Here is a 57671-nt window from a genome sequence, read left to right as displayed (position 1 = left end):
TATCTCGCAACTGACTTGGATAGAGAAGGAGAAGCTATCGCATGGCATTTGCGTGAAGTGATTGGCGGTGACAACGAACGCTTTAGCCGCGTGGTATTTAATGAAATCACTAAAAACGCCATTAAACAAGCCTTTGAACATCCCGAATCCTTGAATATGGATCGCGTTAACGCCCAACAAACCCGTCGTTTTTTAGATCGTGTGGTAGGGTTTATGGTGTCGCCATTGCTTTGGAAAAAAGTAGCGCGTGGCTTATCAGCAGGGCGCGTCCAGTCTGTTGCGGTGAAATTGATTGTGGAGCGTGAACGGGAAATTAAAGCCTTTGTGCCACAAGAATACTGGGAAGTCTCAGTCTTAACCGACACGGCGAAACATGAACAAATTCGTTTGGATGTTGTACAATTTAAAGGTAAAAAATTTGAGCCGAAAAACGCCGAACAAGCACAAAGTGCGGTGGATTTTTTAACTAAATCTGATTACATAATTTCCGATTTGGAAATCAAACCAACCAGTTCTAAAGCTCGTGCGCCATTTATCACTTCAACTTTACAACAAACCGCCAGCACCCGCTTGGGCTTTGGTGTGAAGAAAACCATGATGTTGGCGCAGCGTTTATATGAGGCGGGTTACATTACTTATATGCGTACCGACTCCACCAATTTGAGTCAAGACGCGTTAAGTATGGTGCGCAGTTATATTGAACAGCATTATGGCGCGCCTTATTTACCGACCAAACCGAATTTCTATTCCAGCAAAGAAAATGCGCAAGAAGCACACGAAGCGATTCGTCCATCAGATATTCATATTGGCTCGAATGATCTAGTTGGTATGGAAAAAGATGCCGAGCGTTTATATGACCTGATTTGGCGTCAATTTGTTGCCTGTCAAATGCCGGCAGCACAATATGACAGCACCACCTTAACAGTAAGGGCAGGGGATTACACCTTAACTGCGAAGGGGCGTATTTTACGCTTTGACGGTTGGACGAAAGTACTGCCACAACCAGGAAAATCACCTGAAGATCAGGCGCTTCCGGATGTAGCGGTAAATACCACGCTTAATTTATTGACGGTGGAACCGCAACAATATTTCACCAAACCGCCGGCACGTTTTTCTGAAGCCGCGTTGGTTAAAGAACTTGAAAAACGTGGTATCGGACGACCTTCTACTTATGCGGCAATTATTTCCACCATTCAAGAACGCGGTTATGTACGTACTGAAAATCGTCGTTTCTATGCAGAAAAAATGGGGGAAATTGTCACTGATCGTTTAAATCAATCTTTCGCCGATTTAATGAATTATGATTTTACCGCGAATATGGAAGACGTGTTGGATCAAATTGCATCCGGCACAAAAGACTGGAAAACAGAATTAAATCAATTCTTTAAAGATTTCTCTAAACAATTAAGCAAAGCGGAATTAGATGAATTAGAAGGCGGTATGCGCCCAAATAGCTTGGTGCCGACGGATATTCATTGCCCGACTTGTAGTCGTAATATGGCGATTAGAACCGCCAGTACAGGCGTATTTTTAGGCTGTACCGGATATTCTTTACCTCCGAAAGAACGTTGTAAAACCACCATTAACTTGATTCCTGAAGCGGAATTATTAAATGTGCTGGATGATGCTTCCGAAACCAAAGCATTAATGGAGCGTAAACGTTGTCCTAAATGCAGTACCGCAATGGATAGTTATATTATTGATCCGCATCGCAAATTACATATTTGCGGCAACAATCCGAATTGTGACGGGTATTTAATTGAAGAAGGCAAATTCAAAATTAAAGGTTACGACGGTCCGATTGTTGAGTGCGATAAATGCGGTGGCGATATGCATTTAAAACTAGGTCGTTTCGGTAAGTACATGGCTTGTACGCAATGTGACAACACCCGCAAGATTTTGAAAAACGGTGAAGTCGCTCCACCGAAAGAAGAGCCGATTCATTTCCCTGAATTGAGATGTGAAAAGTCAGACGCATATTTTGTGTTGCGCGATGGTGCGGGTGGTGTGTTTATGTCTGCGCATAATTTCCCGAAATCTCGTGAAACCCGAGCACCAAAAGTTGCTGAATTGGCCTTATATCGTGATCGTTTACCGGAAAAATTAAGCTATTTAGCCGAAGCTCCACAAACCGACCCGGAAGGCAATGAAGCAATTATTCGTTTTAGTCGCAAGGAAAAACGCCAATACGTGACTTCCGAAAAAAATGGCAAAGCGACCAAATGGATTGTGGATTTTGTAGACGGCAAATGGGTAGAACGTAAGAAGTAAATTAAAGTGCGGTCAAAAAAACAAATGAATTTTTGACCGCACTTTTGTTATGAAAAAACCACCGTTATTGGTGGTTTTTTGTTTTTCCATTAATGATGGTGGTGATGTTCATGTGGCGTATATTGCGCGCGTTTTTCTCCCACAGGTAAAACCAATGTGGCATAGCTGGCTGAATGTTGGCACACTTTTGGATCGCTAAAGGCAGTTTTGTGTACGACTTTTACTTTCCATAACCCCTCAATTAACGGTAAGAAATTCACTTTGCCGTCTTTATCGGTCTTACTAGAAAATCCTTGAACTTCACGATGTTCTTCAGCAGATTCAATATCTTTAACAACGACGGTATCTGCTGTCGCAATGACGGTTTCACCGGCTAACGGTTTACCTTTATAGAAAATTTGCAATGGGAAAATTTCACCTTCCTTCAATTCAACTGGGTTTTTTAATGGCACAATTTCTAATTCTTGCCCTAGTTTTTCTTTAAACACAGTTGGGTCAACTTTGTCACCTACTGTAACTAAGCTTTTGCCGAACATTTGAGTTTGTTCGCAATAAGTCGCATCAGTCATTTTTTGCATATTTTCTTGTTTCCAACCTTTTGTATTTTGTGACCAAAAAGTCGGTTTATAAGTGGCACTTACCCAATATGAACCTTCTGCCAGAGGTTTTTCTGCGGTGTATTGATAATTTTCACCTTGTTGTTTCAGTGCGGTTACCATAACATTTTTATCAGTTACTTCAAGCGGAGCAAAAAAATGTAACCGATCATCCGCAATTTTCTCTGCATAAGGGAAATGATGGCCATATGCTAACTCGGCTTTAAGTACGTCTTTCGCCTCAATATGTGCCGGAGCAACAACCCAAACTTCATGTGCTTGTGCTAAACCGGCTAATCCTAATAATGTAATAAGCAATGATTTTTTCATCCTTTATTTCCTTCTTTGGGGATAATTAATTAAAAATTAAAGTAAAAAGTAATTTCGCAGGATAAAAAAAGTAATGCAAAAAAAAGGAGTAGTCAATAAAAAATATTAACTACTCCGCAAATTTATCTTAATCGTCTTTTTTCGACGGTTTAATCGCTAATAGATTGCAGTTTAATTTGCTAATCACATGTTCTGCCGTGTTGCCTAAAAAGGCGGCTGACAGACCTGTTCGACCTATAGTACCAAGAATAACCAATTCCGCTTCTAATTTTTCAGCCACTTGAGGAATGACATCTTCCGGGAAGCCTTCCAAAACGTGTGTATGATCACCATCAATACCATATTTTTGACGTAACGCTTTCATATTCAACAAATACTGTCCACGTAATCCGCTACTATATTCGCCGGAACTAAATTCCGGTAAGTCAATGGCCATATTAATCGGTGTTGGTGGATAAGCTGTGACAAGATGAATATTGCCACGATCTAAAGAATCGGCTAAATCCATACTTAATGAAACCAATTCGTCATTAAATGTGCTGTGGGCCTCATTTTCATCATCGGAAACATTCACGGCAACTAAAATACGACGTTGATGTTTCCAATCGCCATCTTTAACCACCAAAATTGGAGTAGGGCATTTGCGTAAAATTTGCCAATCCACAGGGGTAACAATTAAGGATTTCAAACTTTCTTCCGCATTAGTGTACTTAACCACTAAATCGTAATTATGGGTTTCTACTTCGGTAGTAATGGCTTCTGCTTCATTGCTGTGCCAAACTACAGTAGATGAGAAATTAATGCCATCAGAGGCGTATTTTTCAATATAAGGCTGGATGGCTAACTTGCGCTGTTCAATTACATTACGGTGCATTTCCGCACGTTCTTCTGGGGAAAGCAATGCTGACATTTCATAAGATAAGTCATAAATAGCGAGGAATAGGGTAATTTTGACGGGATTTGAATTTTTTTGCTCTTTCGCTAATCGAACAGCTCTGGCTAGAGCATATTGTTTATCATTTTCTGGATTTAAAACAACCAGTATATTATTGAATTTCATACATAACCTCCATTATTGCAACTCAAATAGGGTAGAACATATTTGATGAAATAACAAGGCACAGTTTTTAAAAAAGGCGATCAAGTCAACATTTTTGCTGCACTAGTCATAGGAAAGGAATTAGATAACCATTTTGATTTTAGTTTTATTCATGCCGGATAATTCGATTAATTCAGCCATATTATTAATCGTAATGTATTTACCTTGAACCGATAAAATACCTAACTTTTGGAAACGCCCCAACAAACGGCTGATGGTTTCAACCGTTAAACCAAGATAGTTACCAATATCGCCACGGGTCATGGTTAAACGAAATTCACGTGCAGAAAAACCACGAGCAGAATAGCGTTGAGAGAGATTATAAATAAAAGCAGCCAAGCGTTCTTCTGCATTCATTTTAGACAGTAACAAAATCATCTCCTGATCACTTTTAATTTCACTACTCATCAAACGCATAATTTGTTGGCGTAATTTCGGCATTTTACCGGACAAATCATCTAAAATATCAAATGGAATTTCACACACCATAGCTGTTTCCAAGGCTTGAGCAAAACTCGGATGTTGCATATTCATAATGGCATCAAAACCAACCAAATCACCGGGCAAGTGAAACGAGGTAATTTGTTCTTCTCCGGTTTCACTGATCGTGTAAGATTTAATCGTGCCTGAACGAATTGCATAGAGTGAGCTTAACTCATCTCCTGCTTTGAAAAGAACTTGAGATTTTTGAATTGGCTTTTTGCGCTCAATAATATTGTCTAACTGATCCAATTCGTGCTCATTAAGTGTAAAAGGAATACACAACTGACTAATACTGCAGTTTTGACAATGAATAGCACATCCACCGGATTGAACTCGACGTCCTAATTTTGTCTCTGTCGTTAGAATTTTCATCTGTTCCCCAAATTCAAAGAAAAAATATCAAAAATCGTGTAAAATTGATCTACCTCAATAATATCACTAAATGGTAAATTTAAGAAGTATAAAACGCAGTACGAGAAAAAATATGGCAGCCGAAAAACTTACAAAAAAACGCTTAATTCAAATTCTTATCATGTTGATAATATTACTTATTGCATTTTCTTACCGTACTATCTACTATCAACCAGAAACCACTTCCCAAGAAATACCTCAAAAATCAACCGCACTTTCGACTCGGTGAATAAATCGAATATAAAAAGAAAGGCTAAGTTGTAAAACTTAGCCTTTTTTAGGTTTATCAGATTAGTTACTTGCTGTCGCTAATGCAGCTAAATCTTTATCTACAAGGAATAAACCTTTACCGTCTTCACCAAGTAGATTTAATTTATCAAGAATACTACTGAACAATTTTTCTTCTTCATGTTGTTCCGCTACATACCATTGTAAGAAGTTAAATGCAGAGTAGTCCTTTTCTTCAAAAGTTTTACCCACTAACTCGTTAATCTTACTAGTAATTAATTTTTCATGTTGGTAAGTCAATTCAAGCACTTGTTTTAATGAAGTAAATTGATGTGGAGGTTCGTCAATTTGGCTAATCACTGCCAATGCACCTGTTTCATTTAAATAAGTGAATAGTTTACGCATGTGTTGCATTTCTTCAGCAGCATGGGCAGATAAAAATTTAGCTGCACCTTCAAAACCCTCTTGTTCACACCATGCACTCATTTGTAAGTATAAATTTGAAGAATAAAATTCCAAATTCATTTGATCATTTAATAGTTTAATCACGCTATTTGATAACATCTTATTTCTCCCAAATTCTTATAAAGTTTTTAATTCACGATCAATATAATAAAGGGCAGTGCCACTTTCACCAAGAAGTTAGAATTTATCAACAATACTGTTAAACAATTTTTCTTCTTCATGTTGTTCTGCTACATACCATTGCAAGAAGTTGAAACTGGAGTAGTCTTTTTCTGCAAAAGTACATTCAACTAGCTCATTAATTTTGGAAGTCACTAGTTTTTCGTGTGCCAGTGTTGTTTCAAAAACTTCTTTTAATGAGGTGTAATCGTGTTTAGGCGCTTCAATTTTACCCAATAGTGGCATACCACTGGTTTCACTTACATAAGTGAATAACTTTTGCATATGTTCCAATTCTTCATCTGCGTGACGAAGTAAAAATGCTGCTGCGCCTTCATAACCATGATTGTCACACCATGCACTCATTTGTAAATAAACATTTGACGAGTAAAACTCAAGGTTAATCTGTTCATTTAATTTTGCTGTAATTGCTTTACTAAGCATAACCAACTCCTTTCCTTAATGATTTTGTTAATAAGATTCACAATACAACTTAATTTGCTGTGCGCATTTTATTCACTCAATTGAGAATAGTCAATCTAAAGTTTAATGGATTATGGTATAACCTATTAATTTTAAATAAATTTCACAATAACAACAATTCTCATTTATATAAGATTATTGAAATAAATTCTCAATTGTAAATAGATTGTTAAAACCTCTCATTACACACATAAAGTAGGTAAAGGAGAGTAGAGAAAAGTAGTTACCAATATTTATTACAAATTGGTGGATAAACATAGGTAACGTTCTGAGTGTCTCTTATATAAATTAACTATAGTCTAAAAAATCATCTCAGATTTATATACAGCGTTATCACTGAATAAAGATATATACATGGTATAAGCAACGTTCCAAAGTAATTTATCAAAGGAGATAGATATCCATTATTTTCCCAATCCTGAATTTCTTTCATCAAAGCTTAAATCACTAAAATCTTAACTTTACAATAGTTACAAGGTAATGATTAAAAGAGTCGTATATCATTCTTTGAAAGTTACTTCTCTATCTCATTTATTTAACATAATATACATTATGCGAAGTTAGTGACAAAGTAAACAAACACTACGATTTAATGAAAACACAGACTTATTCACAAGTCACTCTTACTAGTAAAACTAGACAAAAACTCACACCAACAAGGTATGTAACAAATTAATAAATGAAGTTATAGACTTTAAATTTGAAATGTAAATAATTCTTCAATAAGAAATGAAGTCGATAAAGGTATTTAAATGAGCCTAAATCACAACTTATATCTATCCATTTTAATATCATGTTTTTACTATAAAAATTACTCTGTTTCATAGATAAACCATATGAAATAGATCGCGCTACGTGAAATCTGAGGTAATTATCAGACTCATTTATGCTGAATTTTTAAAATACATAATAATAAAAAACACGCTGAATTTTTATCCAGCGTGTTTTCATTATTTAATATTTAGTGACGTTGTCTCTTTTATTCTATTGAAAAAACATTAAAAAATTTGACCGCACTTTCTAACCAATTATCTTATTGCCATATTCATAAACTTTTCGTAATAAAGTCAGTTTTTCTTCATTGTGCTCATTTTGTGTAGCTAACTCTTGAAGGCTTTGCTCAAATCGCAAAACTTCAGCCTCTAATTTTTTCTGGCGATATTTCTGCCATTTAATTTGTTCAGCTCGGTTCAATGTGCGATAAAAATGTCTCGCTCGATAATGAAACAACAATTGAGGGATTCTTGGGTCTTGAAAACTCAGATTATGTTCAGCGAGCTTTTCGGGCTCCAAAGTGCGTAAAATCGCTATATTGTTTTTATCTGCATCACTAAAAAAGCCATTATAAAGTTCAGTTTCAACATTATCAGATGGTTCAAACTCGCGATCTTGCTGAAAAATATCCATGACTTTTTGACGAATATCCTTAGATGCCAACAAACGCTGTTGATTTTGTGCACACAACTCTCGATCAATCCCTAAACGTTCAGCATTTTGAGACAATAAGGTTTTTTCCGGCGCTACAATAGGACATTTATTGATATGAATGAGCTTTAACGGAACAGGAAGCACTCTGGCCTCTAATAACGTTTCTTTTTTCGTATAAAGCTTTTCACGTAACTCCTCTGCCGATTTTGTCAGTAGGTCATCAATATTGGCCGTTAAATCACACACTATCACCGCATTTTTATTTGTTGGGTGCCAAGCTAAAGGGGCAATTAATGTCGTATTTCCACGGTAATTTCCTAACATTCCCGATACATGTACTAACGGTGTCATTTCTGCGGTATTAATGAGCTTTTCAATCTCTTTTTTTCCACGATTTTCAAAGAAATATTGAAATAACTTCGGCTGTTTTTGCTTAATTAATTTTGCCATTTCAATGGTGGCATACACATCAGACATCGCATCATGAGCATTGGTATGTTCTATTCCATTCGCTTCTGTCAGTTTTTCTAAACGAAAACTCGGCATGCCTTCATCATCTAAAGGCCACTCAATGCCATCGGGGCGCAAGGCATAACACGCACGCACTAAATCCAACAAATCCCAACGGGAATTACCGTTTTTCCAGCTGTATTCATAAGGGTCAATAAAATTACGATAAAAGGTATAGCGTGTCATTTCATCGTCATAACGAATATTATTAAAGCCCATAACACAGGTATTTGGTTGGCTGAATTCCTGTAAAATTCGAGCGGCAAAATCCGGTTCCGGTAGGCCTTTTTCATTACACTCCTGTGGTGTAATGCCTGTCACTAACACTGCTTCCGGAGCGGGTAAATAATCGTTGGTTTGCTTGCAATACAACACAACGGGCTCGCCGATAATATTAAAATTGGCATCTGTACGAATACCACCAAATTGTGCAGGGCGATCGGTTGCCGGATTGACACCAAAACTTTCATAGTCATAAATGAAAAAGCTGAAATCGTTTTTTGCCATCATTTTTCTCAAATTTAAGCCAAGATTTTATCTAGATAATACAAACAGAAAATTGCACACAAGCTGAATACAATGCCTAACCAGTTAACTTTACTGATTTTTTCTTTAAAAATTAATGCGCCGGTAATTGTACCTAAACAAATCACCCCAATGTTCATGCCGGCAAAAACTAATGTTGGATTCGAGCCAAAACTCTGGTGAGCTTTAATATAAAATAGAATATTGAAGAAATTCAGCACACCTAAAATAATGCCGCCCACAAAACTGGCGACATTCCATTGAGTTCGTTTGAATAACAAGTAAATAAACATAATGCAGGCGGCCAAGGAAAACGCAATGAATAGCGTCGTTGGGAATGCTCCCCCGCTTTTCGCTACTTGTTTAAACAAAATATCGATGATGCCATAGCCAAACCACACACCGACTAAGCCCAAAACACCTCGAAAATCGACCGCACTTTGTTGATTCGGTTTGCTTAAAAGGCAAAACAACCCGGCAAATGCCAACACAATACCAACGACTTTTGATTGGCTTAGGGTTTCGTGGAAAATCAAAAACGCAGCGAGAATAGGTAAAAATAAGGATAAGCGTTGTGCCGCATCAGAACGTACAATACCGGCGAATTCTACGGCTTTGGACATAATAATAAACACGCTTGGCAATAGAATACCTAATGCTAAGAAAATCGGCGTATTTTCGCTTTGTGCGATAAAGTCAGTAAATTCAAGCCCTTTGAAATCCGGTTTCAATAAAAACCAGCTAAGTGACAACGCAACAATATAGTTAAAGGCAATGGCTTGCTGAATAACGATATTGCGTTTACGAGCCACTTTTAATAATACAGACACCGCAACGCTACAGAGAACGGCGATAATGAGATTGTGCATTTTATTTTCCTTTTAACGAAATAAAGTGCGGTCAAAAAACACTTCATTTTTTAACCGCACTTTTTTATTTATTAAACTACTCTGTTGCGCCGAATCCGCGTAATCCGACCACATGGACGTGTTCGTGATTACCGGAGATTTTACGCACCAGTTTATAGGTGGTGCCTTTTTCCGGGCTGATGTTTTCCGGTGCAGCAATCAATAGTTGCATATCCAGGCGTTCGCATAGCTCAAATAAAGTAGAAATGGATTTCGCATCAAGACGAGCCGCTTCATCTAGGAATAATAAACGGCACGGCACGATGTCTTTGCCGCGAATACGACGGCTTTCTTCTTCCCAGCTTTGTACCACCATTAAGAGGATGGACATACCGGTACCAATAGCCTCCCCGGTGGATAATGCGCCGCTTTCTGCGCGTAACCAACCATCTGCGCCACGATACACTTCCACTTCTAAGTCAAGGTAATTACGGTAATCCAATAATTCCTCACCGATGGTTTGCGCAGTACGTTGCCCTACATCGATATGCGGGTTGAGACGTTGATATAGTTTCGCAATGGCCTCAGAGAAAGTCATGCGGTTGTCACTGAACAGATCTTGATAATCCGACTGATTGCCGGATAACGCATCTAACAACATAGCATGCGTATCACGAATATTTACCACCAAACGTACCGATTTCACCTGACCAAAGGCGATATTTTGCAGGCCTTGATTCAGCATACGAATGCGATTTTGTTCACGTTGAATGGTTTTACGCATGATATTCGCCACACTTTCAGAACTGATCGCCAATTTTTGTTCACGGCCGGTCAATTCTTCCGTTAAGCGGGAAAGCTCGATTTCCATTTGTTCAATTGCATCAATCGGGTCATCAGTTTTCAGAATATCCTGACGAATACGTTCACGCAGATGTTGATATACGGCGATAAAGAACCGCACTTTATTTTCCGGTTTACGGCTATCTTCTGATAAACGCAAAGCATCACGCAGATATTCGTTGTCAGCAACCGCTGTACGCAACGCACCTAGCGCTTTATCTGACATGGAACGTAATTCATCTGCGGATAAATAGGCTAATTCACGACGATTTAAACGTTTTTCTACATCAGAATTACGGGATAAACGAAGCACCACACACCAACTCATTTTTGCCGCCGTCACCAACTCACGCTGGGTTTTATAATCACGTTCTGCTTTACGAATACGACGAGTCAGATTTTCCGCTTCACTTTCGATAAGGGTGAGTTGTTTTTCAATATAAGAACGGCGTTGGCGATTAGTAGAAAGTTGTTGATATAACTCGTCACGACGAATTTTGGCACGTTCTTCCGCGCCTTCATCAGCACGCACACCCAATTCACCAATTTCTTGCATCAATTCCTGCAACATTTGATTTTTACTGTTGAAAGAACTTTGCAATTGAATCAACACTTGATTGTACTGAGCATATTGCGCTTGAACCTGACGTAATTGTTCGCGCTGAATTTCACGTTGTTGCTGCATTTGTTCTAAACGCGCGCGTAATTGTTCGTTTAATTCAGAGGTTTCCGTTTGTACGCTTTCCGCATAATTGAAATGCGCTTTGCGTTGCACCACATCCGCCAAGGCAAAGACTTTTTGTTGTACTTGTTTTTGTAGCTGAATGGCTTGTTCATAATCGGCTTTTAAGTGCTCGTAATTTTCCGGGTCGCTTTGCAAGGTGTTAGCAATCGGTTCTAATTGTGACAACGTGACGCCGTGCTGACGGATAAATAATTCATCCTGCTCTGCCAAATCTAATTGCTCACGGCATTCTTCAATGCGATCAGTTAAGCTATCATCAGCCAATAATGGCAATTGCGGAATTAATTTATTCAACAACTGCATTCTTTCTTTCGCATCATCTAAACGAAGACGAATTTGTTGCTCGCCGATAACCAATTGATTAAGCTCGCGTTCAATTTCATTGCGTTGTTGATTGGTCTGCGCCATCAGTTGTTCCGGATTCGCTTGGAATGCCAAGGCTAAATGCAGACCAACAAACTGGCTAAAATGCTCATGTAAACGCTGACATTTTTGCACGTCAAAAGCACGCTGTGCATACTGCTCCGCCACTTCCTCACGTTTAGCCTGTAATTCTTCCAAATGTTTTTCACGAGCCGCACGGCCGAACAACGGAATTTCAGGGAATTTGGAATAACGTAATTCACGATCGGACACCTGAACAACCACACCAAGCTCCAGCTCTTGCGCGGAAAGTACGCTGTCGTCAAACGCCGCCGGATCGCCCTCGATTAAATACAAATCTTCCGGACAATCTTCCAAATTAGCGAGTTGCTCTTTCACCGCATTCAAATCACGCACCACAATAGCGTGGCGTGCCGGGCCGTATAAGGCAGAGAAATAAGGCGCGTCTTCGATCGGCACATCATCGTATAATTCAGACAGCAACACGCCACCAAAACGTTCTGCAAGCACATTCAAGCGGGCATCTTCCGAACCATCCGGCTGACTTAAACGGCTAATTTGCTCATCTAATTGCTGACGTTGAAGTTCTAGCTGGTTGCGTTCCATGGTCAATTCACGTTCTTTTATCAATCGTAATTGCATGAAATTCATCACATCCTGGCTGCCCTCGAATTGCTCGCCACTTTGATCCTGCAAACGTTCCAATGCGGCTTGAGCGGTTAACCAAGCCGGCGCTTTACGCGCATTTTCTTCATAAAGTGCGGTCAAATTTTCACGTTTTTGACGCAGAGTTGAACGTTGCTCAACCAACTCGGAAAGTTCGGCAGATAAATCCTCAATTAAGGCTTCTTGATCGCCATAGAACGCTTCTAATTCATCCGCCGTTTCTAAGCTTTGATTCGCACGTTGATTAAAATCGTTTAATAATCTGACCGCACTTTGTTGTTGATTTAAGCGTTGCTCTAACTCATGTAACTTAGCACGCAATTGCGGTGTTTGTTGCGCTTGAAGCTTTTGTGTCGGATATTCGCGTAACAATTCTTTTGCACTTTCCCACGCGGCAGAACGTGGCACTTCTCCGGCAATTTTACAAACCAATTGATAGGCTTTATCAAATTGCGTTTTCGCCGCCTCGGAAATAGACATTTTTTGCTCTAATTCAAGTACTTTATCCGTCAACACTTCCGCTTGCGCTTCAAATTCTTCGTGATACACATCTACATTTTTCACAGCTAAATCGGCTAATCCACACAAGGTCTTAGCTTTTTCTAAAGCTTGAATTGCTTGCTGATATTGCAATGCACGGGTTTGTTGTGCATCAAGAGCTTGCTGATAATCTGCTAATTGGGAACGCAAGTTGTCAACTTCTTGTTCTGTTTGTTCAAATTGAGCCTGACTTTCTTCCAGTTGCTCGTTAGCGGTTTCAACCACCATTTTTTGCTCTTCCAAGCGCTCGGTCAGTTCGTTGACATCTTCTTGATAACGAGAAATTTTTTCCTGATGACGTAACGCATTTAACACCAAATTCAGGTGATCAAGCGCACTTTGATGATCCACTTCCAGGATTCTTTCATTCTCTGCCAATTCGGCGGCTTCACGGCTTAAATCAACCAAACGATGTTGCGATAAATCCTGTTCAAATTTGGCTTTATACCATTCTTGACGGAAACCTAATGCGCTTTCAATATTGCCACGACGTTCATTGGCATTACGCATATAATCCGCCGCCACATAATTAGTAGATTCGGTGATTAAATGCTTGAATAAATCGCGATCTGCTTGGGTGACTTTAATGGCTTCTAGCGTCATGCGGTTTTCACGTAAAGCACTTTCCATGTCTTGGAAGGCTTTTTTCACACCAAGATTTTCCGGCAATAAATAATCCCGTAATGAACGGGTAATGGCGCTGGAAATACCGCCGTATAAAGAGGCTTCGATGAGTTTATAGAATTTGCTACGGTCTGAAGAAGAACGTAAGCGTTTTGGAATAATCCCCAAATCAAACATCATGCCGTGGTAATCGGTGATGGAATGATATTGTTTAAATTGGGCGCCACCCTGCTCAACCTTGTCTTTTAGTTCATTTAAGGTCAGTACGCGCGCTTGACGTTCGTTAATCGTCTCGATGAAAAGTGCAGTCGGATTGACAGACAATTCTACACCTTGAATAGAAAAGGTTTTTAAATCCACTTTTTTATCACGCCCTGCCACCTGTTGCAGACGGACACCAACGATAATTCGTTGATGACGGGAGTTGATGGTATCCAACGCCGCGTAACACACGCCCGGACGCAATTTACCGTGTAAACCTTTATCACGAGAACCGCTTGTGGCACCGGCTTCCGTGGTGTTACGGAAGTGCAATAAGGTTAAATCCGGAATCAACGCTGTCACAAATCCGGCCATGGTCGTAGATTTACCGGCACCGTTACCACCGGAAAGTGTCGTGACCAATTCGTCTAAATCAAAAGTTCGGGCAAAGAAACCGTTCCAGTTGATGAGCGTTAAAGAACGGAACTTACCGCGTTCTACCCCACTGTTTTGGTTAAAGATAACCGGCGCTACACCAGAAGCCACCGTATCCATTACTTCATTTTCCAGGGATAATTCTTCAGTCATTATTCTTGTTCCTCTTCTACTAATTCGTCTTCAACATCAGCCTCATTTTCGCCGTTCTCCACGTCACTTTGTAATGCCGCTTTTTCTGCTTGTAAAGATTGTGGCGTTGCCGCTTCACCATCGCGAATTAAACGTAATTGCGCTTCAATCGGATCATCTCCGGCTCGCACTTCGGCACCAAAACGGAACACGGATTCAGAAATGGTAAACTTGCCGCTGTTCGGTTCGCCTACGGTATAAATCATGCCTAAACGACGCAAACGACCGATTGCCGCACGCACTTTTTCAGCCAATTTTTGTTTATCTAAATCAGAACCGCTGGAACGTTGATTCACTGCTTTCAGCAATTTACCCTCATCAGCTAAATTCAGTAGCTCATCATACACTTCCTGCGTGTTAAAAATTCCCTGTTGCGCTAAGCGCTCCGGGCTTAAATACAAATAACACAATACCTTGCCCACTAACATTTCCAATTCGGTTAACACAGAACGGGCAATAAGCGTTGTCGCTTTCGGACGTAAATAGAAAAAACCTTCCGGCGCGCGAATCAATTCCACATTATAACGACGGTAGAACAAATCCAGTTCCGTTTGAAAATCAAGTAAAAAAGCGTGGTTATCCAAATGTTCCGTACCAATATGCTTACCGGAACGCAACTGGCTGTCCACAGCCGGAAATAACGGATTGGCAATGGCTGCTGCCAATTTTGGGGAAATTACTTCAAGGTTATTTTCTGTCATGTTGTTTCTCTGTTTTGGGTTTATTCGTTATTTTCTACTAATGTCACGGCGAGCTTTTTCGCCCCTTTGAAATCCACTTTGCCGCTTGCCAACGTTGGGATTTCATCTACTTTAAAGACAAAAGACGGTTGCATTAACGGCGGTATGGCTGAATTTTTTAAGATGTTGATGACCTCATTAATATCTAATTCGGTTTTCACTAAAAGCACAACGGCTTCGCCTTTTTTCTCATCGGGTACATTGGCTGCAGTGAACTGTACATCGTCATTTAATACTTGTGCGATTTGCTCTTCCACACTACCTAAACTGATCATTTCGCCCCCCACTTTAGCAAAGCGGGAATAACGGTCAACAATGGTAATAAAACCGTTTTCATCAATATGTCCTTTATCACCGGTTTTGTAATAACGCACACCGTCGATTTCGGCAATGACATCAGCAGTTTTCTCCGCATCGTTTAAGTATCCTTTCATCACTTGCCCGCCGCCGATTAAAATTAAACCGTCTTCGCCTGTTGCCAATTCCTGCAAACTTTCCGGATCAACAATTTTAATGATGGTGCCCGGCAATGGTAAACCGACGGAGCCCTGCTTATTGAAGGTGAGTTCTTTTAAGGTTTCTTTTTCTAAAATATTCGGCATATTCACGGCAGCAACCGGAGCGGTTTCCGTCGTACCGTAACCTTCATAAATCTCTAAACCGAACTTCAAACGAAATGCTTCTTTCACATCGGTTTTCAGTTTTTCTGCACCGGCAACTACCATGCGAATATTCTGGAACATCAGCGGATGCAGTTTTTTATTCTTAATATAAAGACGGAAGAATGTTGAAGTACCGAATAAAATGCTCGCGTTATGCCGTGCCGCCATTTTCCCAACTGTTGCACCATCCGTCGGATCCGGCACGCTGACCATTTTTACACCCTCACATAAAGGAAGTAACGTTGTCACGGTTAAGCCGAAAGAATGGAAAATCGGTAATGAGTTTAAAATCACATCATCTTTTCTGAAGTTTAATAAGTCACTGATTTGGCGGATATTGGTCAGTAGGTTTTTATGGGTTAATTCAATGCCTTTCGGTTCCCCTTCACTGCCGCTACTAAATAAAATAGTAGCCGTGTCATCCAGGCTTACATCAGCAAAATTAAGCAACTTAATCCAGCTTGCGGGCATGAAAAGTGCGGTCAAAAATGCCAACGTTTTTTGTGTTTTGCTAACGGCTTTGCCTAATTCTTCCATCATCACCGCTTTATCCGCTAACAATGCCTGATAATCAAAGCCTTTACCGCTTAATTTAGTGAGAAATTTTTCAGAAGTGATCACTTGTTGAATATTGGCTTTTTTCAGTGCCAATGCCATGCTTTGTTCGCTCAGGGTGTAATTTAGATTTACCGGTACCTTACCGTTCACGAATAACGCCATATTCACAATGGCACCCATGGCAGAACTTGGCAACAATACGCCGACATTTTTTTCATTAGTCAGGGTTTGTTTAAATAGCTTACTGAAAACCAACACTGCGCTGATAAATTTAGCATTGGTAAGTTCGGTCCCCATGCTATCGGCAACGCATTCACGCAACGAATTACCTTTCGCCATATCCAACCAATGGTGAGTTAATGGTTGTTGGCGCGCAATAAAGTTTTCCCAAGAGGAAAAAGATAACTCCACCACTTTCTGTTTCATGGCAACGTGATCGATAAACTCACGAATTGGTTTACCGAAAGCAACGATAATATCGCGTTTGCCACGCTGTTTAGTGAGTTCCTTATAATGAGCATCAGCACGAGAGAAACTCGAACCCCATAATCCCCGCAAATAGAACGGCACTACACATACATCTTGCCATTCTTTAATGCTAAGCTCATAACCACGTTGAAATTCGTTAATTTGGCCGTTATAGCTAATATGCCCTTCAGGAAATAAGGCCACCACTTCGCCGTTTTCTAAATATTGGCGAATGGTTTCGATACTTTCCTTGCTGGAGCCCGCGCCAATCGGAATCACCTTAAAGAACTTGAAAATCCAAGTGAGATACCATTTGTTATAAATACCACGATACATCACAAACTTAATGGCACGTGGGCTGGCAGCTTGTAAAACTAACCAATCAATCCAACTGATATGGTTACCTAACAATAACACGCCTCCGCTTTGCGGTAAGTTTTTCAAGCCTTCAACATGGAAGCGATAACCGGTTTTTAAAAAGACTAATAAAAATAAACGGGTGAATAGATGCGGCACTTGTAAAATGGCATATAAAGAGCCAATAAAACAGACTACAGCAACAAATATGAATAAACCGGTAGTTGAAATATCCGCATACACAAAAGCGATGCTGAGCAACAAGAAACCAATCATCGCAATGTTTTGCACGAAGTTATTACCGGCAAGGATTTTACCCATGCTAGCTTCCGGTGCGAAGAATTGAATAGTGGCATTCAATGGCACAATCAACAAACCGCCGAATAAACCGAAACAGAACGAACAGAAACTAATAATGGCAACGCTACCGGAAGATGCTAAGAAAAATAAAGATAAGAACAGGCCTAATGCCCCAAGGGGAACAATACCCAATTCAATATGGTATTTCGACATGGCACCGGCAATGTATGAACCAAAAATCAACCCAATGCCGCTGATGGCTAAAATCATTTGAATGACTAATGCGTTGTCGTCATTAAACAACATTTTATAATGTGCAGGGAATGCAGCCACAATAACTTGAGAAACACCCCAGAAAATACTTAGCCCGATAATGCTCAACCAAATATTTTTATCTGAACGCACTAGTTTGACGTTTTCTTTTAAATAGCTTAACGAGAAATATTTTTTAGCACTAAATTGTGTTTTTTCTTCACTTTCTGCCGCTGAGAAGAATGGGAGCTTAAAGGAGAAAATAGCTTCCAAAGCGCTAAAAATAACTATAAGAAAACCAATGAAATAAATACTGGAAAGAATGTCTGATGGATTATCACTTGCTACATAAATAACTTCAAAAATATAAGAAAAAGCAAAGGAACTAAATAAAATCGCTAAAATGGTTAAGGCTTGAATAATCCCGTTCGCCGCCCCCAAATGCTCCGTACCGACAATAGATTTGATAATCCCATATTTAGCCGGAGAATAGACCGCACTTTGGGCCGCCAAAATTAGCGTTAAAATAAAAGCAATTTCAAAAGCGCCGGCCAAATAACTTAGAAAAATCGCAAAAGAAATGAATACACCAACAACGGCAGCATAGCGAATGACTTTGGTATGAGAATATTTGTCGTTAATAAAACCAGCAGGAGAAAATAAGAATACAAACGGCAATAAGATCATTGCATTGACTAATGCGGTTAATACCACCAAGGTATCACCATCAAAACTTTTGAGAAGCACATTTTGAATAGTGATTTTATGTGCCAAATCTACACTGGCATTTAGAAATGCAATGGCTAGATAAGGTAAAAACCCTCGGATTTTCAGTAATTCTTTCATAATGTTTCCGTTATTGTTTTAATTCTCGTTTTTGTTTTTCCAATAAAAATGGTGTCTCATCACAATTCCAATCCTGTGGGGATTTCACGATTTCACAAAATTCGACAATTTTTTCAAATTCTTCATTCGATACGTCAGGACCATAATCCCGCATTACTAGAGGAGCATAAAACATCACTTGGGTTGTAAATTCTTTCTTGATAAAAAAAGCATAATCATCGCCGAACTCACCTTCAATTGTGACGATGCCAACATAAGAATGAAGTAACAATATAACGAACAATATAAGTGCGGTTAAAAATTTAAGCGTTTTGTGTTTCATAAAAAACGTTCCTAAAAACGACCGCACTTTAATATTCGTCAATTACATTAGCCTGCACTTCGGCGCCCTTGTCATTGATACTTTCCCAAATTGGATAAATACCACTTAAATCAGAGCTTGCCATACCTAGACGCACAGCCTGATCCACAACAATACGTGCCACATCAAAATGCTGTGACAATGGATAATGTTCTAATTGCTGTTTTAAAACCAAACTTAAATTTATCGGGCGTTGATGTTCTCGGAAATCCACCAATAAGGTTTGCATATGTTCTACAATTTGCTCGCGGATATCGGCTAAAGATTCATATTGCAATTCTTCAGGCAATTCACCCAGTGCATCTTCTTCACGTAATGCTAATTCTTCATCACGTAAGTCCACTAAACGTTCTGCTTGAGCCGTCCATAAGAACCATGGCTGATCAAAATAATTATGAATGGAATTGCGTAAACGTTGGGAAAATACACGGTTTTTATCCATATCAATAGCAGTACGGATAAATTTATGTACATGGCGGTCATAGCCAATCCACAAATCAATCGCCTGTTGACCCCAGCTGATAATACGGTCTAACTTTGCCTGTAAATTGGTGATTAATTCATCAATAAAGTACAACTCACTACGCCCAATCACACAATCTTGAATACGCAACAACTGTGCTTGTAATTTGTCTCCGGCAGCATTTAAGGTATCTTGTAATTCGCGCAAATTACCGGAAGTTTCATCTAATAATTGTTCACAACTGGAAATAGCGGCCTGCCAATCTTTAGTTAATAACGCGGCGATTTCATCCTTAATGGTCTGCTGATTTTCATCCATAATGCGTTGTGACAAATCAATGCTGTCAAAAATTTCTGCTACGGAATATTTTAAAGGGGCAAACACATTGCGACGCCAATAATGCTCATCACCATTTTCCTCGGCTGCATCAGACGCTCGTTGAATTTCCTCAGCAACAATGGAAAGCTGCACGGAAAGACGCAACGCAGAGAACTCACGTTGACGGATATAATAATCAGAAACTCCCACACCTAAAGGCGTTAAACGATAAATGGCTAAACCTTCGGTGAATTCACTACTAAAACGGTTAAGAAAGCGCTGTTTAACCAGTTCGTTGATGGCATTATTGGCGCGAGTGGCAATGGTTTCTTGGGATTGTTCGAAAGCCGTGGAAATATGACGGAAAATATCCACCAAATCCGTTTCTATCATTTCACCGTCAAAGCGTTCGTTATTATAAATGGCGATGGCGAGTAAAAAGGCAAGACGTTCCGTTGGTAAATTCAACGAAAATTCACGTTCTTTCGCCCATGAAACCAGTTCGGGAATAGTTTGTGATGTTTCAAGCATTAGAGGATCTCACAACACGTTATTTAAACAAAAAATTGCTTGAATTATACAGGATTTTGATCGTTCTAACAGCTTGAAAGTGGTAAGTGCGGTGAAAAAATACAACGTTTTTTCAACATTGATCGCGTTAAAAAACAGAGAAGAAAATATTTAAATAACTGTGTTGATAAATAAAATCTGCAGGATAAAAAAGACTTCTATTAAAAATACACACTCATAAAATGTTGGGCAATGGTAGTACTTCTCTACCCCGCCACCTTTTTAATTAATTCATCCATGCCTTGTTCATCATAGCCTTCTTCATATTGAATATCATCTTCAAAACTCTTAAATTTTCGACCATTTAGCACGGTACAACCGTATTTTTCCAATTTACTTTTCGTAAAATTAGAACGAAATGCAGAAGAACTATTATTCAGGCTGATAACGCCAATGGTGGCTCGATTACAAGGTACACTATTAACAAACACCAAGTTATAGCCTGATTCACGAATATAGCCGGTTTTATTAATAGCTGCACTAAACATCTCATCACGCACCAATTTATTGGTGTTTTTCACAAAAATATTACGTTTTCCTGCTTGAATATAGGCGGTAGAAAGATTTGATAGCGCTTTGATTTCCGGTTTAGCCAAGGAATATTTAGCCAGTTTTACTAAATCCATAGCACTAGAGACATTACTATTGGACAAACCTGAACTGTCGCTAAAACGGGTTGAACGCATCCCTAAGTGTTTAGCTTTTTCATTCATTTTTTTAATAAATTGCTGGCGGGTCATGCCTGCGGAGCGAGACAACGCATGAGCGGCATAATTATCGGAATGTACTAACATCGCTTTTAACAATTCACGACAGGCAATCGGTGTATATTTTGGCAGTTTGGTATGTGTACCTTTAATATAATCGTAATCTTCGTTGGTAATAGATGCCGTACACCGCGGATTTTTATTGTGTTCCAAAAACACATTGGCTGTCATTAATTTTGTGACCGAGGCAATAGGACGCACCGTATTCGGCGCACCACTTTCCAACACTTTATTATGGGTAAAATCATATACCACATAAGATTGTGCCATGACAAATGTCGGCATGAAGAGAAGGAAGGGAAAAATCTTTTTTAACATAGGATATTCTGCAGGATAAAAACTGTGCATTATTCTAGCAGTTTTCAAAGCATAACGTTAAAAAAATCGCCTTATTGCTAAACAATAAGGCGATAGTTATTTGCAATGAACTAAAATTATTTAGCTTGTTGTGCAGGCACAGCTGGAGCTGGATTAAATTTTTGTTCCAATGCAACACTTTGTTTTTGTAACTCTAACATTGCATCTTTTAATTTTTCAGCTTTTTCCATATAGGCTTTTTGTTGCGCTTCAGATGGGCTAGCTAAACTTACATTGGCTTGTTCTACTAATAAATTGCTGGCTAAACCAAGTACGTTTTTAGTTTGTTCTTTAACAGATTTTACAGCGTTTGCTTTGACATCTAACGCGTCTAAACTTGCAATAGTATCTTGTACGGATTTATTGAAAGTATCAATTGCTTCTTGTACTTTCTTGTCATCTTTTGCTTGTACTGCAGCAACTAAATCTTGTTGGAATTTTTGTTGTGCTTGAAGCTGGGCTTGTTCTTGGCCTTTATTCCACTCAACCAATTTTTTGTAATCAGCCGCTTCATCGGTATTGGTATCCGCTTTTGCTGCTTCAGTTGCTACCGGAGCTGATTGAGTTTGAACTGCGGCATCAGTTTTGGTGTCCGCCGCCTTGTCTGCCGGTTTATCACAAGCAGTTAAAAAAAGGGCCAATAAAGCAGTTGCGCTAATTTTGGTGAATTTGTTCATAAAAAAGTCCTTCATTAGTTTATTGATAAGTATTGGCCCAATTAATGAGCAAAATACGGGAATTTAGACAGAAAACAAAATTGTTTGTTCAATAATTATGTTTCATAACGAAAAACTCCGGCAATAAACCGGAGTTTCTATAATTAAGCACGTTTGAAGTCAATGTGTACAAGTTTTGGCTTGAACGGGTGACGTTGCATTGCTTGAACTTTTACTGCAACTTCTTTACCACCAATCACTAATGTGATCACTTCAGAATAGAAAGCATCATGTGCTTGTGCATTGTTTAATTCATCATGATTTAAAATGATGGAAACAGGTTCTTCGCTACCACCGTAAACGATAGCAGGAATTTGACCGTTGTGACGCAGGCGGCGGCTCGCACCCTTACCTTGCGCTGTACGAACTTCAGCGTTGAATTTAAATGCCATTTTAAATGTTCTCTTTTTTAAAGATTAAAATTAAAGAATCGCAGGCGACCCAGCGATTCCACAAAAATTTGCCCAAAGCTTAAACTTTGAGGTCGGCAATTATAATGAATTACCAATTGTAAAGCAAATTAAATCCTGTAATTTTATCCTAGATATTCCAAGGTAAAACAGGATAAAATAACACGTTATTTTTTCATTTATCTAAGAGTATATAATTAATGGAATTTTTAATTAACTTTTTTAGCAACTATGGCTACTTTGCCGTGCTATTTGTTCTGATTATCTGTGGCTTTGGCGTCCCAATTCCTGAAGATATCACTTTAGTTTCCGGTGGTGTTATCTCTGGCTTAGGTTATGCTAATGTGCATATTATGTTAGTTGTCAGCTTATTTGGTGTTTTATTAGGCGATGGCACCATGTATTGGCTAGGCCGAATCTACGGCACAAAAATTCTACGTTTTCGCCCTATTCGTCGCTTTTTAACCTTAGAGCGCTTACGAATGGTACGTAGCAAATTTGACCAATACGGTAACCGTGTGTTATTTGTCGCCCGCTTCCTACCTGGATTACGCGCGCCGATTTACATGGTAGCCGGCATTACCCGTCGCGTAAGTTTTACCCGCTTTCTTTTATTGGATTTTTTCGCGGCTATTATCTCCGTGCCGATTTGGGTGTATCTAGGCGATTTCGGTGCTAGCAATTTAGATTGGTTACATGCACAAATCAAAAAAGGTCAGTCCGTTATCTATATTTTCATTGCCATCTTAGCCGTATTCTTAGCATGGAAATGGTATAAAAGTCGAAAAACAAAATCAGCCAAATAAAAGTGCGGTCATTTTTCGTAATGAATTTAAAAAGACCCCAGACCCCATTCAATCGTGGATGGGGTTTCTTTTCTAAGGTTCGATATTGAACCAATACTCATAATTCTTGGCTTGTCCATTCACTAAAACATTTTTTATTTTAACGTAATAACGCTCGTTATCCCGTGTTCCGCTAACACGCCAAGTACATTACCTAACCCGGCACTATTTGATTGACGAGTAGAATAAGTCACTTCGCTCACTTTTAAGGTTCTTCCATCGGCGCTACTGACTTTAATTTCTGCCCGTGAAAAATCCACTAAAGTGCGGTTAAAATAGTTTTCATTTTTATCGACAATCACTGAAAACGAATGAAACCAATCATGTAAAAACCAGTTGGCCTTATAGTTCTTATATGGATAAGCCACATAATCGGCTTTTGTATTCACCGCACTTTTTCGTTGGTTACCAATATAAATTGTTGCCGCATCCAGTACTCTTTTATTACGATCTATTTTGGTGGAACGTCCATAAGAAATATCACCTAGAAATGGATCCAAAAACCATAACCTATGTCCCAAAGAATACACGTTATCATCAATCACTAACCTATCTATGACTTGCTCGGCAAAATCATCTCTCACAAAAATCAAACTATCCTGACTTAAATGTAAATTGCTTTGACTACTGCCGTTATATCCCTCTTGAGAATAGCATTTCATTCGACTGTTTGGGTAATGATCCAATTTTCCATTTGCTACGGAAATCAGCGCTGATGCGGCTGTCGCACGATCTTTAGACGCGTCATATTTTACTTCTTCCAATCCGTGAGCCCGACGAATCGCATTAAGTTCCTTTAATACCCGCCTTTTTTGATCGGAGGTTACACTCCCCGCATAACAATTTTCGACATCCGGAAAATAATCATAAGTTGACCGCAACATTTTTAACGCAATCTCTTCCGCTTGACTTTTCTCCGCTTCATTGCGATAAGAAAACTCTCGCATTGTATGCACGGTTCCAACTTCGGCATAGACTATGACGGAATGTAACAAAGAGTATAACGATAAAATAGTAAAAATTGGTTTCATTGAAATTCCTTAGTTTAATAAAATGGATTTAAATAAATTCAGAATTGTTAATTTAATTATCATGTAAAAAAAAACCCATCCCTAATATTAGGAATGGGGTTTATTTTTAACCGCTTAATTACCGCGATAATTTTAATGGTTCAACGTGCCAAATATTCTCTGCGTATTCTTTAATTGTGCGGTCGGAAGAGAAATAGCCCATGTTGACAATATTTTGAATAGTACTATCAATCCATGCATCACGGTTTTTATATTTTTCATCCACCAATTTCTGAGTATCTACATAACTACGGAAATCCGCAAAGGCTTGGTAGAAATCATGATATTGCAAACCTTGTAACAATTGCTGATAACGACTTATATCATTTGGCGAGAAACGACCATTAATGATTTGATCAACCACAGTTCTTAATTCTGTATCACGTTGATAAAAATCAAACGGATGGTAACCTTCGTGGCGTAACTGCTCTACTTGTTCTACCGTATTACCGAATATAAAGATATGATCTTTACCAACATTTTCCAGAATTTCCACATTCGCGCCATCTAAGGTACCTAATGTGAGTGCGCCGTTAAGTGCAAATTTCATGTTACTGGTACCGGAGGCTTCCGTACCGGCTAAGGAAATTTGTTCAGAAATATCTGCTGCCGGAATAATCAATTGCGCCAAACTCACACTGTAATTCGGAATAAATACAACTTTCAAACGACCACGTAAACGTTCGTCATTGTTAATCACGTGAGCGACATCATTAATTAAATGAATGGTCTGTTTTGCTGCATAATAGGCAGAAGCAGCTTTACCGGCTAAGATAAAGACTCGAGGTTGCCATTCTTTTTCCGGATGCTCCAACATTTCGTTATAACGGGCAATAATGTGTAATACATTAAGAATTTGGCGTTTATATTCGTGAATACGTTTTACTTGAACATCAAATAAGGCATTCGGGTCAATGTCTACGTCTAATTCTTTTTTCACATAATTTGCCAATCTGACTTTATTCGCATATTTAATATCCGCAATTTCATGTTTCAATTCGGTATTATTCATATGCGCTTTCAGATTTTCAATTTGCGCTAAATCTTTACGCCATTCTTTGCCGATATATTTATCAAACAAGGCCGCCAATTTTGGATTAGCAACAGCGATCCAGCGACGCGGTGTGATACCGTTGGTTACATTGGTGAAACGTTCCGGATAAATACGGGCGAAATCAGCGAATGTGGATGTCACCATTAAATCGGAATGGATCGCCGCCACGCCGTTCACTTTGTGTGAACCGACAACAGACAACCACCCCATACGAATTCTACGTTGATAACCTTCTTCAACAAGAGAAACGCGACGAATAAAATCCGTGTCGGTAGTGACGTAAGTTTTTACGTATTCCAAGAAATGATCATTAATGTCAAAGATCATTTGTAAATGACGAGGCAAGATTTTCGCCATCATTTCGATTGGCCAAGTTTCTAGGGCTTCAGACATCAAAGTATGGCAAGTATAAGAGAAAACACGACGAGTCATATCCCAAGCTTTTTGCCATTCAAAACCTTCTTCATCAATTAACACGCGCATTAACTCAGGAATGGCAAGTGCCGGATGGGTATCATTTAAATGAATTGCGACTTTATCCGCTAAGTTATCCAAGGTAGCATGAGAGCGTTTATGGCGACGGATGATATCTTGCAATGAGGCAGAAACAAGGAAATATTCTTGGCGTAAACGCAATTCACGGCCATTCCAAGTGGAGTCGTCAGGATACAATACACGGGAAATATTTTTAATGGAAGCACGGCCTTCCATCGCAGCAATATGCTGACCACGGTTAAAATCTTCCAAATTAAATAATTCGCCAGCGTGCGCAGACCATAAACGCAAAGTGGAAGCCGAGTCATTCTTATAACCCGGAATCACTTGGTCATAAGCTAATGCCACAACTTGCTCACCTTTATCCCAAATACATTTTTTACCTTCAAAGTGAATGCTACCGCCAAAAGGCACCGTAAAACGTTTGGATGGTCGTATAAACTCCCAAGGCGCACCTTTTTCTAACCACGCATCCGGACGTTCAATTTGCTGACCGTCTTCGATTTTTTGACGGAACATACCGTATTCATAACGAATACCATAACCCATGCCCGGCAAGCCTAACGTTGCAATAGAATCCATGAAACATGCGGCTAAACGACCTAAACCGCCGTTACCTAAGCCAGGGTCCACTTCTTTCTCAATAATATCTTCCAAGTTTACATTTAATTCGGAAAGCGCTTCTTTGGCAAGGTCATAAATACCTTCCGCAATCATGGCATTAGATAACGTTCTACCGATTAAGAACTCCATAGAAAGATAATAAACGCGGCGAGAATCTTCGGATCTAGCTTGACGTGCGGTAGAAATCCAACCTTCAGTTACAAAATCGCGCACGGCATACAATGTGGCATTTAGCCAATCCCGTTGACTGGCTTCTTTTGGTGAACGGCCAATCAGAAAGATAAGTTTATAGACAATCGTCTTCTTCAATGAATCTACATTGATTTCAGGATGATCGTACAGGAATGGAGAATCAAAATTATCCATTATCATAAAAAATAGTCCTCAGTTTAATAATAAAAAACGGATGGAATTTTAATCATTCGAGATAAAAAAACAACCACAATCTTCCGCACAAGGCCTGTTTTTTCCTTGTGCGGAGGATAAGTGTTTCATTACTTGGATAAAATTCGTTGATATAAATGTTGGTAGTGAGTTGCAGAGATTTGCCAACTAAAATCTTGTTCCATTGCAATAACTCGAACACTTGCCCATAAGCGTTGTTTTTTCCATAAAGCAAATGCTGCCTGCAAGGCATGACGCAAATCATCTGCCGTTGCATGAGTGAAGACAAAACCAGTTGCTGTTCGGGTTTGAATATTTTCTACAGAAGCATTAACCACAGTATCGGCTAATCCGCCAGTGGCGCGAACCAGAGGCAACGTGCCGTATTTCAAGCCGTATAATTGGGTTAAACCGCAAGGTTCAAAACGACTTGGCACTAAAATCACATCGCCGCCAGCAAGCATTAAGTGAGACAACGCCTCATCATAGCCTATTTTTACCGCAACGTTTTGTGGGTACGCTTCCGCTAATTGACGAATACCAGCCTCTAAGTGCGGTGCACCTGAGCCGAGAATCGCAAGTTGCCCGCCTTGTTTAACGATTTCATCAGCGCTTTCTAGCAATAAATCCACGCCTTTTTGTTCCGTTAAGCGAGTAACCATCACAAACAATAATGCATCAGATTGTTGAGGAAGGTTGAAATAGGCCTGTAAATCAGCTTTATTTTTCGCCTTACCACCCATGTATTTCAATTTGTATGCATGTTGAATGTAATGATCATGGTGCGGATGCCAAATTTTTTCATCCACACCGTTTAAAATGCCCACCAAACGCCCCTCTTGGTGTAATGTGGATAATAAACCTTGTAAGCCATAAGCAAATTCCGAGGTAGTAATTTCTTTGGCATAAGTCGGACTCACTGCGGTCACGGCATCCGAATAATACAAACCGGCTTTTAAATAAGAAATTTGACCAAATAGCTCCAAACCATCAACATGGAACATGGATTGTGGCAAGCCGATCTCAAATAAATGACGATAATCAAATTGCCCTTGATAAGCCAAATTATGAATAGTGAATACGGATTTCGCCGGATGGCCTTTTTGATGTAAATAAGCGGCTGTGAGCCCAGCGTGCCAGTCATGTGCGTGCACTACATCCGCACGCCACCAGCTGTCCAACCCTGTGGTTAATTCTGCACCGACCCACCCCAATAACGCAAAACGTTTGTAATTGTCACCGTAATCGTTGTAATTGGCATCATGATACGGATTGCCTTCTCGCGCGTACAAATGCGGTGCGTCGATTAAATAAACGCCGACTCCGTTATATTCGGAGTAACGTAAAACAATATGGCCGGCAAAATTATCAAATTCCGCCACCACGCTAGTGTGAGGAATTCCTGCTGCAATGGCTGGATAAGCAGGTAATACAATGCGGGTATCAATGCCAATTTCTTTCTGTGCAAAAGGCAATGCACCCATCACATCGGCCAATCCGCCAGTTTTTAATAAAGGATATAACTCCGAGCAAACGTGTAATACTTTCATTTAATTTCCTAATAACTCTTGATTTATTATGGCGTGTTAATACGCCCTACCCTAAAAAGTGCGGTTAAAATTAAACTTGTTTTTTAACCCTCGTAATTATTTAAATAGCACGCATTTCTTAATGCGCATCTTTACTTCTGAACAAACCTTGTTCACACAAACACACCTCTGGAGGCGCGCGCTATCAACAATGTTGTAATAAAAAATCTTATTTCTGGCGCACTCTTCATAGCGCGCGCCAGAATTAGCTTTCTCAAAGTGCGGTCCAAAATAAAAACATTTTTAAAACCGACCGCACTTTTAGTCTAAATGTTCTTCCGAGAACACTTCCTCACCTTCCAATTTTTTCAACATGGAAGGGGTGACTAAAACCACTTTTCCGGTAGAACTGATACGGAAGCGTTTGCTGTCTAATTCACGATCAACGCCGATTTGCATACCGTCAGGGATAGAACAGTGACGATCGATAATACAATGCTTCAATACACAATTTTTACCGATAGTGACCTCCGGTAACACGACTGAATGATCGATAGTCGAACCTTCATCGATTTTAATGCGATCAAATAAGACAGAATAACTGATAGACGCATCGGTAATCACACAGCCACCGCCGATAAGGGAGTTATCCACCGGCTTAACATTGGCGTTTTTATAGAAGAATTTTGATGGATAAGCTTGTACCGGATTACCGCGAATCGGCCAGGTCTGATCGTAAATATCCAATTGCGGATTTTCAGACACCAAGTCAATATTGGATTGCCAGAAGCTATCCAATGTACCCACGTCACGCCAGTAAATATCACCTTCTGTGTTGCGTCCCATACAGGATCGACTAAATGGATGGGCGTATAACGTGCCTTCTTCCAAGCACTTAGGCAATACATCTTTACCAAAGTCATGAGAGGTACAAGGCGTGTTCACTTCTTTATTTAACATGTTATAGAGATAATCTGCAGTAAACACATAAATCCCCATAGAAGCTAACGAAGTGTCAGGTCTGCCTGCCATAGCCGGCGGGTCTTTCGGTTTTTCGACGAAAGCTTTGACTTTCAAATTTTCGTTTACTGCCATCACCCCGAACTCACTGGCTTCGGAACGTGGCACTTCAATACAACCTACAGTACATTTTGCGCCGCTGGTGACGTGATCTAACAACATTTGGCTGTAATCTTGTTTGTAAATGTGATCACCGGCAAGAATTAAAATATATTTCGGTTTATAGTGATTGCGAATAATCGCCATATTTTGATACACCGCATCGGCTGTGCCACGATACCAAGTGGAATCATCAATTTGTTGACGCGCCGGCAACATATCAATGAACTCGCCACGCTCTTGCGGCAGGAATGACCAACCTTTTTGCAAATGACGTAACAATGAATGGGCCGCATATTGCGTCACCACACCAATGCGGTTTAAACCGGAATTGATACAATTGGAAAGCGCAAAGTCAATGATACGACGATTCCCCCCGAAATAAAGCGCCGGTTTTGCACGTTTATCTGTCAGTTCGTGAAGACGTGAGCCTCGGCCACCGGCTAAAATGAGAACAAGCGTATCTTTGACAAGATCGTATTTGTTGGGTAATTGGGAAAGACTACTTTTCATAGCAAACTCCATTCTTTGTTATCATGATTAATATTTCCGCAACACACAAAACGCCATACCGCTTATTTCAACTTGATGTTGTTGAATCGTTAAGTTTGTTGTACCTGCCACTGCCTTCCATTGTTCATTTACCGTACTTGGTAATATAAAAGACTGTGGTTCTGCTTTCGCATTAACTAAGAGAAGCCATTGCTGATCTAATACCACTTGCAGTGCTTTGCGTTCACGATTATGCCAATCACCGACCTGCATAGGCTCACCGCCAATATTCAGCCAACTGACATTATCATCCGACCACCAAGCATCACGGCATAAACTTTGGATTTGTTTGCGTACCACAATGAGTTGCTTGGTTAAGTCAAATAATTCCTGATTAAAATCCTGCCATCTGAGCCAGGCGATTTCGTTATCTTGGCAATAGGTGTTGTTATTGCCTAATTGGGTATTAGCAAATTCATCGCCCGCTAACAACATCGGTGTGCCATTTGCTAATAACAATGTTGCCAACAAACTGCTTTGCGCTAAAATGCGCTGATTTTCCACCGCACTTTGGTATTCGTCATTAAGGTCTAATTGACTGCCTTCAATGCCGTGGTTGTAACTGTAATTTTCATTGCGACCGTCACGATTTTCTTCGCCGTTGGCTTCGTTATGTTTATGGTTATAACTGGTTAAATCACGTAAGGTAAAACCATCATGCGCAGTAATAAAATTCAATGTAGTGTGTGGAGGGCGAGTTTCCCGTTTAAACAGATCACCAGATCCCGCAAAGCGTTCTGCAAAGGCGCCGACTTCGCCGCTTTTCCATAACCAAAAACGGGTCATATCATCACGGAAACGGTCGTTCCACTCGGTAAAATAATGCGGGAAGTTACCTAGTTGATAACCATAATGCCCGATATCCCAAGGTTCGCTAATAAATTTCACCTGTTGCAAACTCGGTTCTTGAACAATGTCGTCAAACAGTTTGGCATAGTGATTGAAATCCGGCGATTCACGCCCTAACACCGTGCCTAAATCGAAACGGAAACCATCTACATGGCTCTCTTCTACCCAATAACGCAGGCAATCTACTACCCATTTTCGGGTGACATCATTGGATAGATTTAGCATATTGCCGCAGCCCGTCCAATTAATGTATTCCCCTTGTTCGTTTTGCCAATAGTACGTCCGGTCATCAATTCCGCGTTGACTAAAAGTCGGGAAGGTTTTTTCTGATTCTGCCGTATGGTTAAATACCACATCTAAAATTACTTCAATGCCGGCTTCATGCAAAGCTTTCACCATACTTTTGAATTCATATAACGGATTCTCGCTATTCGCTTGTGAGCAATATTTCGGCTCCACGGCAAACATCGCCAACGGGTTATATCCCCAATAATCTTGCAAGCCTTTTTCTTGTAAGTGCGGTTCATTTACGTAGTAATTTATCGGCAATAATTCCACCGCAGTAATGCCTAGCTCTTTTAAATACGCCAAACTGTGTGGATGCGCCAGACCTGCATAAGTACCGCGTAAGGTTTCCGGCAAGGCGGTTTGTAATTGGCTAAAGCCTTTTACATGCATTTCATACACTATGGTTTGAGACCAAGGCGTATTCGGGGCTTTATCATTTTTCCAATCAAATTCAGTGTTAATAATCAGCCCTTTCGGTGCAACCTCAGCATTGTCGCGCGGATCATTTAACTGAAAAATCGACCGTACTTCTGCTGAACTTAAATCCGGTTTTCCCACTACCCCCTTGGCATAAGGATCAAGCATAAGCTTGTTTGGATTGGCCAAAGTGCGGTCATTTTCAGCAGAGATTCTAAAGGCGTATTGCACACCAAATGTCACGCCTGCAAGTGCCAAGTGCCAAACATTGTCTGTCTTCACCATGGCAAAACGCTGTTCTTTTTTGCCTTCTGCAAAGAGACATAACTCCACTGCATCCGCCACAGAGGAATAAAGTGCGAAATTAGTGATAGTTTCACCTTGTTCGATAAATTGGGAATAACCTAGTGGCGTTGGGGTACCGTTATTATGAATTCTAAACATATCTCTTTCACTCTTGCCTAAGGTAACAAGTGCTCCTAGTTTAATCATCATCAACCTCTTTGGGTTGTTGGGGTTGATCGCTTGTTGAAAACACTTATGTATTAACCGTGGGGATCAACCCACGGATTAGGCGTTTACTACTCGTCTTTTAACTTCAAATATACTGTTGCCAATGGTGGAATCGTTACCGAAATGGAGTTTTCTCGGTTATGGCTTGGAATCGCCTCGCTTTCCACCTCACCCCAGTTTCCGACATTAGAACCTTCATAGAAAGCGGAGTCGGTATTCAAAATTTCATGATATCTACCGGCGACATTAACACCAATGCGATAATCATGGCGTGGCACCGGAGTGAAGTTACTGATGACAATCACCCGTTCACCCGCACGACTTTGACGTTCAAAGGCAAACACTGAGTTTTGTGCATCATCCACCACCAACCAATCAAAGCCTTGCGGATCAGAGTCCAACTCAAAGAGCGGTGCGTTTTCGCGGTAAATTTTATTCAAATCTTTCACTAATTGTTGTACGCCGATGTGCCATCTGCCGCCAATGCCTTCATCCAATAGGAACCAATCCAAGCTTTCTTGATAATTCCATTCGCGACCTTGGGCAAATTCGTTACCCATAAATAACAATTTCTTGCCCGGATACCCCCACATATAGCCATAATACGCACGCAAGTTAGCGAATTTTTGCCATGCATCCCCCGGCATTTTGCCGAGCAAAGAACATTTTCCATGTACCACTTCATCGTGAGAAAGCGGCAGCACGAAATTCTCGCTATATTGATAAATCATGCCGAATGTCATTTGGTTGTGGTGATACTGGCGATAAACCGGGTCTTTTTGCATATAGGAGAGCGTGTCATTCATCCACCCCATATTCCACTTAAAATTAAAGCCTAAACCGCCGTTTTCCAATGGATGGGTGACACCACCGAAGGAAGTGGATTCTTCTGCAATAGAAATTGCGCCCAGCATTTCGCTGTGGATTTTCCAGTTGGTGTGTTTTAAGAATTCAATGGCTTCCAAGTTTTCCCGTCCGCCGTATTGATTTGGAATCCACTCCCCTTCAGCACGGCTGTAATCGCGATAAATCATGGAAGCCACCGCATCCACACGAATACCGTCAACGCCAAAACGTTCAAGCCAATATAAGGCGTTACTGGAGAGGAAGTTTTTCACTTCGTTTCGACCATAGTTGTAAATAAGGGTGTTCCAATCTTGATGGAACCCTTCACGCGGATCGGCGTGTTCATACAAGGCGGTTCCATCAAAGGCAGCTAAACCGTGAGTATCGCTTGGGAAATGTCCCGGCACCCAGTCCAAAATCACATTAATCCCCGCTTCATGAGCACGTTTCACCAAACGACGGAAACCTTCCGGCGTGCCAAAACGGCTGGTTGGTGAATATAAGCCGAGCGGTTGGTAGCCCCAAGAACCATCGAATGGGAATTCGGAAATCGGTAAAAATTCAATATGGGTAAAGCCCATTTCTTGTACGTAAGGAATGAGTTCATCACCAATTTGGTCATAATCCAACCAAAAGTTATTTTCTAAATTACGACGCCAGGAGCCTAAATGTACTTCATAAATAGAAATAGGTTGATCCCATTGATTGGCTTTACGACGGGCTTCTGTCATTGGCACGATGTCCGGTAACGCACTAATTTGTGACGCTGTATCGGGACGTAACTGTGAACAAAAGGCATAAGGGTCGGCTTTTAAGCGTAAATTGCCATGGCAATCGATTAATTCAAATTTATAAAGTTGTCCTAATGACACTTTCGGTAAAAACAACTCCCACACACCACTGGATGGATGTAATCGCATCGGGTGACGACGGCCATCCCAATAGTTGAAATCACCGACCACGGAAACCCGTTTAGCATTCGGCGCCCATAAACGGAAATTCACTCCCGATACACCGTCACATTCAATAAAATGCGCGCCTAGCACTTCATACGGACGCAAGAACGAACCTTCTGATAAAAGCCACTGATCCAAGTCATTAATCATTGGGTGATAACGATATGGGTCTTCGATAATTTGTGACTCTTTACCCCAATACACCTGTAATTGATAAACAAAGAAATCTCGTGTTTTCGGCACCACACTGGCGAAAAATCCCCGTTCATCCAAGCGTGTTAATTCAAAGAGTGTTGTTTGGTTTTCTTTTTCAATCACCAACACACGATCGGCATCGGGCAACAACGCTCGAATTTCAATGCCGTTGTCGGTTTCGTGCATTCCTAACACGGCAAACGGATCAGAATGTGTTCCATCAAAAAATTGATTGATAACGGATTGCGCTACTAATTGGGTCATAATAAATCCTCGCTAAGCTTTGCGGGCTTGATTAATGAAAGAAAGAAATGACGTCATGTGCGGATCATCAAAAATCAGTTCTAATGATTGACTTAATTTCTTACGCCAGTTCGGATATTCCGTTGAAGTTCCCGGTAAGTTAAAAGAGATCTCTTGGCTTAATAAGTTTTCTAATTGCACGCCTACCAATTGGCTTTGACTTTCCGCCAAATAGCGGTGAATTTGACGATTCAAATTGTCGTGCATTGCCATACTTAAAGCATCGCCCCAATAATCAGGCGATAAATAATTATCGCGGTGTAAACTATCTAACAGGGCTTGTTTATCAATCACCCGTTGCTCATATTTTTGTGTTAACACCTCTCCCTGTAAAATCCCCAACTGACCAAATAATTCTAAATCACGGCAATGCCAGAAGCTTTGTAGTGACGGCACATCGTGCGTACCAATAGTGGCAAAGGCATGTTGCGGATAATCCTGTTTGAGCGGATACATTTTGTTGCGTTGTGCGAAATACAACACGAAATAAGAGAAAATACGAAACTCGTTTAATTTCCACCGCACTTCATCAGGCACGGTGCCTAAATCTTCACCGATAATCAAACATTGATTACGTTGGCTTTCAATGGCGAGAATAGCCATTAATTCGTTAAACGGATAATGCACATACACACCATCGGCGGCGGTTTTGCCTTCCGGAATTAACCATAAACGAAATAGCCCCATCACATGATCAATACGCAACACACCAAAACTTTGCATATTGGCGCGTAGCATATCAATAAACGGTTGGAATCCTCTAGCTTTGAGCACGCTTGGGTTATAAGGCGGTAAATTCCAATTTTGTCCCACCGGACCAAGCGGATCAGGCGGTGCGCCCACTGAGGCATTAACGCAATATAGTTCCGGATCTGACCATACATCTGCACTGCCACGGGAACTGTTAACCGCTAAATCACCATAAATCCCTAGTTGCATTCCCACCAATCGACAACGCTCTTGTAATTCGGCTAATTGTTGCGTAGTGAGCCATTGCAACCACGCAAAAAACTCCACTTGTTCGGCATGTTCTTTTAATAACGCTTTACGTTTACTCTCGCTTAACACTTGCCATTCTTTGCGCCAACCTAACCAACCGATGGTATTTTCTTCCGCTTCTTGGTGTTGATGTTCAATACGATCTAACACATTAAACAACCCTTGCCATAACAACGCCGCTCCTTGCGCTTTCACGAAAGCATTAAATTCATCACGGCGGGCAATAATTTGAGCGGATTTACTGCGTTTGAAGAAAGCAAATAAGCCCTCAAGTGCGGTCAGTTTTAAATGTGTTATTTGCGTATAATCCACACTCGCCTGTTCACGCAAAGAAATGACTTGTTTCTGAATTTCATCAGTATTGAACCAATTTTGCACACCTCGGCAGAGTTTAAATTCAGGCAATGCAGGAATATCTAAATAAATAAAATTCAACCAACGGCGAGAGGAGGAACTATATGGACTTGCCCAATTAGGCACGGCAGGATATAGCATATGCAACGGATTAATGCCGATAAAATCGGCCCCCTGTTTTGCGCCCTGCTCAATTAAATAAGCCAAATCGCCAAAATCACCAATGCCCCAATTCGTTTTAGAACGTAAGCTATATAATTGAACATTAATGCCCCAAGCTTTTTTATTTTTTAGCACGTCCGGTTGGTATGCCGTGCGCGGCGTAACCAAAAGACGAACGGTGAATTGTTGTTCTGCGGAGGCAAGAAGGAGTTGATAATAGCCAAACGGCAACGAAGGTAATACAAGAGATTGGGGAGAAGAAAACGTCTGTTCAAAGCATTTTTTGCCTCGCTCATCAAGAATTGAACAATGTAATGACGAGGCATCAGTGAGGGACAAGCGGATTAAATCATAGTGTATCGGTTCATTTTCGAAGGCCGCAAACACATCATGAAAAGCACCTTTATTTATGTGTCGATTGTTTGGTGGCTGCAAAAGCTCGGTAAAGTAACGCACAGTGTCCGGCGGTGCATAAATTAAATGTCCGTCAATATCGTAATGGGAAAGGGATATGCCGATTTTTTCGGCAGATTGTTTTAAAGACTCAGAAACTTTCATACAAACCTACAACAAAATACAGCGACAAAAAACTAACGATTTATGAGTATTTTAGAGAAGGTTGACAGAATTACAATGTTTTTAATGCAAATTAGTGATCTTCGTCAAGAATAAAATCAAACCAATCAATTACATCATGTTCATGAATACCGTGCTGAATCAAAATATTGGCTTTTTTCACGCTATCAGGATCGCCACTGATTAACGGATGCCATTGAGGCAAAGGTTTTCCTTCATAAAGCAAGCGGTAAGCACAGGTGGAAGGCAACCATTCAAAATCCGGTAAGTTATCTTTGGTCAGCTTGGTACAATCTTCTTCCAGCTTAAAACGTTCACAATAATTACCGCACTTTCCGGTTTCCAAATCTAACAGATTGCAAGCAATGCGCGTGTAATACAAACGCTCATGTTTACCATAACCGTCAATGTATTTACGATAACAACATTTTCCACAGCCGTCACATAACGCTTCCCATTCCTCGTCGTTCATGTCGAGCAGGTGTTTGTGTTGCCAGAAATTAGGGTCTAATTGCATAGTAAAAAATGAAATAAAAGTGCGGTCGAAATTCATCACGAAAAACGACCGCACTTTATGCGCTATCGGCTTAGAAGCCTTCTTTTAGGCTTACCGTTAAGTTAAATACCAAATGTTCTGCACGACTGTCTTTATTGTCAGCACAGAAATAGCCTTCACGTTCAAATTGGTAACCTTTTTCGGCTTCCGCGTTACCAAGGCTTTGTTCTACAAAACCATGTTTCACGACCAATGAAGTTGGATTTAACACACTTTCAATATCTTCTTCAGCGCCCGGGTTTGGCACAGTGAAAAGACGTTCGTATAAACGAAATTCAGCCGGATGATTATGTACTGCAGATACCCAGTGAATTACCCCTTTCACTTTACGACCATCCGCTGGATTTTTACCTAAAGTTTCTGGATCGTAAGTACAGAAAATCGTGGTGATTTCACCATTTACATCTTTTTCTACACGTTCAGCTTTAATTACATACGCATTACGTAAACGCACTTCTTTACCTAACACTAAACGTTTATATTGTTTATTTGCCTCTTCACGGAAATCTGCACGATCGATATAAAGTTCTTTAGTAAACGGTAATTGACGCTCACCTAATTCCGGACGGTTCGGGTGATTCGGCGCGGTTAACACTTCTTCGCCTTCAAAGTTTTCAATCACCACACGCACAGGATCAATCACTGCCATTGCACGCGGTGCATTTTCGTTTAAATCTTCACGAATACATGCTTCAAGTGCAGAATATTCCACGACGTTATCTTGTTTGGTCACACCAATACGACGGCAGAATTCACGTAATGCAGCAGGTGTATAACCGCGACGACGTAAACCGGAAATGGTCGGCATACGCGGATCATTCCAACCATCCACAATGCCTTCATTCACTAACTTCAACAATTTACGTTTAGAGGTTAATGTGCCTTCTAAATTTAAACGGGAAAATTCATATTGATGCGGCAATGGGCGTTCAATGCTGATGTTTTCTAACACCCAATCGTATAAACGGCGGTTATCTTGGAATTCAAGGGTACATAATGAGTGTGTAATACGCTCAATTGCATCAGAAATACAGTGAGTGAAATCGTACATTGGATAAATACACCATTTATCACCGGTTTGGTGATGGCTGGCGAATTTAATTCGGTAAATCACAGGATCACGCATCACCATAAACGGCGACCCCATGTCAATTTTTGCACGAAGACTGAGTGTGCCCTCCGCAAATTCACCGTTTTTCATTCTTTCGAATAACGCTAAGTTTTCTTCTACGCTACGGTCACGATATGGACTGTTTTTACCTGGCTCGGTCAATGTACCACGATATTCACGCATTTCGTCCGGCGAAAGTTCATCCACATACGCTAACCCTTTTTCGATCAACTCAATAGCATAACCATAAAGTGCATCAAAATAATCAGAAGCGTAACGTGGTTCACCTTCCCATTTAAAACCTAACCATTCCACGTCGGCTTTAATTGAATCAACGTATTCCACGTCTTCTTTAACCGGATTAGTATCGTCAAAACGTAGGTTACATAAACCGTTATATTCTTTTGCCAAGCCGAAGTTTAAACAAATAGATTTTGCGTGACCAATATGCAAATAACCGTTCGGCTCAGGTGGGAAACGGGTATGAACGCTTTTGTGTTTACCTGAAGCTAAATCTTCATCAATAATTTGCGTAATAAAGTTATGCGTACGGGCATTTTCCGGATTTGTATTCTCTAAATTTGTTTCTGGATTAGTCATAATTTTCTCAATAAAAAATACATAAAAATAACCACTCTATTTTACACATTTTTCATTGAAAGCTAAAATTTATCTAAAGAACAAGTGTGCTATTTACCATTAAAAAACGAATTATGCCAAAAATCTTTGTCTAACTTTTGAGATTTTTCGTGCAAAAAATCCTATTTCCCATTAAAATACCTAACTAAATGAACGTTCATTCATTTAGTTAAGCATTTCTTAATCTTTTTTATTTACGATGTTTGTATTGTTTTTATTAAATCTTTGAGAGAAATATGAGAAAAAAACCTTTAATTATCACTTTAATCGCTACTGCCGTCATTGCCGGTGGTTATTTTTTTACGAAAGATACTGATGAGCAAACAAGTTACTTAACAGAAGTTGTTCAACGCGGCGATATTGAGAAAAATGTTGTGGCGACAGGTTCCATTGAAAGTATTAATACCGTCGATGTGGGTGCGCAAGTTTCCGGTAAAGTCACGAAACTCTACGTCACCTTAGGACAACAAGTAAATAAAGGGGATTTAATCGCAGATATTGATTCCACAACGCAAATCAATATGTTAAATACCCGTAAGGCAGAATTAGCCGGTTATCAAGCTCAGCTAATCGCCCGTAAAACGGCTTATGATGTGGCACAATCCAATTACAACCGTTTATCGAAACTTTACAGCCAAAAAGCCACCTCTTTAGACATCTTGAATACGGCCAAATCAACGTTAGATAACGCCAAAGCGGAAATGAACGTTATTCAAGAAAATATCAAACAAGCAGAAATTGAAGTGAATACCGCTGAAACGAATGTTGGCTACACAAAAATTACCGCGCCGATTGACGGCACTGTGATTTCTATACCGGTTTCCGAAGGCCAAACCGTGAACTCCAATCAAACCACACCGACCATCGTAAAAATTGCCGATTTAAGCAAAATGCGTATTAAACCGGAAATTTCTGAAGGTGATATTACCAAAGTCAAAGCTGGTCAATCGGTGAGTTTTACTATTCTTTCTGATAATAAAAAAGTTTATCAAGCCAAAATTGATTCTGTCGATCCGGCGACAACAACTATCAGTGATAATTCCTCCAACAGTTCAAGCTCCGGTAGTTCCAGTTCTAGCAATTCAAGCTCAAGTGCGGTGTATTATTATGCTAATATTGTTGTAGATAACCCCGACCAGGTGTTGCGTATCGGCATGACAACAGAAAATAACATCAAAATTGCCGAAGCCAAAAATGTACTCTTTGTACCAAATATGGCGGTTCAAATACAAAACGGTAAAACCTTTGTTAGCGTCCTGAACGGCAACAATCAACCGGAACAACGTGAAGTGGAAATCGGCATACAAAATGATTATCAAACGGAAATAAAATCTGGTGTTGCCGAAGGTGAAGAAGTGATCGTATCACAAGTTGCTGTAGGTGAAACCTTAAGTGGTACTGATGCACCTATTATCTTCTAAACAGTAATGAATTCTTATGGCAAATATAATTGAAATCAAACAGTTAAATCGATCTTTCGGTGAAGGTGAAAACTGTGTACACATTTTAAAAAATATTTCTCTTTCCATAAAAAAAGGGGATTTTATCGCTATTATGGGACAATCAGGTTCCGGTAAATCGACCCTAATGAACATTATCGGTTGTCTAGACGCCCCCACTAGCGGTTCTTATAAAATTCACAATAACGAAACCGTAGAACTCAGCCAAAATCAACTTTCCGATTTACGTAGCCAAACCTTCGGTTTTATTTTCCAACACTATAACCTCCTTTCCAGTCTTACTGCAGCTGAAAATGTGGCCTTGCCGGCAATCTATGCAGGGATGCCCCAAACACAGCGTCTAACACGTGCCAAACAGTTATTGGAAAAACTCGGCTTAGGAGATAAATGGCAAAATAAACCTAACCAACTTTCCGGCGGTCAACAACAACGGGTCAGTATCGCTCGCGCTTTGATGAACGGTGGCGAAATCATTTTAGCGGATGAACCCACCGGCGCGTTGGATTCACAAAGCGGCGAAAATGTCATGGAAATTTTGCGCCAACTGCACTCTGAAGGGCACACCATTATTATGGTAACGCATGACCGTGACATTGCGGCCAGTGCCAACCGCGTCATTGAAATTAAAGATGGTGAAATTATTGGCGACAGCCAAAAAGAAGCAATACAAAGTGCGGTTAAAAATACGGGTAAATCAAAATCCCGCTTCGGATTCAGCAAAGATCAGCTTATTGAAGCCTTTAAAATGTCGGTCAGTGCCATTGTTGCCCACAAAATGCGTTCCTTATTAACCATGCTTGGGATCATTATCGGCATTACCTCAGTGGTGTCCGTCGTGGCGTTAGGAAACGGTTCGCAACAAAAAATTTTGGAAAACATTAAAGGCATCGGCACAAACACCATGACTATTTTTAACGGTACCGGCTTTGGTGATCGACGTGCCGAACAAATGCAAAATTTAACAGTAAATGACGCCAACGCCTTAAGCAATCAAAGCTATGTACAAAGTGTTACGCCAAACAGTACCTCCAGCGGCACGTTGATTTACGGCAACCAAACCTTTTCATCGACCAGTTTAAAAGGCGTTAGCGAACAATCTTTTGATGTGGAAGGGCTTACGTTAAAACTAGGTAATACGTTTACACAAGAGGATATTCGTAACAATCAGTCTGTGGCGTTAATTGATGAAAGTGCGAAAAAATCCATTTTTCCCCATGAAAATCCGCTCGGCAAAATCATCATGTTTAATAAGCGACCGTTACGCATTATTGGTGTCGTGTCCGACCGACAAATGGGCGGTGCCAGCAGTTCATTAAATATTTATGCGCCTTACTCTACGGTAATGAACAAAATTTCCGGTAGCAAAAAAATCGCATCTATCACGGTGAAAGTCTCCGACTCGGTCAATAGTGCCGTTGCAGAAAAAGGCATTACCGAATTGCTCCAAATGCGTCATGGCAAAAAAGACTTCTTTATTATGAACAGCGATACCATCAAACAAACTATCGAAAGCACCACAAGCACGATGAAACTCCTCATCTCCTCTATCGCTTTCATATCCTTGATCGTTGGCGGCATCGGCGTAATGAACATTATGTTAGTGTCAGTGACGGAACGTACCAAAGAAATCGGTGTGCGCATGGCAATCGGCGCAAGACAATCCAATATCTTGCAGCAATTTTTAATCGAAGCGGTGCTTATTTGTTTAATCGGCGGGGTAACTGGCATTCTGCTCTCAGGCGTAATCGGATTGCTGTTTAATACATTCATGAGCGATTTCGCCATGGCATTTTCTAGCGCCTCAATTATTGCCGCCGTAGCATTTTCCACCTTAATCGGTGTAGTGTTCGGTTATATGCCGGCCAAGCGCGCTGCGCAACTGGATCCGATTACGGCATTGGCACGTGAATAGATTTTGTAAAACCCCAAAAATGCAGTTAAAATCGACCGCACTTTTGGCTGAATAAAAGCCCCTTTATATTTAATAAGGATAAACAATGTTAAAAATGAAAAAATTAACCTTAGCCATTGTGATGGCGACATCCCTCGCCGGTTGTGCCAATATTAGCGATTCTTATCAAGCCGGTCTTGATAATTACAAACAATACGAAGAAATCACCAAACAATACAATGTCAAAGAAAATTGGTGGGCGCTTTATAATGACGCGCAATTAAATCGTGTAGTTGAACAAGCCTTATTAAACAACAAAAATTTGGCCAAAGCGGCGATTTCCGTAAACAGAGCCTTATATAGCGCCAATTTAGCCGGAGCGAGTTTAATCCCTGCCTTTAGCGGTTCCACCGAATCCTCTGCAGGCAAAAACATCAAAACAGGTAGCAATTCCACTATCAGTCACAAAGGTTCTTTAAACGTGGGTTACACCTTGGATTTATGGCGCCGTTTAGCCGATACGGCTGATGCGGCGGAATGGATACACAAAGCGACCATCGAAGATATGGAATCCACCAAGTTGTCCTTAATTAACTCGGTTGTCACCACCTACTACCAAATCGCGTATTTGAATGACGCTATCAGCACCACACAGGAAAGCGTGAAATACTACACTGACATCAGCAACATCATGCAAAATCGTTTAGCGCAAGGTGTGGCTGACAGCGTCAGTGTCGATCAAGCGCAACAGGCAGTATTAACGGCGCGTAACAACCTCCTCACTTATCAAACTAACCGTAAAACAGCGGAACAAACCTTACGCAACCTTTTAAATTTAAAACCGGATGAAGCCTTAAACATTAACTTCCCGCACATTTTGAGCGTGAAAAATATCGGCGTGAATTTAAACGTTCCGGTTTCCGTGATTGCTAATCGTCCCGATGTTAAAGGCTATCAAGCCCGTTTAAGTAGTGCTTTCAAAAACGCCAAAGCTACCCAAAAAAGCTGGTTCCCGGAAATTACTTTGGCCGGTAGTTTAAGTTCAAGTGGCAATAAAGTCAGTAACGCCACCAACACCCCAATTGGCGCCGGTGTTTTAGGTATCAGCCTACCGTTCTTAAATTGGAATACCGTGAAATGGAATGTAAAAATTTCTGAAGCAGATTATGAAACGGCACGCTTAAACTATGAGCAAAGCATCACTACCGCCTTAAATGACGTGGATACTAATTACTACACCTACACACAAGCGCAAAGCCAGTTTGCCAACGTGCAACAAACCTACACCTATAACCAACGCATTACCCAATATTATCGTAATCGTTATAACGCCGGTGTGTCTGAATTACGCGAATGGTTAACGGCAGCCAATACGGAAAAAAGCTCACAGCTTTCTATTCTGCAAGCCAAATACAATATGATCCAAGCGGAAAACGCCATTTACAGCTCCATGGCCGGCTATTACTCCCGCTAATAAAACATCATAAAAATCCACCGCACTTTGTGGTGGGAATAAACATAAAAACGGTGCTTAATAATAAAGCACCGTTTTTTTTGAGAGAAAAGTGCGGTCGGTTTTCAGACTGTTTTTCAGATAAAACGTCACCAAAACTAACCGCACTTTTATGGCTATTACCAATTATTTGCTGATACTATCCATCCATTGGAACAGCTCGTCCAGATCATAATCCCCCGAATGCGGCACGCCCCACGGAGTTTCATAATCCACCTGTTTGCCTGCCATACGCAGTTTTATCGCAAGTATCGCACTGATGGCGTGCGAGGTATCACGATCAGAAGTACCTGCACGAATGCGCCAATATGCGGTTTTGCCGTGATCCACATAATTCATCGCGTTCATTAACTGAATGACGTGCTTATCTGCCATTTTCCCTTTCTCGCTACTATGTTGCATGGAATAGTCTGTAAAATGCTGATTATTCACGCGTTCCGTACCGAATAAGTTATTTTCACCGGAACTCAAATTCAGCGCATCAAAGGCCGGTGGCGATTTCATGCGTTTTTCTGAGTGAATATAGCCCTCCCAATCAATGTCGCTGACGCTTTCCTTGCTCAGTTTCACCCAAGGTTTATCTTCAAAGGTCACGCCACTTTTACGGGCTTTATCTGCCGCGCGCACAATGACATTTTTCACATAATCTTTAAAAGAACCGTTACCTTGCGCATCTAACGTCAAGGCATTACCTTTCTCATCTTCTAATTTCAGACTATTTAAATAAGATGGGAACTCGGCTTTTAGTTGATCGGACACCTGAATCTCCGCTGCTGTCAACGTGCCCTCAATCATGGCTTTTGCCGCAGCTTGCGAACGGTCATTAAAACTTTGTGCATTCAAACGGCTCATGTCCATTCGGCGATAATCGTTCAAGCCGTTAAATTCCCACTCATAAGCGCTGTCGGCGTGTTCCAAATTGGTAATCGGGCAATAGACGGACACCGCAAAAATAACATCACTCGCCTCTGCCGCACCGACTTCTTTTAAATACTCAACATAATCCATGCTGTCACCGCTTGCACCTAACAAAGCGGACAATGCTCCACCTGCGCTGGTGCCGTTAGAAATGATCTTATTGGCATCACCCGGCATTGCTTCATCGTTAAAATGTAAATAGCGCACCGCCGATTTCAAATCAATAATCACTGCCGGTGCCTTGCCGGTATATTTGCCGTCTTTCTCCAACGTCCGCCCACGCGCGCCCACACTTGCCACCACATAGCCTTTGGAAAGTGCGGTCAAAATTGCGTTCGGTTTGTCACCACTGCCGAAGCCTTTTGCATCATAGGTTTCCGCTTTTGCCGGCATATAACCGCCCACCGAATTCGGCAGAAAAATCGGCGCGCTCTTGGCATTAAAGCCATTGATTTTGCCATTATTAAAATAGGCTTCCGGCACATAAATGTTCAGTGTCTGATAATCCGGCTCAACCGGGTTTTGCACATACACAATCTTTTAAAACGCACGGAATTTCACTGTCTCGCCATTCACTTGCGCCTCTAAAGTGCGGTAAGTTTTCGATGAGAATTTTAAATCATAGCCACTGTCCGTTTTATTGAAATACGGCGCATCCGCCAACAGATCATTCCCCTGCGGTGGGTTCGCCATAGCCATACCGGAAACAGCCAACCCTACCAACGAAGCCAACCATGTTTTTGCTTGCATAAAATTCTCCTGTATCAAAGATATATTGATGATTAGATAGACGCATTGTAAATGAGTTCGGCGGAAGAAAATAAAAAAGTGCGGTGGATTTTAACCGCACTTTATCAGATGTTTACTTTAAATAATCTATTTTTAATTCTGATGAGTTTTTAATAATTTTATTACTGACTAAATATTGAATAACATCATTCACTTTAGTTACATCATTTTTTATACTACATTTTGATGCAATGTCATTTTTAAGGCTTTTAAGTGATGCGGGTCTATGCTTTTGTTCACGTTGTAATAAATGCTTCTTACTTAACTTTTCATCTAAACTTTTAATCCCTGTTTGGGAACGAATGCTGTTGCATAACTTATCTTTTTTTCTTATGTTCTACTTTCGCTTTTGAAATATAAGCTTGAAACTCTTCAAGGTATTGCTCAATATTAATATTGAGCTGTTTTTGATGATTTATCCTCAATTAATTTCATCGGCTCTTCTTCCACATCAGGAAGACTTGGCTTTAGCAAAATACATTTTCTCGGGTTACGTTGATTCTGAATAAACTCACAGATTCCCGAATAGCCGTTATCTTTTGAAATGACACAAAACTCAATATTTTTATCCGTTTGCATATCCATCTTGCCTAAATAATAAGCAATATGAAAATCAAGATTATTTTTAGCGATATTTTTTATTGTGATTAATGTGAAATTTAATTCGTCATTAAACTTTTCGGAAAGTTGAATAGTTGGCTGATTAGCACCTAAAAAGAGGAAAATCCGTTCATAAAGATGTAAATTCAGATTATCGAGAGAATGAATATTCTCATAATCAATAAAAGCATATTTCATGATTTTGGTTCCATAAAAAGAACAAATAATAAAGTGCGGTCGTTTTTTTAACTATTTTTCTTAAACAAAAGCCACCTGCTTACGACAGGTGACTTTATGTTATTTTTACGCCTTCTTCAAAAACTCCGATTTCAGCATAATTTTGCCACAATCGACGTTGTGATCGCCACGGGCGAGGCGGATGCCTTTAAATTTAGTGCCTTTCTTTAATACTTCAGAAGAGCCTTTGAGTTTGAGATCTTTGATGAGCAGCACGTCGTCGCCGTCGGCGAGGAGATTGCCGTTACTGTCTTTGACGATGAGTTGATCGTCATCATGCTCCTCGGCTTCATTGCCGGTCCATTCGTGGCCGCAGTCCGGGCAGACAAATTGGATTGAATCGTGATAAGTATTTTCGCCTTTGCAAGATGGGCAAATTGGATAGTCCATGTGTTTCCTCATTATTTAACAGTGGAATAAAAATTGAAATGCGCGCTATTGTAACGGAACAACACGCATTTTGGGGAATTATTTAGCCCTGCTTTATCTGGGTATTTTTGCCAATAGGCTAACGGAAACAATAATGACCAATGAACCGATCCAGAAATTAAGCGTCGGCACGTTGTGCCAAAACAACCAGTCGCAAATGCTGGAGAAAATCACGCCGGTGAAAGCAAATGGTGTGATGACATTGGCCGGGGCATATTTGAAAGCTCGGGTCAGCAATAATTGGAATACGAGGCCGAAACCGCCTACCAATAATAAAAGCACAAAACCCTGTGTGGAAGGGATTGTCCATTGTGTGGCGAAAAATAGCGGTAACAAAAGGGAACCCAATAAATGGAAGTAAAACACGATATTTTTCGGCGAATTGTGCTTGTTGAGCTCTTGCAGACTGATAAATGCCATGGCAGCGAGAAATGCCGCGCCTAAGGCATAACCGATGTGTTGTAGTTCAAAATGCTTGGAAGAATCCGTCAGCATGATAATGGAGACGCCCGCAAAGCCAAGGAAACTGCACGCCAGTACTTTTAGCGGGGTTCTTGTTCGTAACACAAACAACAATAAAGGGACGAATAGCGCCGAGGTATTCATCAATAACACGGCGATAGAAATCGGTAAGTATTTGATGGCGTAAAACGTCAGCAACATACTGGTAATCCCCGCCAGGTTACGCATAACAAGAAACGGCCATTGGCTGAGCTCGACCTTAAAATCACCGTCACGAATCATAAACGGCAATAAAAAAATAAAGCCGATCAAAAAGCGGGAAAATAAAATTTCGCTGGATGGCAATTCATCGGAAGCATATTTTACAAACACGCCCATTAAAGCGATACTGATATAAGCCAACACCATACAAATAATGGCTTTTTGATATGAAGTGGCAGTGAGTTTTTTCGACATGAAGACGTCCTAGCGATGATGGCTTAAAAGTGCGGGCAGATTTTCAACCGTTTTTTCCTTATTGGTATGAACAACGGTTTCGATAGTTGCCCAAAAACGTTGAAAAAACTCACCGCACTTTTGTCTCTCTTGAAATTCGGGGCTGGAGCTAATTTGAACCGCCTCCCCGAAATAGTCAAATGATAATTTATAGGCGTGCAAATAGGTGCGGTCCGCCATCTCTCCGCCATATAATTCATCACCTAAAATCGGACTCCCCAAACTTTTCATGGCAACGCGAATCTGATGGGTTTTACCGGTTTTGGGATACAGAATGAATAAACGCAAATTCGGTGCCAAGCTGTGCGACACAAAATCGGTAATGGCGGGATTTTCTTTGCTTTGACACAATTTCCACGCACCACGACGGGCTTTTTGCATATCACCGCTGATTCTGCCCTGCTTTTTCTTCGGTTTTTGGGTGGATAGCGCTAAATAGGTTTTCTGAATCTGATGTTCGGCAAATTTACGCGACAACGTCACAGCCGCCTTTTCATTTAGTGCCAATATCAACAAGCCGGACGTCACTTTGTCCAAACGATGAACCAACCAAACCTGCGGCACGCCCAATTGCTGTGCCACAAGCCGAGTTAACCCCACATCGGCATCATCTTTATGTACGCTTATTCCGTTAGGTTTATTTATTACAATAAAATCAGGATGTTGGAATACAATTTGAAATGTCATGACAGAAAAACCTCAAGAAATGATGCGCTGAATTATACCATGAAAGCAACGGCAGAAACTGCCTGCAATTAGGTGAGAAAACAGAAAAGTGCTATACTTTCCGCACTATACTCGTTTCATGCTGTCGTAAATTATGTTGGAAAGTTTGCTCATTATCTTGGTGCCGATGCTTGTCGGTTACGCCTTTAAAATCAAAAATACAAAAATATTACAACAATTTGGCAAAATCACCATGCTACTGTTGTATATGATCTTGTTCATTATGGGCATGTCCCTTGGGCAATTAGATAATTTGGCACAGCAATTGCCGCAAATCGGTGTTTATGCCCTGACATTTATTGTTTTCATTCAAGGACTAACCTTTCTCGGTTTATTTATCTATGACAAACTTTCCCCTCTGCCTTTAACTAAAACAACGGAAAAAATGCCCTCCCGTTGGCGAACTGTGTTGGATTCGTTGAAATTATGTCTGGTGGTGATTGTTGGCTTTTTTATCGGGTTATGGGGCAAAGGTTGGGTGAGCCTGCCGTTTGGTTCCAGCACTTATGTGTTAGTCGTGTTGATTTTTTGCGTCGGCATACAATTACGCAATAACGGTATTTCTATTCGTTCCGTGTTTTTTAATCAACGCGGCATGATAACCGGTGCCATTTTTGTTTTAACGTCGCTACTTGGTGGCATTATCGGTGCGCAAGTGCTCAATGTCCCCATCGTGCAAGGGCTCGCGGTTTCTTCAGGGTTAGGCTGGTATTCGCTTTCCAGTGTCACCTTAAACAACGCATGGGGGCCGATTTGGGGTAGCATTGCGTTTTTTAATGATTTATCCCGTGAATTGATTAGTTTATTTATTGTGCCGTTATTTATGCAACATTACCGCTCCACCGCAATAGGCTACACAGGTGCCACAGCCATTGATTGTACTTTGCCAATCATTCAAAAAGCCGGTGGCGTGGAAGTCTTACCGTTGGCGTTTAGTTTTGGCTTTATTACCAATATTGCACCACCTATTTTATTGGTCTTTTTTACCTCGGTTCCTTTATAGGGTTTTAGTAATTTCATGACTTTTGAACAAATTCTTGCTTACATTATTCCAATTTTCGTCTGGATTCCGACTATCGCCATTACGATTCGTTTAATTATCAGAAAACAATCCGTGCCTGCGATGTTGTCTTGGTTGATGGTTATTTATGTGTTTCCTGTGGTGGGCATTATCGCCTATTTAATTTTTGGCGAAATCAATTTGGGGAAACGTCGCGCTATCGCGTTTGAACAGCTTAAGCCGAAATATATGGATTGGTTCACGCGGCTTTCTTATTGCGATAATTTGGTGAATACACGAACCAACCTGCTCTACCGTCCAATTTTTGATCTTGCCAAACAACGCCTTGGCATACCTTGCATTTTAGGCAACGAATTGCATATTTTGGATACGCCCGAAAGCATTATGCGAAGCATCATTCATGACATCAATCAGGCAGAAAAATCTATCAATATGGTGTTTTACATCTGGTCTGCCAAAGGCTTGGTAAAAGATGTTATACAGGCATTAATCAAAGCCCAACAACGAGGCGTGGCAATTCATATTTTGTTGGACTCTGTAGGTAGTCGCCCTTTCTTAAAAAGTACCGAATGCCAAGCCATGCGCGATAATGGCATTGAGGTGACGGAAACCTTGCACGTCAATTTATTCCGTATGTTCTTTAATCGCATTGATTTACGCCAACATCGCAAGATTATTGTGATCGATAACCAAATTTCTTACACCGGTAGCATGAACATGGTGGATCCGAAATTCTTCAAGAAAAATAGCAATGTTGGCGAATGGATTGACATTATGGTGCGTATTAACGGCCCGGTATCTGCAGTATTAAACGGTTTACACGCATGGGATTGGGAAATTGAAACAGCTGTTAAACTTCCTCTGGAAGAGCCTGATTGCCCGCTTTTGCCGTTGGAACAAAATAACTCTCATGCCGTACAAATTCTCGCCACAGGTCCCTGTTTCCCCGACGATTTAATGGCGCAATCATTGGCGATTGCTATTTTCTCGGCACGTAAAAGCATTGTGATCACCTCGCCTTATTTCGTGCCAAGCCACAATATTGCGGAAGCCTTACGTATTGCGGCTTTACGTGGCGTGGAAGTTTCCATCATTCTACCGAAAGAAAACGACTCCCTCATGGTGCATTGGGCAAGTCGTACATTCTTCGATGATTTACTTGCTGCCGGCGTGAAGATTTATAATTTCAACAAGGGCTTACTGCATACCAAAAGTATGTTGATCGACAACCGATTGGCCTTGGTCGGCACCGTGAACATGGATATGCGTAGTTTCTTGCTGAATTTTGAAGTCACCATGGTGGTGGAAGATCCGGCATTTGCGAACGAAATTTCTTTATTACATGAAAGTTATATTAAAAACTCGGAATTAGTCGATTATGTTACATGGAGCACGCGCTCCGTTTATCAACGTATCGTCGAAAAACTCTTTTTCTTATTTAGCCCGCTTTTGTAACGAAGATCTTCGGTTAAAGTGCGGTCGTTTTTTCTTTTGTTTTATTTAATTTAGGAAGGTGAAGTTATGAGCAAAAATTTAACATTTTATTTAATTCGTCACGGACGTACCGTTTGGAATGAACAAGGTCTATTACAAGGATTGGGTAATTCCGATTTAACGGAAAACGGTGTCAAAGGGGCAAAATTAACCGGCGTGGCGCTAAAAGATGTGCCCTTTGTCGCGGCCTATTCCAGCTGTCTGCAACGCACCATTGATACGGCACAACATATTCTGGGCCAACGTCCTGTGCCCCTGTTTCAACACCAAGGACTTAACGAACAATATTTCGGTACTTGGGAAGGATTACCTGTTGAAAATTTACGTCAATTGGAAGAATTTAAACAATTGCGGAATGCTCCGGCGCATTACAAGGCGCAAAGTAATGGCGGAGAGACCTTTGAACAACTTGCCGACCGTGCCATGAGAGCCATGGAGGACATTATTAAAGTACATGATCAAGGTAATATTTTGATTATTTCACATGGTCATACTTTGCGTTTACTGTTATCGCTCTTCAATGGAATTAGTTGGCAAGAACATCGCGACGAAGGCAAAAGCCAAAGCTTGTTGAATACCGCCATTAATATTGTGCGCTATCAACAAACCAATGATTCTGACGGCAAATTTTTCGTTGATGTGTTAAATGACGCGGGGCATTTAAACTAGAAAGAGTCATAAAAATAGCACCGAAATAAAAATCACGGTGCTATTTTTATTTATCTCCATCTCACGCCTGACTATACGTCAAAAACTCCCCCACCGTGTGGAACGAACCGAACACCAACAGGGTGTCATTTTCATTTGAAATTTCCACCGCACTTTTCACGCCCTCCGCCACGGAATTACTATAGCTACCTTTTACGACTTTCTGATGGGGACGCACAGTTTGTTGCAACGTCACAAACAATTGCTCTCCACTCTGTCCACGATAACCGCCAAGCGTGACGCAGCGCCACTCATCAATTAACGGCAACAAGGGCTCAAGCACGCCCTCGGCATCTTTGTCTTTCAACATACCACAAACCGCAATGAATTTTCCGTTGCTTTGGGCTTTAAGTGCGGTCAATTTTTCCGCTAAATAACGCGCAGCATGCGGGTTGTGTCCAACATCAATAATCATCTGTGGTAACTGTGACACATGACGATTAAGCTTTTGTGCCAAATGCGCCAAACATTCAGGTTTAAGGCTTTGGAAGCGACCGATTAGTTCTACCTCCGCTAAAGATTTTTTCACCACATCAAGGGAAATCTCAAATGGCAATTTTTGAACAGCCGCGAGTGCTGTGGCGGCATTGGCTAAAGGAATCTGACAAAGCGGTAAATCCGTTAAAAAATTCCACCGCACTTTTTCGTCCGATTGTGTAGTTTGCCACGTCCAACTTTGTCCCTGTTGACTAAACGTCCAATCAAGATGACGGCAAAAGTGTTGGCTACCTAACTCTTTGGCACGATCCAACATAGCTTGTGGAATCATCGGTTCACCAATAATCACCGGCGTATTGACACGAAAAATCCCGGCTTTCTCAAAACCGATTTGTTCACGGGTAGAACCTAGGAAATCTGTGTGATCAATGTCAATACTGGTAATAACCGCCATATGATTATCGACAATATTAGTGGCATCTAACCGTCCGCCGAGCCCGACTTCTAAAATCACCACATCCAATTTTGCGCACTTAAATAAGTGCAAGGCAGATAAAGTGCTGAATTCAAAATATGTTAAAGACTGACTTTTATGCGCTTCAATATAGGCAAATGATGCCGTGTGTTGCGCATCGTCTAATTCTTGATTTTGAATGCGCACACGTTCGTTATAACGTAACAAATGTGGCGAAGAATACACGCCGACACGATAACCGGCATTAAGCAAAATAGTTTCCAGCAAACGACACGTTGTGCCTTTGCCGTTAGTGCCGCCGACCGTAATCACATAAGGCGCAGGCGTTAATAAATCCAATTCCTGCGCCACAGATTTAACCCGCTCAAGCCCTAAATCAATGGCTTTAAAATGGCTGTTTTCTAAATAAGAAAGCCACTCGTTGAGTGGCGTAGTGGCTTTTAATTCGGTTTGCATTATGAATGCCTTATAGTGTTTTATGCGACGTCTTCTTCAACGATCAATTCGCTTTCCACAAATGGAGAAGGTTTGTTCATTAGTTTCGCCAACAAGCTCGCTAAAGTGTTACGCATATCGGCACGTTTTACGATCATGTCAATTGCACCTTTTTCCAATAAAAATTCACTGCGTTGGAAACCTTCCGGTAATTTTTCGCGTACGGTTTGCTCAATAACTCGCGGACCGGCAAAACCGATCAAGGCTTTTGGCTCGGCGATATTAATGTCGCCCAACATGGCAAAACTTGCAGACACGCCGCCTAACGTCGGATCCGTTAAAACAGAAATAAACGGTACGCCTTTTTCACGCATTTTGGCCAACACAGCGCTGGTTTTCGCCATTTGCATTAAAGAGAACAAGGCTTCCTGCATACGCGCACCACCACTAGCGGAAAAACACACGAACGGACAATTCTCTTCTATGGCTTTTTCCGCCGCTTTCACGAATTTCGCGCCCACCACGGAGCCCATAGACCCCCCCATAAAGCTAAAGTTGGAGGCTGCCGCCACAACCGGCATATTGTATAAAGTACCGTAAAATGCAATTAATGCATCTTTTTCACCGGTATCTTTCTGGGCAGCGGTAATACGATCTTTATATTTTTTTAAATCTTTGAATTTTAAAATATCTTTTGGCTCTAATCCTGGCGCTAATTCTTGTATGCTATCTTGATCCAATAAGCATAATAAACGTTCGCGCGCATCAATACGCATGTGGTGACCACATTTCGGACAAACTTCTAAATGACGTTTTAATTCTTCGCGATATAACACTTGTTCGCAGGAAGTACATTTTGTCCAAACGCCTTCAGGGACGTTGGCTTTGCGTGAGGAAGAAGATGTATTTTTACTAAAAATTCTATCAATCCAGCTCATATTTAACCTTTTCTCTTAATTACAAAAAATTGTGGGCTATTAGACCATAATTTTAGGAATTTTTATAGCAATTTATACAAATCTGATTAGTCATCGAGTGCAATGAAACCCCAAGCATTTCTACCAAAGAAAAAATTTTAGAAAAACTCACCGCACTTTGTTAATCTAATGCGGTTTATACCGCGGAGAACCTTATGAAACCTTTATTATTTGCCCTTTCTTGCACGATGCTGATGAATATGGCGGATGCTCATCAGTCAGTTTCTGGCGGAGAACTAAAACCGGCCGTTTTGCTGGGTGCCAAGGAATATCAACTCCACAGCAATTTCACAAATAAAGATTATCGCATTCAGGTATTACCCGTAGGCAACGTAAAAGAATTAGGCTATTCCGTGTTGTATGTGTTAGATGGCGATGCCTTGTTTCCTGCCGCAGCCGGAATGGCTAAAAACATGATGGCACGCGCAGAAGAAACTAACGCCGTGCCCTTTTTGATTGTAGGAATCGGTTATCCCAATACACTGTTGCTAAACCCGAAGGAACGTTCGCAAGATTACACACCGCCATCAGAAAATTATGAAAATACGGGCGATAAAGTGAATCGCCAATTTGGTGGCGCAGAACATTTTTATCGTTTTATTCAAGAAGAGTTGTTCACCGATCTCGCACAACGTTTTCACATTAATAAATCACAACAAAATATTTTCGGGCATTCTTATGGTGGTCTATTTGGCTTGTATAGTTTGCTCAATCACCCTGAAGGTTTTCGCAATTACCTTATCGCCAGTCCCTCCGTTTGGTGGAATCAACAACGTATTTTGCAGGACTTGCCGAGCTTCATCCAACAACGGTCAAAACAAGCCGAACAACATATCGGTGTACGTTTCAGCGTTGGAGAATACGAACAAAAATTGGCGCCTTACATGAAACAGGATGCACAAAGGCAAAAGCTGTTGGAACAACGAGGCATGATTAGCCAAGTGATGAATTTAGAGGAAAAACTTAATGCCATTCCAAATGGCAATTTATCCGTAACAGCAAAAGTGTATCCCGAAGAAACCCATATGACCAGTGTCATGCCTGCCATGTTAGATGGCTTAAAATGGCTATTCGCCCGTTGCAAAGCGCAAACCAAGTGCGAGCATTAAAGGAAAAGTGCGGTAATAAAAAACAACGTTTTTCCGCCGCATTCTCAAGATGAAATACCTAAATTCGCCCTAACAATAGGGCTAAAAATCAAGTACAATAGCGCAATTAAATTTCGCTTAACGTTAAGGATAAGACAATGGCCCGTAAGCCGGTTGAAAAAAATGAACCCGATTTTGAAAACACGCTGAAACAGTTGGAAGCAATTGTGAGCCGTTTAGAAAATAGCGAGTTATCACTGGAAGACGCGTTAAAAGATTTTGAAGAAGGGATAAAATTGGCACAACAGGGGCAAGAGCGCTTACAACAAGCGGAGCAACGCATTCAAATTTTGTTGCAAAAAAGCGAAAGTGCAAAACTTACCGATTATCAACCAGAAGAATAATGAGCCGGCAATGTATCAGTTTTCGCTAGATTTACAGCAAGTTCAACAACGCATTAATTCATTTTTAGCCAGTCAATTTGAGCATATTAATAGCTCCCCGGCACCATTGGTAGAGGCGATGAAATATGGTTTATTGCTCGGAGGAAAACGCATTCGTCCGTTTTTGGTTTATGCCACCGGCCGTATATTAGGCGCAAACTTAGCCCATCTTGACTACGCAGCGGCGGCCATTGAAGCCATCCATGCTTATTCTTTAATTCATGACGATTTACCTGCCATGGATGATGATGAATTACGTCGAGGCCATAAAACCTGCCATATTGCCTTCGATGAAGCTACCGCCATTTTGGCCGGTGACGCGTTGCAATCTTTTGCTTTCGAAATATTAACGGACATTCCCGATTTGTCTGCCCAACAAAAACTTGCACTCATCAAAACATTAAGTGCGGCGGCAGGCGTAAAAGGAATGTGCTTAGGGCAAAGTTTGGATTTAATTTCTGAACAAAAAGCCATTAGCTTGACAGAATTAGAACATATTCATTTAAATAAAACCGGAGCATTGCTTACTGCGGCACTAAAACTGGGATTTATTTGTTCTCCTCATTTTGCCGACGAAGCGCTTTTACAGCAACTGGAACGTTATGCCACAGCAATCGGTTTGGCATTTCAAGTACAGGATGACATTTTAGATATCGAGGGCAACAGCGAAACTATCGGCAAACCTGTAGGGTCTGATTTGAATTCGGATAAAAGCACTTATCCGAAATTATTAGGCTTAGCCGGCGCTAAACAAAAAGCCCAAGAGTTATATGAGACCGCATTGGCCGAATTACAAAATTTACCTTTTGACACCACCGCACTTTATGCTTTAGCCGAATTTATCATTAAACGCCAAAACTAAGTGTCGTTATATCAAAAAAGTGCGGCTAAAATTTTACGTATTTTTATCGACATACTATGAGAATTCATCACGTTGGAATTGACTAACAATTATGCAAAATTATCCCCTTTTATCATTAATTAATTCTCCCGAGGATTTGCGTCTTTTACCCAAAGAGCAATTGACTCAAGTTTGCAAAGAATTACGCGAATATCTTTTAGAATCCGTTAGTCAAAGTAGTGGGCATTTAGCTTCAGGTTTGGGCACCGTCGAACTCACCGTAGCCTTACATTATGTATTTAAAACGCCTTTTGATCAGCTTATCTGGGATGTGGGCCATCAAGCGTATCCTCATAAAATTTTAACCGGTCGCCGTGATCAAATGCCGACCATTCGCCAAAAAGGCGGATTACACCCGTTCCCTTGGCGTGACGAAAGTGAATTTGACGTATTAAGTGTCGGCCACTCCTCTACATCAATTAGCGCAGGATTAGGCATAGCCATTGCGGCGGAGCGTGAAAACGCAGGACGCAAAACCGTTTGTGTCATCGGTGATGGCGCCATTACCGCCGGTATGGCATTTGAAGCATTAAACCACGCAGGTTCGCTGCACACCGATATGTTGGTGATTTTAAACGATAATGAAATGTCAATTTCGGAAAATGTAGGAGCACTGAACAATCACTTAGCGCGTTTATTATCCGGCTCTTTCTATTCCAGCATCCGTGAAGGTGGGAAAAAGATTCTCTCCGGCGTACCGCCAATTAAAGAATTCGTGAAAAAAACCGAAGAGCATGTTAAAGGTTTAGTCTCGCCGGGCGGGACTATGTTTGAAGAGTTAGGTTTTAATTATATTGGCCCGATTGATGGACATAACGTTGAAGAGCTCATCAACACCTTGCAAAACATGAGTTCATTAAAAGGCCCGCAATTCCTGCATATCGTCACCAAAAAAGGAAAAGGCTACATTCCCGCAGAAAAAGACCCTATCGGTTTCCACGGCGTGCCAAAATTTAACCATTTAAGCGGTGAATTACCAAAATCGAATGCCACACCGACCTATTCCAAAATTTTCGGCGATTGGTTATGTGAAATGGCAGAACAAGATCCGAAACTTATTGGTATTACACCCGCTATGCGTGAAGGTTCCGGTATGGTGGAATTTTCCCAACGTTTTCCGCAGC

The 57671-nt window shown here is 40.8% G+C and carries 42 protein-coding genes and 1 pseudogene (2 of these 43 cut by a window edge); 12 read left to right on the top strand and 31 right to left on the bottom strand.

The annotated features are described in order from the left end of the window. Nucleotides 1–2271 carry the 3' portion of a type I DNA topoisomerase gene (gene topA, locus EL144_RS07835; protein WP_005703159.1) on the top strand. The gene continues 336 nt to the left of window position 1, outside the view, so only the last 2271 of its 2607 coding nucleotides appear in the window; its start codon lies off the left edge, out of view; its stop codon occupies nt 2269–2271. A gap of 89 nt (nt 2272–2360) precedes the next feature. On the opposite strand, the gene EL144_RS07830 is transcribed toward topA, so the two are convergent. From EL144_RS07830 to rplY, 15 genes are all read right to left on the bottom strand, one after another. Further along, the gene (locus EL144_RS07830) at nt 2361–3197 is read right to left on the bottom strand and encodes a DUF4198 domain-containing protein (RefSeq protein ID WP_005703158.1); all 837 of its coding nucleotides are present in this window, start codon (nt 3195–3197) and stop codon (nt 2361–2363) included. Between the two features lie 127 nt (nt 3198–3324). Further along, complete coding sequence (uspE, locus tag EL144_RS07825; RefSeq protein WP_005703157.1) at nt 3325–4257, bottom strand: universal stress protein UspE; 933 nt, start codon at nt 4255–4257, stop codon at nt 3325–3327. Between the two features lie 120 nt (nt 4258–4377). Then, entirely contained in the window at nt 4378–5151 is a 774-nt protein-coding gene (locus tag EL144_RS07820; RefSeq protein ID WP_005700465.1) for an FNR family transcription factor, read from the bottom strand. Between the two features lie 330 nt (nt 5152–5481). Beyond that, nucleotides 5482–5982: a non-heme ferritin gene (gene ftnA / locus EL144_RS07815; RefSeq protein ID WP_005703156.1), complete on the bottom strand. Its 501-nt coding sequence runs from the start codon at nt 5980–5982 to the stop codon at nt 5482–5484. 78 nt (nt 5983–6060) lie between these two features. After that, the gene (gene ftnA / locus EL144_RS07810; protein WP_005703155.1) at nt 6061–6486 is read right to left on the bottom strand and encodes a non-heme ferritin; all 426 of its coding nucleotides are present in this window, start codon (nt 6484–6486) and stop codon (nt 6061–6063) included. Nucleotides 6487–7545: 1059 nt separating this feature from the next. Then, nucleotides 7546–8970 (bottom strand): exodeoxyribonuclease I, encoded by a 1425-nt coding sequence (gene sbcB, locus EL144_RS07805; RefSeq protein ID WP_032994824.1) that lies wholly within the window; start codon nt 8968–8970, stop codon nt 7546–7548. A 14-nt stretch (nt 8971–8984) separates the two neighbouring features. Beyond that, entirely contained in the window at nt 8985–9857 is an 873-nt protein-coding gene (locus tag EL144_RS07800) for a DMT family transporter (RefSeq protein WP_005703152.1), read from the bottom strand. Between the two features lie 76 nt (nt 9858–9933). Further along, the gene (gene mukB, locus EL144_RS07795) at nt 9934–14427 is read right to left on the bottom strand and encodes a chromosome partition protein MukB (protein WP_005703151.1); all 4494 of its coding nucleotides are present in this window, start codon (nt 14425–14427) and stop codon (nt 9934–9936) included. Continuing rightward, the gene (gene mukE, locus EL144_RS07790; protein ID WP_005703150.1) at nt 14427–15167 is read right to left on the bottom strand and encodes a chromosome partition protein MukE; all 741 of its coding nucleotides are present in this window, start codon (nt 15165–15167) and stop codon (nt 14427–14429) included. The genes mukB and mukE overlap by 1 nt, the downstream gene beginning before the upstream one ends. Nucleotides 15168–15187: 20 nt before the next feature. Further along, nucleotides 15188–18649 carry an acyl-[ACP]--phospholipid O-acyltransferase gene (locus EL144_RS07785; protein WP_005703149.1) on the bottom strand — a complete coding sequence of 1154 codons (3462 nt, stop codon included), beginning with the start codon at nt 18647–18649 and terminating at the stop codon, nt 15188–15190. 10 nt (nt 18650–18659) lie between these two features. Next, nucleotides 18660–18971 (bottom strand): hypothetical protein, encoded by a 312-nt coding sequence (locus tag EL144_RS07780; RefSeq protein WP_050332683.1) that lies wholly within the window; start codon nt 18969–18971, stop codon nt 18660–18662. A 28-nt stretch (nt 18972–18999) separates the two neighbouring features. Further along, complete coding sequence (gene mukF, locus EL144_RS07775; RefSeq protein WP_005703147.1) at nt 19000–20322, bottom strand: chromosome partition protein MukF; 1323 nt, start codon at nt 20320–20322, stop codon at nt 19000–19002. A 245-nt stretch (nt 20323–20567) separates the two neighbouring features. Further along, nucleotides 20568–21446 (bottom strand): D-alanyl-D-alanine carboxypeptidase family protein, encoded by an 879-nt coding sequence (locus EL144_RS07770; RefSeq protein ID WP_032994822.1) that lies wholly within the window; start codon nt 21444–21446, stop codon nt 20568–20570. A 116-nt stretch (nt 21447–21562) separates the two neighbouring features. Continuing rightward, entirely contained in the window at nt 21563–22162 is a 600-nt protein-coding gene (locus EL144_RS07765; protein ID WP_050332681.1) for a hypothetical protein, read from the bottom strand. A 143-nt stretch (nt 22163–22305) separates the two neighbouring features. Next, on the bottom strand, nt 22306–22593 hold the full coding sequence (gene rplY, locus EL144_RS07760; protein ID WP_005700451.1) for a 50S ribosomal protein L25: 288 nt from the start codon (nt 22591–22593) through the stop codon (nt 22306–22308). Between the two features lie 218 nt (nt 22594–22811). On the opposite strand from rplY, the gene EL144_RS07755 reads away from it, so the two are divergent. Then, nucleotides 22812–23417, top strand: coding sequence for a DedA family protein (locus EL144_RS07755; protein WP_005703144.1), 606 nt, complete (start codon nt 22812–22814; stop codon nt 23415–23417). A gap of 134 nt (nt 23418–23551) precedes the next feature. On the opposite strand, the gene EL144_RS07750 is transcribed toward EL144_RS07755, so the two are convergent. From EL144_RS07750 to glnS, 9 genes are all read right to left on the bottom strand, one after another. Next, nucleotides 23552–24487 (bottom strand): CAP domain-containing protein, encoded by a 936-nt coding sequence (locus tag EL144_RS07750; protein WP_232010616.1) that lies wholly within the window; start codon nt 24485–24487, stop codon nt 23552–23554. A gap of 118 nt (nt 24488–24605) precedes the next feature. Beyond that, nucleotides 24606–27071, bottom strand: a complete 2466-nt coding sequence (locus EL144_RS07745) for a glycogen/starch/alpha-glucan phosphorylase (protein WP_032994819.1) — start codon at nt 27069–27071, stop codon at nt 24606–24608. Between the two features lie 122 nt (nt 27072–27193). Then, entirely contained in the window at nt 27194–28633 is a 1440-nt protein-coding gene (gene glgA / locus EL144_RS07740) for a glycogen synthase GlgA (protein WP_005703141.1), read from the bottom strand. Nucleotides 28634–28933: 300 nt separating this feature from the next. Then, complete coding sequence (glgC, locus tag EL144_RS07735; protein ID WP_032994817.1) at nt 28934–30244, bottom strand: glucose-1-phosphate adenylyltransferase; 1311 nt, start codon at nt 30242–30244, stop codon at nt 28934–28936. 27 nt (nt 30245–30271) lie between these two features. After that, complete coding sequence (glgX, locus tag EL144_RS07730; RefSeq protein WP_032994884.1) at nt 30272–32281, bottom strand: glycogen debranching protein GlgX; 2010 nt, start codon at nt 32279–32281, stop codon at nt 30272–30274. Between the two features lie 137 nt (nt 32282–32418). Continuing rightward, the gene (glgB, locus tag EL144_RS07725; RefSeq protein WP_005703138.1) at nt 32419–34611 is read right to left on the bottom strand and encodes a 1,4-alpha-glucan branching protein GlgB; all 2193 of its coding nucleotides are present in this window, start codon (nt 34609–34611) and stop codon (nt 32419–32421) included. 12 nt (nt 34612–34623) lie between these two features. Then, on the bottom strand, nt 34624–36723 hold the full coding sequence (gene malQ, locus EL144_RS07720; RefSeq protein WP_005703137.1) for a 4-alpha-glucanotransferase: 2100 nt from the start codon (nt 36721–36723) through the stop codon (nt 34624–34626). A 91-nt stretch (nt 36724–36814) separates the two neighbouring features. Continuing rightward, complete coding sequence (locus EL144_RS07715) at nt 36815–37258, bottom strand: YcgN family cysteine cluster protein (protein ID WP_005700439.1); 444 nt, start codon at nt 37256–37258, stop codon at nt 36815–36817. Between the two features lie 70 nt (nt 37259–37328). Next, nucleotides 37329–39008 carry a glutamine--tRNA ligase gene (glnS, locus tag EL144_RS07710; RefSeq protein WP_005703134.1) on the bottom strand — a complete coding sequence of 560 codons (1680 nt, stop codon included), beginning with the start codon at nt 39006–39008 and terminating at the stop codon, nt 37329–37331. A 275-nt stretch (nt 39009–39283) separates the two neighbouring features. Between glnS and EL144_RS07705 the strand changes: the two genes are divergently transcribed. The 3 genes from EL144_RS07705 to tdeA all read left to right on the top strand — a co-directional run bounded on the left by EL144_RS07705 (nt 39284) and on the right by tdeA (nt 43872). Then, nucleotides 39284–40468 carry an efflux RND transporter periplasmic adaptor subunit gene (locus EL144_RS07705; protein WP_005703133.1) on the top strand — a complete coding sequence of 395 codons (1185 nt, stop codon included), beginning with the start codon at nt 39284–39286 and terminating at the stop codon, nt 40466–40468. A gap of 16 nt (nt 40469–40484) precedes the next feature. Then, on the top strand, nt 40485–42419 hold the full coding sequence (locus EL144_RS07700; RefSeq protein ID WP_005703132.1) for a MacB family efflux pump subunit: 1935 nt from the start codon (nt 40485–40487) through the stop codon (nt 42417–42419). An 85-nt stretch (nt 42420–42504) separates the two neighbouring features. Further along, complete coding sequence (tdeA, locus tag EL144_RS07695; RefSeq protein ID WP_005703131.1) at nt 42505–43872, top strand: toxin/drug exporter TdeA; 1368 nt, start codon at nt 42505–42507, stop codon at nt 43870–43872. Nucleotides 43873–44037: 165 nt separating this feature from the next. Here tdeA and EL144_RS07690 read toward each other — a convergent pair. The 5 genes and pseudogenes from EL144_RS07690 to EL144_RS07670 all read right to left on the bottom strand — a co-directional run bounded on the left by EL144_RS07690 (nt 44038) and on the right by EL144_RS07670 (nt 48528). Continuing rightward, nucleotides 44038–45579, bottom strand: a pseudogene (locus tag EL144_RS07690) (subtype B tannase). Between the two features lie 429 nt (nt 45580–46008). Then, nucleotides 46009–46416, bottom strand: a complete 408-nt coding sequence (locus EL144_RS11590) for a PIN domain-containing protein (RefSeq protein WP_005703128.1) — start codon at nt 46414–46416, stop codon at nt 46009–46011. Between the two features lie 105 nt (nt 46417–46521). Then, nucleotides 46522–46845: a zinc ribbon domain-containing protein YjdM gene (locus EL144_RS07680; protein WP_005700431.1), complete on the bottom strand. Its 324-nt coding sequence runs from the start codon at nt 46843–46845 to the stop codon at nt 46522–46524. Between the two features lie 93 nt (nt 46846–46938). Continuing rightward, nucleotides 46939–47802 (bottom strand): DMT family transporter, encoded by an 864-nt coding sequence (locus EL144_RS07675; protein ID WP_005703126.1) that lies wholly within the window; start codon nt 47800–47802, stop codon nt 46939–46941. 9 nt (nt 47803–47811) lie between these two features. Next, entirely contained in the window at nt 47812–48528 is a 717-nt protein-coding gene (locus EL144_RS07670; protein WP_005703125.1) for a TIGR01621 family pseudouridine synthase, read from the bottom strand. 133 nt (nt 48529–48661) lie between these two features. Here EL144_RS07670 and EL144_RS07665 point away from each other — a divergent pair, with 133 nt between their 5' ends. The 3 genes from EL144_RS07665 to EL144_RS07655 all read left to right on the top strand — a co-directional run bounded on the left by EL144_RS07665 (nt 48662) and on the right by EL144_RS07655 (nt 51751). Beyond that, nucleotides 48662–49570, top strand: coding sequence for a lysine exporter LysO family protein (locus EL144_RS07665; protein ID WP_005703124.1), 909 nt, complete (start codon nt 48662–48664; stop codon nt 49568–49570). A gap of 15 nt (nt 49571–49585) precedes the next feature. After that, on the top strand, nt 49586–51043 hold the full coding sequence (cls, locus tag EL144_RS07660; protein ID WP_005703123.1) for a cardiolipin synthase: 1458 nt from the start codon (nt 49586–49588) through the stop codon (nt 51041–51043). A gap of 66 nt (nt 51044–51109) precedes the next feature. Then, nucleotides 51110–51751, top strand: coding sequence for a histidine phosphatase family protein (locus EL144_RS07655; protein WP_005703122.1), 642 nt, complete (start codon nt 51110–51112; stop codon nt 51749–51751). A gap of 61 nt (nt 51752–51812) precedes the next feature. On the opposite strand, the gene folC is transcribed toward EL144_RS07655, so the two are convergent. Both folC and accD read right to left on the bottom strand, forming a co-directional pair. After that, nucleotides 51813–53159, bottom strand: a complete 1347-nt coding sequence (folC, locus tag EL144_RS07650) for a bifunctional tetrahydrofolate synthase/dihydrofolate synthase (RefSeq protein WP_005703121.1) — start codon at nt 53157–53159, stop codon at nt 51813–51815. Nucleotides 53160–53179: 20 nt separating this feature from the next. Next, on the bottom strand, nt 53180–54076 hold the full coding sequence (gene accD / locus EL144_RS07645) for an acetyl-CoA carboxylase, carboxyltransferase subunit beta (protein WP_005703120.1): 897 nt from the start codon (nt 54074–54076) through the stop codon (nt 53180–53182). Between the two features lie 194 nt (nt 54077–54270). Here accD and EL144_RS07640 point away from each other — a divergent pair, with 194 nt between their 5' ends. The 4 genes from EL144_RS07640 to dxs all read left to right on the top strand — a co-directional run. After that, nucleotides 54271–55224, top strand: a complete 954-nt coding sequence (locus EL144_RS07640) for an alpha/beta hydrolase (RefSeq protein ID WP_005703118.1) — start codon at nt 54271–54273, stop codon at nt 55222–55224. A gap of 137 nt (nt 55225–55361) precedes the next feature. Then, entirely contained in the window at nt 55362–55607 is a 246-nt protein-coding gene (xseB, locus tag EL144_RS07635) for an exodeoxyribonuclease VII small subunit (RefSeq protein WP_005703117.1), read from the top strand. 10 nt (nt 55608–55617) lie between these two features. Beyond that, on the top strand, nt 55618–56508 hold the full coding sequence (ispA, locus tag EL144_RS07630; protein ID WP_005700419.1) for a (2E,6E)-farnesyl diphosphate synthase: 891 nt from the start codon (nt 55618–55620) through the stop codon (nt 56506–56508). A 91-nt stretch (nt 56509–56599) separates the two neighbouring features. Then, nucleotides 56600–57671, top strand: partial view of a 1-deoxy-D-xylulose-5-phosphate synthase gene (dxs, locus tag EL144_RS07625; RefSeq protein ID WP_050332671.1) — the 5' portion only. Its footprint extends 788 nt past the window's final position; only the first 1072 of its 1860 coding nucleotides appear in the window; the start codon lies at nt 56600–56602; the stop codon falls past the right edge of the window.

The sequence above is a fragment of the Aggregatibacter aphrophilus ATCC 33389 genome (assembly GCF_900636915.1).
Taxonomy (GTDB): Bacteria; Pseudomonadota; Gammaproteobacteria; order Enterobacterales; family Pasteurellaceae; genus Aggregatibacter; species Aggregatibacter aphrophilus.
Note: the sequence above shows the minus strand (reverse complement) of the source record. Positions and strands in the feature narration are given on the sequence as shown.

What these genes read in the sequence shown, in the direction of transcription:
- EL144_RS07830 (WP_005703158.1), bottom strand. Translation starts at nt 3,197, where the DNA reads ATGAAAAAATCATTGCTTATTACATTATTAGGATTAGCCGGTTTAGCA.
- uspE (WP_005703157.1), bottom strand. Translation starts at nt 4,257, where the DNA reads ATGAAATTCAATAATATACTGGTTGTTTTAAATCCAGAAAATGATAAA.
- EL144_RS07820 (WP_005700465.1), bottom strand. Translation starts at nt 5,151, where the DNA reads ATGAAAATTCTAACGACAGAGACAAAATTAGGACGTCGAGTTCAATCC.
- ftnA (WP_005703156.1), bottom strand. Translation starts at nt 5,982, where the DNA reads ATGTTATCAAATAGCGTGATTAAACTATTAAATGATCAAATGAATTTG.
- ftnA (WP_005703155.1), bottom strand. Translation starts at nt 6,486, where the DNA reads ATGCTTAGTAAAGCAATTACAGCAAAATTAAATGAACAGATTAACCTT.
- sbcB (WP_032994824.1), bottom strand. Translation starts at nt 8,970, where the DNA reads ATGGCAAAAAACGATTTCAGCTTTTTCATTTATGACTATGAAAGTTTT.
- EL144_RS07800 (WP_005703152.1), bottom strand. Translation starts at nt 9,857, where the DNA reads ATGCACAATCTCATTATCGCCGTTCTCTGTAGCGTTGCGGTGTCTGTA.
- mukB (WP_005703151.1), bottom strand. Translation starts at nt 14,427, where the DNA reads ATGACTGAAGAATTATCCCTGGAAAATGAAGTAATGGATACGGTGGCT.
- mukE (WP_005703150.1), bottom strand. Translation starts at nt 15,167, where the DNA reads ATGACAGAAAATAACCTTGAAGTAATTTCCCCAAAATTGGCAGCAGCC.
- EL144_RS07785 (WP_005703149.1), bottom strand. Translation starts at nt 18,649, where the DNA reads ATGAAAGAATTACTGAAAATCCGAGGGTTTTTACCTTATCTAGCCATT.
- EL144_RS07780 (WP_050332683.1), bottom strand. Translation starts at nt 18,971, where the DNA reads ATGAAACACAAAACGCTTAAATTTTTAACCGCACTTATATTGTTCGTT.
- mukF (WP_005703147.1), bottom strand. Translation starts at nt 20,322, where the DNA reads ATGCTTGAAACATCACAAACTATTCCCGAACTGGTTTCATGGGCGAAA.
- EL144_RS07770 (WP_032994822.1), bottom strand. Translation starts at nt 21,446, where the DNA reads ATGTTAAAAAAGATTTTTCCCTTCCTTCTCTTCATGCCGACATTTGTC.
- EL144_RS07765 (WP_050332681.1), bottom strand. Translation starts at nt 22,162, where the DNA reads ATGAACAAATTCACCAAAATTAGCGCAACTGCTTTATTGGCCCTTTTT.
- rplY (WP_005700451.1), bottom strand. Translation starts at nt 22,593, where the DNA reads ATGGCATTTAAATTCAACGCTGAAGTTCGTACAGCGCAAGGTAAGGGT.
- EL144_RS07755 (WP_005703144.1), top strand. Translation starts at nt 22,812, where the DNA reads ATGGAATTTTTAATTAACTTTTTTAGCAACTATGGCTACTTTGCCGTG.
- EL144_RS07750 (WP_232010616.1), bottom strand. Translation starts at nt 24,487, where the DNA reads ATGAAACCAATTTTTACTATTTTATCGTTATACTCTTTGTTACATTCC.
- EL144_RS07745 (WP_032994819.1), bottom strand. Translation starts at nt 27,071, where the DNA reads ATGATAATGGATAATTTTGATTCTCCATTCCTGTACGATCATCCTGAA.
- glgA (WP_005703141.1), bottom strand. Translation starts at nt 28,633, where the DNA reads ATGAAAGTATTACACGTTTGCTCGGAGTTATATCCTTTATTAAAAACT.
- glgC (WP_032994817.1), bottom strand. Translation starts at nt 30,244, where the DNA reads ATGAAAAGTAGTCTTTCCCAATTACCCAACAAATACGATCTTGTCAAA.
- glgX (WP_032994884.1), bottom strand. Translation starts at nt 32,281, where the DNA reads ATGTTTAGAATTCATAATAACGGTACCCCAACGCCACTAGGTTATTCC.
- glgB (WP_005703138.1), bottom strand. Translation starts at nt 34,611, where the DNA reads ATGACCCAATTAGTAGCGCAATCCGTTATCAATCAATTTTTTGATGGA.
- malQ (WP_005703137.1), bottom strand. Translation starts at nt 36,723, where the DNA reads ATGAAAGTTTCTGAGTCTTTAAAACAATCTGCCGAAAAAATCGGCATA.
- EL144_RS07715 (WP_005700439.1), bottom strand. Translation starts at nt 37,258, where the DNA reads ATGCAATTAGACCCTAATTTCTGGCAACACAAACACCTGCTCGACATG.
- glnS (WP_005703134.1), bottom strand. Translation starts at nt 39,008, where the DNA reads ATGACTAATCCAGAAACAAATTTAGAGAATACAAATCCGGAAAATGCC.
- EL144_RS07705 (WP_005703133.1), top strand. Translation starts at nt 39,284, where the DNA reads ATGAGAAAAAAACCTTTAATTATCACTTTAATCGCTACTGCCGTCATT.
- EL144_RS07700 (WP_005703132.1), top strand. Translation starts at nt 40,485, where the DNA reads ATGGCAAATATAATTGAAATCAAACAGTTAAATCGATCTTTCGGTGAA.
- tdeA (WP_005703131.1), top strand. Translation starts at nt 42,505, where the DNA reads ATGTTAAAAATGAAAAAATTAACCTTAGCCATTGTGATGGCGACATCC.
- EL144_RS11590 (WP_005703128.1), bottom strand. Translation starts at nt 46,416, where the DNA reads ATGAAATATGCTTTTATTGATTATGAGAATATTCATTCTCTCGATAAT.
- EL144_RS07680 (WP_005700431.1), bottom strand. Translation starts at nt 46,845, where the DNA reads ATGGACTATCCAATTTGCCCATCTTGCAAAGGCGAAAATACTTATCAC.
- EL144_RS07675 (WP_005703126.1), bottom strand. Translation starts at nt 47,802, where the DNA reads ATGTCGAAAAAACTCACTGCCACTTCATATCAAAAAGCCATTATTTGT.
- EL144_RS07670 (WP_005703125.1), bottom strand. Translation starts at nt 48,528, where the DNA reads ATGACATTTCAAATTGTATTCCAACATCCTGATTTTATTGTAATAAAT.
- EL144_RS07665 (WP_005703124.1), top strand. Translation starts at nt 48,662, where the DNA reads ATGTTGGAAAGTTTGCTCATTATCTTGGTGCCGATGCTTGTCGGTTAC.
- cls (WP_005703123.1), top strand. Translation starts at nt 49,586, where the DNA reads ATGACTTTTGAACAAATTCTTGCTTACATTATTCCAATTTTCGTCTGG.
- EL144_RS07655 (WP_005703122.1), top strand. Translation starts at nt 51,110, where the DNA reads ATGAGCAAAAATTTAACATTTTATTTAATTCGTCACGGACGTACCGTT.
- folC (WP_005703121.1), bottom strand. Translation starts at nt 53,159, where the DNA reads ATGCAAACCGAATTAAAAGCCACTACGCCACTCAACGAGTGGCTTTCT.
- accD (WP_005703120.1), bottom strand. Translation starts at nt 54,076, where the DNA reads ATGAGCTGGATTGATAGAATTTTTAGTAAAAATACATCTTCTTCCTCA.
- EL144_RS07640 (WP_005703118.1), top strand. Translation starts at nt 54,271, where the DNA reads ATGAAACCTTTATTATTTGCCCTTTCTTGCACGATGCTGATGAATATG.
- xseB (WP_005703117.1), top strand. Translation starts at nt 55,362, where the DNA reads ATGGCCCGTAAGCCGGTTGAAAAAAATGAACCCGATTTTGAAAACACG.
- ispA (WP_005700419.1), top strand. Translation starts at nt 55,618, where the DNA reads ATGTATCAGTTTTCGCTAGATTTACAGCAAGTTCAACAACGCATTAAT.